The sequence below is a fragment of the Haloferax sp. ATCC BAA-644 genome, assembly GCF_000336975.1.
Taxonomy (GTDB): domain Archaea; phylum Halobacteriota; class Halobacteria; order Halobacteriales; family Haloferacaceae; genus Haloferax; species Haloferax volcanii.
The window spans coordinates 165,627-219,967 of the sequence record NZ_AOLF01000013.1; the positions used below are offsets into that span (position 1 = coordinate 165,627).

Below are 54,341 nucleotides of genomic sequence, written 5' to 3' on the forward strand. Positions count from 1 at the left end.
GGCTACACCATCTCCCGCGGCATCCGCTGGCAGTTCTCCCGCGTCTTCCTCCCCGAGAGCGCGGTCGTCAACATCGAGATGAACGGCCGCCGCCTCTCGCGGACCGAGATGGACCGCGAGTTCTCCGAGGCGGCCATCGTCTCGATGCTCTGGCTGTTGCTCCTCGTCGGGTCGAGCGTCCTCCTCGCGAACCTCGCCGGACCGGAGTTCACCTACGCCGACGCGCTGTTCGAAGTCGCGTCCGCACAGGGCAACGTCGGCATCTCGACGGGCATCACCGGCCCGTGGATGAATCCGTGGGCCGAGGCGATGTTCCTCTTTAACATGTGGGTCGGCCGCCTCGAAATCATCCCGGTGTTGGTGTTCGCCCGGTCGGCCATCTACGGGCTGAATCCCTGAGTAAACGCGGACGCGAATTCCGAGTTTCCGGCGCTATCGCCGCCAGTACTCCGGCGTGAAGATGACCAACACGGGCAGAATCTCCAGCCTGCCGACCCACATGAGAAGCACCATGTACAGCTTCGAGCCGTTGGAGAAGTCGAGATAGCTCCCCATCGGGCCGACGACGCCGAAGCCCGGCCCGACGTTCCCGAGGGTCGCGGCGACGGCGCTCATGGTTTCGAGGATGCTCACGTCGAAGCCGATGCGCGCTGCATCGAGGTGGAGCAGGCCGGTCGAGACGAAAAACAGCACGAGATACAGGAGCGTGAAGGCGTAGATGCCGCGGATGGCCCGCTCGTCGACCGCGCGGCCGGCGAGCCTGACGGGGCGAACCGCCTCGGGGTGGGCCGTCGTGAACAGCTCCCGGCGGAGCGATTTCACGATGACGTACCAGCGGACGATTTTCACCGCGCCGCCGGTCGACCCCCCGGAGCCGCCGATGAACATCGCGAACAGCAGGACGTACTGCGCCGGCGCGCTCCACGCGTTGAAGTCGATGCTGGCGTAGCCGGTCGTCGTGACGATGGAGACGACCTGAAACACCGACTGGCGAACCGCGGGCTCGACGTTGCCGATGATGGCCGTGCGGATGCCTTCGAGGTAGAGTTGGTCGTAGGTCTCGCCCGCGGGCGCGACGGACATCAGCCCGTCACCGAGGAACAGGATTCCCGCGAGGATGGCCGAGACGACGCCGATGACGCCGAGGTAGGACTTGAACTCGGTGTCGCGGAACAGCCGCTTCGGGTCGCCCGTGAGGACGTGCCAAAACAGCGCGAAGTTGGTCCCGGCGGCGACCATGAAGGGAATCACGACCCACTGCGCGGCCGCCGAAAACGCCTCGATGCTGCGGGCCTCCGGCGAGAACCCGCCGGTCGGCATCGTCGTCAACCCGTGGGCGATGGCGTTGTACACGTCCATGTTCGGGGCGTGGCCGGTGACGTTGAGTCCGTAGAGGAGGACGATTTCGAGGACGGTGAGGCCGAGGTACGCGCCCCAGAGCGCGCGGGCCGTCTCGGCGATGCGGGGGGTGAGCTTCTCGATGCCGGGGCCGGGCGCTTCCGCGTCCATCAGCTGTGCGCCGCCGACGGAGAGTTCGGGGAGGATGGCGACCGCGAGGACGACGATACCCATCCCGCCGAGCCACTGGGTGAGCTGCCGCCACATCATGATGCCGCGGGTGTGGGAGTCGAACGAGATGTCGCCGAGCACCGTCGCCCCGGTCGTGGTGAAGCCGCTCATCGTCTCGAACAGCGCGTTCACCGGGTTGCCGAGGGTCGATTCGGGGTGGATGGGCGACGCGACGAAGGGAATGCCGTGGGCCTCGATGAGAAACGGTATCGCGCCGACGATGGTGACCGCTAACCACGTCAACGCGACCATCAGAAAGCCCTCGCGGGTACCAATATCGGGCTCGTCGGCGAGTCGTTCGAGCGCCGCGCCGACGAGGACCGTGACGGCCATCGTGACGACGAACGGGAGCACCGACTCGCCGTAGTACAGCGCGACCACGAACGGGAAACAAAGAGGGACCGCGAGATACTTCAGGACGGTCCCCACGAGACGCAGGCTGGCTCTGTAATCGACCCGCAATTTCATCCGTGGACTAACGTACCGAGCGCCGGGTTCTTCCGTGTTCGGGTTCGTAGTCGGGGACGCGACACCGTGACGCGGTGGGGATTCGGCGCACCCGTGGGTCGGCGGCGACGGGGGTGGCGGCGACGGGCCGGCTTACAGATTGGGCGTCACGTCGTCGATGACGCAGCTATCGACGAAGACGACGACGTGGTCGCCGGGTTCGATGACGGTGTCGCCGCGGGGGGTGATGAACTCGCGGCGGCGGGTTATCGCGCCGATGACGACGCCCTCGGGGAGCGTCGCGACCGACTCCCGAATCGGCTTGCCCGCGAGGACGCTCTCGGCGTCCACCTCGATTTCGAGCACCTCAGCCTTGTCGGACTCGATGAGCGCGACGTTCTCCGCGCCGCCCTCGCGGGTGAACCGCGTTATCTCTTCTGCGACGACCTCGCGGGGGCTGACGCCCACGTCGACGCCGACGGCCTCGAACAAGTCCACGTACGGCGTCGTGTCGATGACGGCGACGGTGCGCTCGACGCCGAGTCGGGCAGCGAGAAGCGACACGAGCAGGTTTTTCTCGTCGGAGTCGAGCGCCGACACGAGCAGGTCGGCGTCACCGATGTACTCGCGTTCGAGGAAGTCCACGTCGGTCGCGTCGCTCTCCATGACGATGGTTCCGGGGAGCATCTCCGCGAGGTCGCGGGCGCGCTCCGCGTCGTGCTCGATGAGTCTGGGCTTGAAGCCGCGTTCTTCGAGCAGGCGGGCGACGTGGTAGCCGATTTCGCTCCCGCCGACGATGACGACCTCCTCCGCGGTGCCCGGCGGTTCGTCCGGCGAGACGGAGCTTGCGAACCCCTGGACGCTCTTGGGACTGCCGATGACGACGACGCGGTCGCCGGGGCCGATGACGGAGTCGCCGCGCGGAATCGTCACTTCGCCGTCGCGGAGGATGGCCGCGAAGGTCAAGGAGTCGAAGCGGTCGGCCTCGCTCACCGTCTGGTTTGCGACGGGGCTCTCCTCGTCGACTTCGAACTCGGCCATCTGGACCTGTCCGCCCGCGAAGGGGTCCACGTCGCGGGCGGCGGGGAGGCCGACGACGCGGACGATGGACTCCGCGGCGAGCAGGTTCGTACAGACCATGAAGTCGATGCCGAACGCCTTCTCGGAGCGCTGCCACGTCCGGAGGTACTCCGTGTTCTTGACGCGGGCGATTGTGAACGCGTTCGAGATGGCCTTGGCGGTCGCGCAGGCGACGATGTTCGTCTCGTCGTCGTCGGTCGAGGCGATGACCATGTCGGCGCGCTCCACGTCGGCCTCTTCGAGCGTGTCCACTGAGGTTCCGTCGCCGTGGAGCGCCAGCACGTCGAGCGAGTAGTTCAGTTCGTCGACGCGCTCGGGGTCGCAGTCGATGACGACGACCTCGTGGGTCTCGTCGAGGTCGGCCGCGATGGACGACCCGACCTGTCCGGCACCGATGATTATCACGCGCACCAGAGACCAGCCCCTGTCATACCCCTGTGTTGGACCGCGGGCGCGTATGTGCATTTCCCTTCTGGAATCCCCGGGCCACCGTCGCTCACGACCCCGGTTTCGAGTGTACCGTCAGTTCCACGCGCCGCGGTCGCCCCTCGATGTCAGCGACGATGCGTTCGACGATTCGCTCCGCCTCCTTCTGGAGCACCGGCCGGAGCTTGTCGATGACCCACCCCAGCGAGACGAACCGCGGGAGGTCGATATCGCCGGCGGAGACGCTGTCGGGGTCGTACTCGACCTCGAAGAAGACGCGGCAGGCGGCGTCGGCGTCCGACGGGGCCTCGGCCGGCAGGTCGTCGAGTTCCTCGACTCGCCAGCGGCCGACGGCGTGTACGTCCTTGGTGATGGTCCAGTCGATTCGCGTCGGCGGGGTGACCTCGGTTACCTTCGACTCGGCGGTGTAGGTGAGCTTCCACCACGAAAAGTACAGGGCGTACCGCGTGCCCGGTGACCCGTCGCCCGACTGCCGAACGTCCCGCAGGTGCTTCGAGTAGTCGGCGTACCGCGGGAAATCAACGAGGAACTCGTATATCTCCTCGGGCGGCAGGTAGACGACGGTGCTGACGGCTATCTCGTCCACGAGCGTCGAATGGGGTCGGCGGGACCAAAGCCTTGTGGGCCGTGTCGCTCGCTCGCGCGGCGCGGACGCCCTCGCAATCGCAACCTATAATCGGTCGGTGTCTCGACATACAGCCGAGATGGTGGGGGGGACGCTTCGGGACATCAGAGCCGAGATTCGGTCTCTGGCGTGTTCCGACGGCGACTACGCAGTTGTGTGCGGCCGCACGGGTTCGCCGCCCGGAGCCGCCGCAGGACAGCGGTTTCCGGACCGGCGCGCCGCCGGCGAGGCCGCGGAACTGACGCGGGACTACCGGGCGGCGCTCCGGCGCTACGACCCGAACAGCCCGTACGACGACCCGCTCGTGTACGAGGTGGCCGAGGGACCGCCGCGGGCCGCCGAGGCGTCTGCGGACGAGTACGCCCGATACAGCGCGTTCTGCCACGACACCGCGGGCGCGCTGTTCGAGGCGCTGTCGGAACTCGGTTATCGGGAGGCCGAGACCGCCGCGATGGAGACGTACCTCACGCTGGCCGAGGTCGTCGACGACCGCGACGACTTCTGTCTCACGCTGGTGTGGAGCCTGATGAGCGAACTGGACGTTCGCCTCTCGGCCGCCGAACAGCGGGCGGTCGTCGAGGCGGCGGCCGGGCTGTTCTGTCCGACCCCGACGCCGAACCCCGTGGAGGCGACGCTCCGACACCTCGAAACGGTCGGCTTCGTCGAAGGATACTCGGTGCGGCCGATACCCGACGCCGAGGCGACTGGAACTGCCGGTGCCGACGCCCGAACCGACGCACGGACCGACGGCGACGACAGCTCCCGGACGTGGGAGCTCACCTTCGGTGACTACGCGCTCGCGGAGCGGACCGGCCGGATTCCGACGCTGCCGCTCGCCGTGGCTCTCGTCCGGCGGACGCCGGAGCGAACCGTGCGCTTTCTCGACGGCGAGGCGCTGTCTGACGGGCGCTGGCGGCTCCGGCTCCGAATGTCACCGAAGAACGGAGCGGGGCACGCACCCGGCTCGGCGGGCCTCGTCAGCGTCGAGGCAATCGAGAACCGCTGGCTCAACGACCCGAGCGCGTCGCTGGGTCGGTAGCCCGAACCGCCTCCGGGCGGAACTCGGCAGCGTTCAGCGACATCCGTACGGTTTTACTCGCCGCTGAGCTATCGCACGACATGAGCCAGACGACTCCACGAGACGCACTCGTCGTCGGCGGCGGCGTCGCCGGCCTCACCGCCGCGACGTTCCTCGCGCGCGCCGACCTCGACACCCTCGTCGTCAACGACGGCGAGCCAATCGTTCGCCGGAACGCCCACCTCGAAAACGTCCCCGGCTTCCCGGCGGGCGTCAACAGCCGGCTGTTTACCGACCTCCTCTCCGAGCAGGCCGACCGTAACGGCGCGGGCCGACTGACCGGCCGCGTGACCGACATCGACGTACTCGGTGACGACGAGGACCCGCTGTTCCGGGCGACCGTCGAGACCGACGACGGCGAAGAGACCATCGAGGCGTCCCGAGTCGTCGCGGCCTCGTGGTCCGACGCCTCGTATCTCGAAGACACGGGCGTCGACCTCCGGGCCGCCGGGTCGAAAACCTACGTCGGCGTGGACGACCTCGGCCGGACCGACGTGCCCGGCATCTACGCCGCGGGTCGGCTGACCGAGAGTTACCATCAGGCGGTCGTCGCCGCCGGCGACGCCGCGGAGACGGCCATCACGCTCGTCCACGACTCGGGGACGGCGTTCTACAACGACTGGGTCGCGCCGACCGGCTACTTCACCGACCGCGGCCGCGAGGTACCGCCGGCCTGCGAGGAGATAGACGCCGACGAGCGCGCCCGCCGCGAGCGCGAGTCCCGCGAGGTCATGCGCGAGTTCTTTGCCGAACCGCACGACGAGCCCCAGCGCACCCACCCGAGCCTCGTCGACGACGAACTCGGGCGGCTCGACGAGTAACCGACCCGACCGCGCCGCGGGCGGACCGCCCGTCGGCCCCGCGGCCGCCCGCGGACGCGAATCCTTTTAGCGGGTCGCGGGCGCAGAGACGAGTGAATGCTCGAAGGTGTGAACGTCGCGCTCGGGGTGACGGGGAGTATCGCGGCCGTGAAAGTCGTCGAGTTGGCGCACGAACTCCGCCGCCGGGGCGCGTCGGTCCGCGCGGTGATGACCGACGCCGCGACGGGAATCATCCACCCGTGGGCGGTCGAGTTCGCCACCGACAACGACGTGGTAACCGAAATCACCGGCCGCGTCGAACACGTCGACCTCTGCGGCCGCGACGGCTGGGCCGATGTGTTCCTCGTCGCGCCCGCGACGGCCAACACGGTCGGCAAGATAGCCGCCGCCATCGACGACTCTCCGGTGACGACCACCGCGACCACCGCCCTCGGCGCGGGCGTTCCGGTCGTCGTCGCGCCCGCGATGCACGAACCCATGTACGACCACCCCGGCGTCCTCGACGCCATCGAGCGGGTGCGGTCGTGGGGCGTCGAGTTCGTCGACCCGCGCATCGAGGAGGGGAAGGCGAAACTCGCCACCGAGGAGGCCATCGTCACCGGCGTGGCCAAAGCGACGACCGACCAGACGCTCGCCGGGAAGTCGGTCGTCGTCACCGCCGGCGCGACGACCGAGTCTATCGACCCCATCCGCACTCTCTCGAACCGCGCCTCCGGTCGCACGGGCCGCGCCGTCGCCCGCGCGCTCGCGGTTCGCGGCGCGGACGTGACGCTCGTCCACGACGGCGACGACGCGCACTACGCCGACGTGCTCGCCGTCGAGTCGGCCGCCGAGATGCTGGAGGCCGTCGAGGCCGCGGTCGACGCCGACGCCGACGCGCTCGTCTCCGCGGCCGCCATCTCGGATTTCACCGTCGAGGCGGCCGACCGGAAGATTCGCTCCGGCGAGGCGCGCACGCTCGACCTCGAACCCGCGCCGAAGCTCATCGACGCCGTCCGCGAGTCGCACCCGGACCTCCCCATCGTCGGCTTCAAGGCCGAGACGACCGGCGACGACGAGGCGATGACCGGCGAGGCCCGCCGCATCATGGACCGCGTCGGCCTCGCCTTCGTCGTCGCCAACGACGCCTCCGTGATGGGCGAATCCGAGACCCGCGCGCTCGTCGTCCGCGCCGACGAGACGAGCGAGTACGTCGGGTCGAAAGACGGACTGGGCGCTCGCGTCGCTGCCGAACTGGCGACCGAGTTGGAAAAATAGGCCCTCGGTGGGTCGTCAGTCGTCGCCGCCTGCGGCGTCGGCGTCGGCGCCGTCCGCGCCGTCGGCGTCGGCCGACGCGACCTGCTTGGGCCACGTGACCCCGTCGAGGAACGGGACGCCCATGCGCTGGGCGGCCTGCGAAATCATGTGCGCACCCGTCGGCGCGGTGAGGAACAGGAACAACACCGTGACGAGCGCCATCAGTCCGTCGCCGTGGGGCAGGTAGTACACCGTCGCGGCGAGCGCGATGGACGCCGCCCCCAGCGTGGTCGCCTTCGAGGTGGCGTGCATCCGGTTGTAGACGTTGGGGAACCGGAGCAGGCCGATGGTCCCGACGACGAGGAAGAAACTCCCCACGAGCGTCAGGAGGATGACGAGCGCCGCGCGGACGGGTCCGACCGTCGTCGCGGCAGCTGCGGTCTCTGCGGCGGTCATTCGATGATGTCCCCCTCCGTGACGTACCGAGCCACGGTAATCGTGCTGATGAAGCCGATGATGGCGAGCACGAGACTGACGCCGACGAAGTAGCCCTGTTGGCTCCAGATGGCGTACAGCGCCGCGATGGCGACGACGTTCGTTCCGATGGTGTCGAGCGCGACGACGCGGTCGGGGACCGTCGGCCCGCGGATGACGCGGTAACTCACGAGGAGCGTCAGCCCCGCGGCGAGCGCGAGGCCGGCGAACAGCACTGTGTCCATCCACGCGAGGTACGCGGGCTCAGCCATGTTGCTCACCTCCCGTCGCGGCGGCGGGCGCGTCGCCGCCGTCCGCGGGGCTCCCCTCGACTTGCGGCGCGGGGTCGCCCGGTTTCAGTTCTTCGTCGAAGATGACGAGCGCGTAGTCCTCCCAGCGGCGGATGGGTTCGAGGATGCCGTCGGGGTCGCTCCCGTCGATGCTGTGCACGTACAGCGAGTTGGTTTCGTCGTCGTAGTCCATGGTCAGCGTCCCCGGAGTGAGGGTGATACTGTTCGCGATAGTCGTGATGGCGAGCGGCGTCCGCACGCGGAGCGGCACCTCGACCACGGCGGGGTCGATGGGCATCGACGGCGACAGCGTCCGCACCGCCACGTCGACGTTGGCCGTGAGGAGTTCCCAGAGGAACGTCGCGAGGTACAGCGCCGCGTAGGGCGCGACGCGGAGGCTCCGCGCGACCGGCGCTTCGTCGCCGTAGAACCGCCGGAAGAAGAAGGCGATACCCATCCCGACGCCGAGGCCGATGATGAACTCCTCCAGCAGGCGCTGCGGCGTCAGTTCGACGCCGCGGACGAACAGCCAGAGGACGGCCATGACGAGCCCCGAAACCGGCCAGCGGCGGCTCATCAGTGGCCACCCCCGCCGGATTCGAAGCCGACGCCCGGACCGTGCAGCACGGCATCGACGTAGCCGTTCGTGTCGACGGCGGCGCGGGCCGCGGCGTCGGCCGCGCCGAACAGCGCCTCGAATCCGATACCGAAGCCGATGGCGGCGACGGCGAGCGCGACGACGACGGCCACCTGCGTGGTGAGTTCGAGCCGTTCGAGGCCGTCGTCGCCGCCGTCGGTCATCGCCACGTCGCCGGAGCCGACCGACCAGCGCTCGGGGAGCGCGGCGTCGACGAGGTCGCTCGGGCGACCCCAGAACACCGCGTTCCACGCGCGGGTGTAGTAGGCGATAGTCAAGATAGCGCCGGCGAGCGCGACGGCGAGCGCGAGTCCCGCGCCGGCCCCGCCCGCGGCGAACGACTCCGCGGCCGCCTGGAAGACGAGATACTTCCCGAAGAAGCCCGACAGCGGCGGGACGCCGATGAGCGTCAGCGCGCCGAGCAGGAAGCCCGCTGCGAGCACCGGCGCTCTGTCGGCGAGGCCGCCGAGGTCGGACAGGCGGTCGCTGCCGACGACGTCTTTGAGCGTGCCGCTCGCGAGGAACAGCAGGCTCTTGGCGAGACCGTGGTTGAACGCGTAGACCAGCGCGGCGGTCACGCCGAGCACGCGAACCGCCTCGGACGGCGCGGTGGCGGCCACCGCCAGCGGGAGGACGATAAAGCCCACCTGACTGATGGAGGAGTACGCGAGGATGCCGTCCACGTCGTCGCGGCCGACCGCGCCGATGCCGCCGAGGACGATGCTGACCGCGGCCATGACGAACATGACCGGGCCGAAGAAGCCGAGGAACGACTCCCCGGTGATGCCGAGGAAGCCGATGTCGAGAGACGCCGCGGCGAAGATGGTGAAGTAGAGCCGAACGATGGCGTAGACGCCGACCTTCTTGACGACGCCGGCGAGCATCGCGGTCACCGGCGACGGCGCGGCGCGGTAGGCCGCGGGCACCCAGAACTGGAAGGGCGCGAGGCCGGCCTTCAGCGCGAACACCGAAAACAGCACCGCCGACAGGCCGAGCGTCGGCAGGAGTTCGATGTCGTAGGCGGCGGGTTCGGCCAGTCGCCGGGCGATGTCGGCCATGTTGAGCGTCCCGGTCGTGCTGTATAGACCGCCGATGGCGACGAGCATCACCGCGCTCCCGATGAGGTTGAGCACGACGTAGTTGAGCGCCGCGCGGGTGTGCTCGCGACCGGAGTAAAACAGCACGAGGATGTAGCTCGACATGAGCATCACCTCGAACCAGACGAACAGGTTGAAGATGTCGCCGGTGAGGAACGAGCCGGTGACGCCGACCACCATGAAGTGGAACAGCGGGTGGTAGCTGAGGCGCTGGCCGAACGAGCCGACCGACGCGACCGAGTAGCCGAGCGTCAGGAGCGACACGAAGCCGGTGAGCGCCAACAGGAACGCCGACAGGGCGTCGGCGACGAGCGTGATGCCGAACGGCGCGGCCCAGTTCGACACCTGATAGACCAGCGTGGTCGACTCGCCGCCGAGCGGCAGGACCACGGCGTCGAACAGGGCGGCGACGGCGACGAGGTAGGCGACGCCGCCGAGCAGGCTGACCGTCCGTTGGAGTATGTCGCTCGGGCGCGTGAGCAGCGTCAGAATCGCCGTCACGAGCGCCACGAGGAGCGGTGCGATGACGAGCGTACTCATCTGCTCCCTCCGAGTTCGTACATGTCGATTGTGCCGTGTTCCTCGTACACTCGGTAGGTCAACACGAGCGCGAGCGCGGTCGTCCCGAAGCCGATGACGATGGCGGTGAGGACGAGCGCCTGCACGATGGGGTCCGAGGGCGCGGGCCCGCTCGCGCCGTGGCCCGAGAGGATGGGCGCGAGGCCGTCGAATCCGCCCATGGTGACGAGGTAGACGTTGGCCGATTGGCTGATGATGCTGATACCCCAGACGACGCGAACCACGTCGCGTCGGAGCACGAGGTACGTGCCGATGCTGAACAGGACGCCGAGCGTGGCGGCGAGGAAGAACTGGGTCATTCGTTACCGACCTCCGCGACGATGGTGAGCAGGCCGCCGACGACGGCGAAGAAGACGCCGATGTCGAAGGCGAACGCGCTCGCGACTTCGAGTTCGCCGTAGAGGGGCAGGTGCTCCAAGAAGAGCACGCCCTGCGTCAGGAACGGCGCGCCGAACGCGAGCGGGGCGAGGCTGGACGCCACGGCGATTGCGAGGCCGAGGGAGGCCATCCAGCGGTAGGTCTCGACGAGTCGGTGTCGCTCCGAGCCGTCGGGTTTGATGGCGAGCACCTCGCGCTGGATGAACTCCAGCCCGAAGATGATGTAGACGAGCGCGAAGGCGGCGGCCGCGAGGACGGCCCCGATGAAGCCGCCGCCGGGGAGGTTGTGCCCGCGGAACAGCAGCGCGATGGCCGTCACCAGGATGATGGGGACGACGATGCGCGCGACGGTCCGCGAGATGACGGTCGTCCGACCGGACGAGCCGTTCATTGGGTCTCACCCCGCGTTCGCATGCGAATCAGCGTCAGGATGGCGATCGACGCCATCACGACGACCGAAATCTCGCCCATGGTGTCGATTCCACGGAAGTCGACGAGGATGACGTTGACGATGTTCGACCCGCCGCCGTAGTCCGCGAAAAAGGGCCCGTGTTCCGCCGGAACGCCCGCCCGTGCCACGATGAACTCCCGGAGGAGCGGGTCGGGCGAGGCGTCCGTCGACAGCAGCACGGTGAGGAACACCGTGCCGCCGACGGCCAGCGACAGCAGACCGTCGCGGACGGAGACGAGTCGGTCCGGCGCGTCGCCGTAGAACGCCGGCAGGCGGTCCAAGACGAGCAGGAAGATGACCAACACGAGTGTCTCGACGACCAGTTGGGTCAACGCGAGGTCGGGCGCGTCCGCGAGGATGTAGAAGATGGCGACCATGAAGCCGACGATAGACAACGTCAGGACGCCGGCGACGTGCGACGGCGCGACGTCGACCGCGAAGGCGGCGACGAGCGCGACGAGCAACACGAGCACGATGGGAATCGAGACGCTGAGCTCGCTGAAGCCGGGCATCGAGACGCCGGCGGCCGCGTAGCCGCCGAGCGCGAGCGCGACGAAGCCGAAGAGGCCCCACGTCGCGTAGGTGCGCAGGAGGCCGGTCTGAATCTTCGGCGTGACGGCGACGCTCGTCGTCGTCAGCCCCTCGACGAAGTTATCGTACCACCAGTTCGCTCGAACGGGGCCGCGCAGGGCCGCGTTGATGGCGTCGTGGATGCGGTCGTAGAACGGGAAGGCGGCCGCACCGACGACGATGGTGATGAGACTCATAATCACGTACGGGGTGAGTTCGGTCGGGAAGTGGACCGAAAAGGAGTGGGCCTCGCCGGGCACGACGCTGCCGTACACGTCGCCGATGAGCCCCTCGATAAAGAGGTTCGGCTGGGCCGAGATGGCGAGGACGAGCGCGCCGAGAATCGCCGGCGGGGCGAGCATCGCCGCGGGCGGGCGGTGGACGTGACCCAGCCCGTCGGGTTCGTCGCCGAAGAACAGTGAGGCGAACTTGATGGAGTAGAGGAACGTGAAGACGCTCCCGAACACCGCGACGACGGGGAAAACCCACGCGACACCGCCCATGTGTTCGGCGGCGTAGTACGTCGATTCGAACAGCAGTTCCTTCGAGTAAAAGCCGTTGAACGGCGGGAAACCGGCCATCGACAGCGACGCGACGACTGCGATGACGGCCGTCACCGGCAGGTGTTTTCGGAGCCCGCCGAGGCGGTCGATGTTCCGGGTTCCGGCCTCGTGGGCGATGATGCCCGCGACCATGAACAGCGCGGCCTTGAAGCTCGCGTGGTTCAGGATGTGGAACGCGCCGGCCTCCGCGCCGTAGCTGTTAGCGAAGCCGAAGGCGGCGATGATGAGGCCGAGGTGCGAGGCCGTCGAGTACGCGAGCAGTTCCTTGATGTCGGTCGCGCTCACCGCGAGCATGGCCGCGACGGTCATCGTCAACAGGCCGAGCACGGCGAAGATGAGCGTCCATTCACCGAGCACCGCCGCGTCCTCGGGGAGGAAAAGCGGGCGGAATCGGCCGACGAGGTAGACGCCGGCTTTGACCATCGTCGCGGAGTGGAGGAACGCCGAGACCGGCGTCGGTGCCTCCATCGCGTTGGGAAGCCAGACGTGGAACGGGACCTGTGCGGACTTCGTCGCCGCACCGAGGCCGACGAGGACGAGCACGGGGACGAGCAGGCCGGAGGCCGTCAGGACCTCGCGAATCGCGCCCGCGTGTTCGACCAAAACCGGGATGCTGTACGTCGTTCCCTCGATGGCTCCCGTCTGGCCGGACGCCCAGACGAGAAGCAGGAAGCCGACCAGCATGAACAGGCCGCCGGAGACGGTGATGAGCATCGACTTCCGGGCGGCGTACTGGGAGGCCTTCTCCCCGGTGTAGTGGCCGATGAGGATGAACGACGAGAGGCTCGTCAGCTCCCAGAAGACGAACAGGGCGACGAGGTCGCCCGCGAGGGCGACGCCGAGCATCGAGCCCATGAACGCCAACAGAGTCGCGTAGTATTTCGCCTGGCCCGGTTCGCCGTGCATGTATCCTCCGGAGTACGTGAGGATGAGCACGCCGACGCCGCTGGCGAGGAAGGCGATGAGAAGCGCCAACCCGTCGACGTGAAACGCCAGCGAGATTCCGAGCGAGGGAATCCAGTCGAGCGACACGGTTCCGTGCGCCCCCGCGAGATACAGGTCCGTCACGAGGCCGAGCGTGACCAACGCGACGGCGGCCGCGAAGTACGCCGTGCGCTCGCCCAGGAGCCGGTAGACTACCGGGGTGAACGCCGCGGCGAGAAACGGCAAGAAGACGACCGCGAGGACGACTTCCGGTGTGGGTTGCACGGGGGAAATTGCGGGGACCGCCGACTTAGGTGTTGTCAAACCCGTTGGCTGTTCGGCGTCGAAATCTGACGGTCGGTCGATTTCTTCTACGTTTTTCTGATTTTCATGATTTTCTCTGGAGGGCGAAATTTATATCCTCAGCCGACCATACTACGTCTCAGAGTACATTCGTCCGTTCGAGAATATTTGTCGCGCCGGCGGGATTCGTCCGCGCGACTCGGCCGGCGCTGTGCTCACGCGTCGCGGCGGTCCTCTCACCGGCGACCGCGCGCGACCCCACCGCGTCGTTCGCGAGGGAGGCGGTCCCGTTGTCAACCGTCTTCGTCCGCACGCGAGGTGTTACGTAAGCAGCATCGTTTGTCATAGTCGCGGAGTCCCCGGTTCGGCCCTCTCTCACCCCGCCCGTTCGCACCGAAGGCGGTCACGGTCGCAGGGGCGCAACTACTTTGTACGCTCATTCGGAGGCTTTCATCAGGATGGACGGACGCGTGTCGAGCGACGAACTTCTCGATATACTTGGAGACACCGAGTCCCGGGCGCTGCTCGTGACGCTCCGCCGCGACTCTCGCACCGCGAAGGAACTCGGTGAGACGCTCGACCTCTCGCTTCCGACCGTGTACCGACGGCTCGACCGACTGTGCGAGTGCGGCCTCGTCACCTCGACGACCGAGGTTCGCGACGACGGAACCCACTGCCGACGCTACGAGTGCGACTTCGACGAGGCGGTCGTCTCCCTTTCGGACGAGGGATTCCGGACCGAACCCCGCTCGACACCCCCGGTATCGGGCGGTCAAGTCGAGTCAGAGAACAACTGACGACGTGGGGTCGAATCAATCATGGTTCCTCACGATATCCGGTGTCGCGTCGGAACACGCTCGCCGTAGGTGGCCGAAAACAGCCTTCATACCCCGCGTAGCGCGCTGTTTTTCAACGCGCGAAATTCCACCTCCACATTTATAGCAACAACTGACTATCTGAGATTCATGATACGTCCAGGCGCGCGCTCCGGGCAGGGAGACGCGCGGCGTCAGGGCAAGGGGGGAAACGAATGATAATCGACCCGTCACGGATGGCATCCGTCAACGGACCGGGACCCGATAGCGAGGTCGCGATGGAGGCGCTCCGGGAGACTGCGAAGGGGGCAGTCTCGCTGGTCGCCGTCTACGGTGCGACGGCGTTCGACCTGTTCCACGTCGGCGAGACCGTCCGTGAGGACTTTCGGAGTCGCGACGAGCTCGTGGCGCACCTGAGTTCGCTCGCCGAGGAGACTCGGCGCGAGTTCATGGAACGCGGGCTGTTTTCCGGGCTGAGCCCGGTGCAAAACAGCGTCGAGTACCGCTTCGAGGAACGCGACGGCTACGGCGTGTTACAGGTCTACTGCGGCGGCCGCGGGATGTTGCTTTTCGTCGAACCCGACGAGAGCGTCGAGCCGCTGGTGAAGACCGCGTCACAGCTTCTCGGCGGGATGTAACCGCCCTCGGAGCCCCGCGCCCCGAGTCGCGAACACGGCCGTGAGCGGTTGCGCTCGACTGCGTTCGACCGCGAGACGCGATACCGCACGGCGTGGGTCGGCGTGTCCGAGAGCCTTCGAACCGCCACATTTTATGCCCGACCGGCGGAACGAGCGCCATGGACCAGTTGCGGCAGTCCCTTCTCGACGCGCCGATCATCGAAAAAGGAGATTACGAGTACTTCGTCCACCCGATCAGCGACGGTGTTCCGATGCTGGAACCGGGGCTCCTCCGCGAAATCGTCATCAAAATCATCCGCAAGGCGAACCTCGAAAACGTCGACAAAATCGTCACGCCGGCGGCGATGGGCATCCATATCTCGACGGCCGTCTCGCTGATGACGGACATCCCGCTCGTCGTCATCCGCAAGCGCGAGTACGGTCTCGACGGCGAGGTGTCGCTCCACCAGCAGACGGGCTACTCCGAGGGCGACATGTTCATCAACGACGTCAACGAGGGCGACCGCGTGCTCGTCCTCGACGACGTGCTGTCGACCGGCGGCACGATGAAGGCCGTCCTCGACGCGCTCGACCACATCGGCGCGGACGTCGTCGACACCGTCGCCATCATCAAGAAGGCCGGCCCGAACGAACTCGACGACTCGGACCACCACGTCAAGACGCTCATCAACGTGACCGTCGAAGACGGCGAGGTCGTCATCGTCGACGAGCACGGCGACGACTGACCCGACACCGACACGGCCGCGGTGTCAGAGTCAGAGCCGCGCCACCTTCGCCCGCGGATTTCCGCCTCCGCGGGGCCTTTTTGTGCCCGGGCCGTACTCGGGAGCGATGACATCGGCGCTTTTCATCGTCAGCGAAGACGGCTACTGGGGAGAGGAATGCATCGAGCCGCTCACGACTCTGACCGACGCCGGCGTGGACGTAACCGTTGCGACGCCGACGGGCGGCGTCCCGGTCGTCGACGAGCGCTCTGTCGACCCCGAGGAGGTCGGCGAGGAACTCGCAGAGCGCGTCGTCGAGGTCCACGAAAACGACGAGCGACTCCAGAACCCGAAGCCGATTGCACAGGTCGACGCCGACGCGTACGACGCCGTGGTGTTCCCCGGCGGTCACGGGACCGCGTGGGACATCAATCAGGACCGACACGCCCGACAGGCGCTCTTGCAGGCGGTCGCCGGCGACGACTCGAAGGCGCTCGTCGTCTGCCACGCGGTCGGCATCCTCGGGTTCACCCGCGAGGCCGACGGCTCGTTCCTCGTCGAGGGGCGCGAGGTCACCGGCTTCCCCAACGAGTGGGAAGAGGGTATCGTCGACGACGACGACCTGATGCCCGACGGCCGGAAGCTCCCGTACTGGGTCGAAGACGAGGTGAAGGCCGCCGGCGGCGTCTGGGACGCCGAACTCGACAGCGACACCAGCGTCACCGTGGACGGCGACCTCATCACCGCGCGCGGCCCCGGTTCCTCGGCGGCGGCGGCCCAGACGCTGTTGGACGAACTGTAAGCCGCGAACGTCTCGCCGCCTCGGTCACGCCGTGGCGCGACTCGACTACTCGATTTTGAACACGGCTTCTTCGATGCCCTCGCTTCGGCACTCCGGACACCGCGAGGGGTAGTTCACGGGGTCGTCGAAGGCGGTGAAGCCGCAGTGTTTGCACTCCGGCGGCGCGACGAGGAACTGCTCGCCGTCCGCTCCGTGGACCGTTCGGGCGACGTGCTGGAGGTGGCCGTACACCGACGACACCGAGACGCCGACGCTCGCCGAGAGTTCGGAGGCCGTCGCGGGGTCGTCGCGGAGGGCGTCGGTGATGCGCTGGCGGGCCGTCGTGTCGGACTCCCGGGCTGTCATATCGCCGGGTTGGGGGCCGAAGGGAAAATCCCTTGCGCCGCCGCCGGGCGAGAGATGTCAGCAATATAGAGAGGATGCAAAAAGGCCTTGTCAACGTGGCGGGATTTGGCGTGTATGAAGGCAGTCGTCCTTGCCGGTGGGTACGCGACGCGTCTGTGGCCGATTACCAAACACCGACCCAAGATGTTCTTACCCGTCGGTGACCAGACGGTCATCGACACCATCTTCGAAGACCTGGAGGCCGACGACCGGGTCTCGGAAGTGTTCGTGAGCACGAACGAGCGCTTCGCCGGCGCGTTCGAGGAGTACATCGACGAGTCGCCGTTCGACAAGCCGACGCTGTCGGTCGAAGACACGAGCGAAGAAGACGAGAAGTTCGGCGTCGTCGGCGCGCTCGCCCAACTCATCGACCGCGAGGAGGTCGACGAGGACCTCGTCGTCATCGCGGGCGACAACCTCATCAGCTTCGACGTGGGCGACTTCGTGGACTTCTTCTACGAGAAGAACGCGCCGTGTCTCGCCGCCTACGACGTGGGCGACAAGGAGCGCGCGAAGGCCTACGGCCTCGTCGAACTCGACGGCGACCGCGTCATCAACTTCCAGGAGAAGCCCGAGGACCCCAAGAGCACGCTCGTCTCCATCGCCTGCTACGCCATCCCGGCGGACGACCTGCCCAAGTTCGACGAGTATCTCTCCGGCGACAACAACCCCGACGAGCCCGGCTGGTTCATGCAGTGGCTCCAACAGACGGGCGACCTGTTCGCCTACACGTTCGACGAGGCGTGGTTCGACATCGGAACGCCCCAGAGCTACCTCGACGCCGTGGCGTGGTACCTCGGCGGCGAGAACTTCATCCACGAGTCGGCGACGCTCACGAACACCGAGGTCGGCACCAACGTCCACGTGATGGCCGACGCGGTGGTCGAAGACTCCGTCCTCGAAGAGTCCGTGGTGTTCCCCGGCGCGGTCATCCGAAACGCGGAGCTCAAGAACTCCATCGTCGACGAGGAGACACACATCGAGAGCCTCGACCTCTCGAACGCCCTCATCGGGGCGCACTCGCGGTTGACGAACGGCCAGTAGCGCGGTCCCGCGGGCCGAACCCGCAACCCGGCCGCGAGTTCTTATCCTGATTCTTCCCCGAGGAACGCGTCGGTGATGCGGAGGCGGCCGTGGGTCCCCTCCCACTCCGTCTCGTACTCCAGTTCGATGGGGCGGTCCATGTGCGGCCCGTCGGTGACGAGCGTCTCGAACTCGCCGCCTTCGCCGAGGATGTGGACGCCGTACCGGTCGTTGAGCGCCTCCAGTTCGTCGAGCGCGTCGGCGTCGAGCGTCCGGCCGAGCCACGACTCGTCGAGGCCGTGAGCCGCGACCTGGATGATGGTGATTTCGAAGCCCGCCTCGAGCATGGCGTCGCCGAGTTCGCGGGGGTTTTCCTGCCACAGCGGGGCGAACAGGTCGATGTCGAGGCGGTCGCACATCGCCTGAATCCGGTCGGTCTGGAACTCGCTTTCGATGGCTCCGGCGGTGACGCCCGCGAGGTCCATCTCGGCTTGGAGGTCCGACAGCGCGGCTTCGAGGGGTTCGAGCTCGGCGTCGCCCTGCGCGCCGGAGTCGGCGGCGGCGGTCGCTTCGAGATCGCCGGGATGGACCTCGACGAGTTCGATGCCGGTGCTCTCGGCGGCGAGCGCGGCGAGGTCGGTCGCCGGGACGTGGTACATGTACGAGTCGTCGCTGGGGTGGACGGTCAGGAGGCGGGTGACGTTCAACCCCTCTTCGAGCGCGCGGTAGAGCGCCCACGAGGAGTCCTTGCCGCCGGAAAAGAGACTGACCCACTCGGATGTCATGGAGGCGATAGCGTATTGGAGGAGTTAGGCGCTACGGTGTGCACGCCGCGGACTCGTTTCGATAGACCCCCCGGACTACATATAGCCCAAATCGCGGAGCCGGCCCATCAGGTCCTCTTTGTCCTGCGCACGCCCCTCGCGTTCCGCGCTCGCGCCGAGGTCCTGCGCCCACGCGGGTCGGTCGTCGGACTTCGCGGAGCCGGATTCGGTGCCGAGCGAGCGGTAGCCCTCGAAGTACTTCGGCGAGACGGGGAGTTCGGCGGGTTCGACGCCGTCGGGCAGGTCGTCGGACGTTTCGGGGACGTGGCCCGCGGGATAACCCTCGACCGAGTCGGGGACGATGTACTCCCAGAACGTCGCCCACACGTCGGCTTCTTCGAACTGGAGGATGGGGTGAACGCGGTCGTGCGGCGGGTACTTCTCGGAGTCGTGGCGGGGGCTGAAGAACGTCTCGTCGGCGCGGGACTCCTGTTCGTCCCAACGGACGCCGGAGAAGACGCCGTCGAAGCCGCGGGCTTCGAGCGTGTCGTTGAGCGCGACGGTCTTCAACAGGTGGTTGCCCTCGAAGGAGTCGGCGTCGAGGACGACGCTTTCGCCCTCGTAGCCGAGGCGGGCGAGTTCGCGGCGGGTGTCGTCGCCGAGGTCCGCGAGGGGAATCTCGTCGCCGGGCGACGCGCCGAGGCGCGCGAAGTCCTCGTTGCGGGCGACGACGAGGTCGAGGTCCCAGCGGTCGGCCCACTCGCGGACGAACGCCTCGGTCTCGTCGAAATGTTCGAAGTGGTCGATGAAGACGACGGGCGGCACGGGGACGCCCATGTCGGCGGCGACCTCGCGGACGGCGTAGAGGACGAGCGTTGAGTCCTTGCCACCGGTCCACATGACGGCCGGGCGTTCGTACTGTTCGAGCGCGGTCGCGGTCACTGTCGCTGCCTTTTCGAGTTTGTCTTCGAGGGTCGGGTAGTCGGCGGCGGTCTCCTCGCGGCCGTCGTCGTAGTCGAGGTCGAGGTCGTCGGGGAACGTGTGAACCATACAACAAGACTCGGCCGCGGAGACTATCGCTGTTTCCGCCGTGCGGCGGTCGCAGTCGCTCTCGAAGCGGGGCCGGGAAAAAGTGGCCGCGACGCGGCGTTCGCGTCAGGTGTCGGCCGTCGTCACATGTAGCCGAGGTCGCGCAGGCGCTCCATCAGGTCCTCCTTGTCCTGGGCGCGGCCCGCGCGCTCGGTCGTGTTCTCCATGTCCTGCAGCCACGCCGGTTCCTCGGCGGACTTGTCGGTCGAGACCTCGCTGCCGAGACTCCGGAAGCCGGCGAAGTATTTCGGCGAGACGGGCACGTCCTCCTGGGTGACGCCCTCGGGGAGGTCGGTGTCGCTCGTCGGGACGTAGCCGTCCTCGGGGTAGTTCTCGACGGTATCCGGGACCGCGAAGTACCAGAAGGCGTCCCAGACGGCGCTCTCTTCGAACTGGAGGATGGGTTGAATGCGGTCGTGCGGGGGGTAGATGTCGGGGTCGTGACGGGGGCTGAAGAACGTCTCGTCGGCGCGGGCCTCCTGTTCGTCCCAGCGGACGCCGGAGATGACGCCGTCGATGTCGTACTCTTCGAGGGTGTCGTTGAGTGCGACGGTCTTCAGCAGGTGGTTGCCGACGTAGGTGTCGAGCAGGAAGGGGAACGTGTCCTCCTCGTACTCGAGGATGTTACGGATGTGGTGCTGGTTGTGCTCCGAGAGTTCGGAAACCGGGATGTCGTCGCCGGGTTCGAGGCCGTTCTCGTCGACGTACGCGCCGACGTCCTCGTTACGCGCCCAGATGACGTCGAGGTCCCACTCGTCGGCCCAGTGCTCGACGAAGTCCATGATTTCGTCGAAGTGCTGGTAGTGGTCGATGAAGACTGCCGGCGGGACTTCGAGGTCGTAGCGCTCTGCGACCTCCTTGATGAAGTAGAGCGTGAGCGTCGAGTCCTTGCCACCGGTCCACATCACGGCGGGGTTCTCGTACTGTTCGAGACCCTGCTTCGTGACCTCGATGGCCTTCTCGATCTTGTCCTCGATACTCGGGTAGTCCTCCGGCGTCTCACCTTCGCCGTCGGTGTAGTCGACGTCGAGGTAGTCCGGGAAGGATTCGGCTTCCGACATGATGTGTAATTACATCTAATTAGGCGGTGTAAATGCTTTTTGCCCGAGGCGTAGTGTGGCGCGTGATACCGCCGAGCACGATTTGGGCCGCTGGCTCACGCGGTTCGGCGGTGACGGGATGAGGAGATACGACGCGTTTAGGAGATGAACTTGTTGTCGCGCCAGTTGATTCCGCTGTCCGAGGAACCGTTCTGCTGGGGATTCTCGACGACTTCGACGGAGGCGGCACGCACCTCGCCTTCGACGATGCGCGTCGCTTGCAGTTCGTCGCTTTCCTCGGTGATGGCGGTCAGCGTCCCCTTCTCCGAGAGCATCGCAATCTCGCGGAGGACGAGGAACATCGGGTACTGGAGCGCCGTGTTCTGGAGCACGGTTTCGAGGTCGCCTTTGAAGCAGGCGAACTCGACGAGTTCGGAGGGAATCTCCTCTTCTTCTTCGTCTCCCCAGTTGGGCGCGCCCGCTCGGGGCGGCTCTTCTTCGTAGACGCGATTTTCCGTCACGCTCGCTTTCAACTGGGCCGTCGGCGTGTACTTGCTGAGGTTGTCGTCGGCGGAGACGGCTTTGATGATGAGAGTGTTGTTTCGGCGGGTGATGTCTACGTTCTCGACCTCAGGCGGCAGTTCTGGGTCGTTTTCGAAGTAGTCCATCACGTCTTCGAGTGGCAGTTCCAACGTCGAATGGAGTCGATATACGCGGCCTGACATTGTTGGCTTCGGTATCGACGAGAGCCACGGTGCGAGCGCACCCGGATGGCGATACCTGTGTGCATGTACGAGTTCGAGGCTTATATGGCCTCCCCTTCTCGCTAGGCGAGAGCAACAGAGTCGGCGTCGGGCCGCTGTCCGGCGGTCTGTCGGGGTCGCTCCCGGGGTCAGTTCGCGCCGGTCAGCGTCGCTTCGAGGTCGCCGCGCTCGTCGAGTTCTTCGAGGATGTCGCTGCCGCCGACGAACTCGCCGTCGACGAACGTCTGGGGGATGGTCTCCCAGTCGCTTTTCTCCTTGAGCGCCTCGCGGTAGTGCGGGAGCGCGGGCAGCACGTCGACGGTTTCGAACTCGTCGACGTACTGGGAGATGAGGTCGACCGCCTTCGCGGAGTAGCCGCACTGCGGCATCAGGCGGTTGCCTTTCATGAACAGGACGACGCGGTTGTCAGCGACGGCCTCGTTGACGCGGGTCTGCACTTCTTCGGGGTCCAAACTCTCCGGTTGGAACGTCATGCACCCAGATAACGGCCGGGCGGACAAAGGAGTTGCGTCGCGGGTGGGTCGACAACGACACGACACCGACGGCCCGCGACGACCGAGCCGACGCTTACTGCTCGCCGACGCGGACGACGTTGATAAGCGAGTGGACGGGGACGCCGTCGATCTCCTCGACGCCCTGCTTGTCGACGATGACCACGCACGCGAGGGGTTCGCCGCCCTCCGAGCGGATGGCGTCGATGGTCTCGCGGAGCGTCGTACCGCTCGTCACCGTGTCGTCGACGATGAAGCAGTCGCGGCCCTCGACGGGCGAGAAGTTCCGGGAGAAGCCGCCGCCGAGGTCTTCGAGGTCGCCTTCGTCCCACTGGTGTTTCGCGGGCGAGTACGCGCCGAGCGTCGTTTCGAGTTCGCGCGAGACGGAGGTCGCGAGCGGGACGCCAGCCTTCTCGATGCCGACGGTCACGTCGGCCTCGCCGTTCGTCTCCATGAGCAGGTCGGCGAGCGCGCGCCCGACGTAGGTGAGGCGCTTGCCGCCGCTCCCGATGGCGTTCCAGTCGACGTGGATGTCGTCGGGGCCTTCGGGCTCCGCACGGGGTTCGGGTTCGGTCGCCGCGCCGCTTCGTTCGACCAGCCAGCTGGCGGTCTCGCGGGAGACGTTCAGCTCGTCGGCAATCTCGCCTTTCGAGAGGCCGCGGTCCGCGAGCTCAGCCGCGCTGGCGATGAGGTCGTCGACGTTCTTCATACAGTACCGAATTCGATGGCGGTTTTTATAGTGGTGTCGTCGTCTTCGAATGCTGCTTCGAACTCCGAAAGCGGATGGACGCCCGTGACCAACTCGCGGAGGAACCACCGGGGAAGCTTGGTGAACGTCACGGTCGCGGCCTCGAAGTGCTTGACGTGGGAGTTGACGCTGCCGACGAGCGCCTTGTTGTGGAGCACCATCTCGCGGTGGAACGCGCCGGCGTCGACCTCGAACTCCCAGTCGCTCGGGACGCCGAGGAGGGCGGCCACGCCGTTCGGCGCGAGCGCCTGCACCGACTGGATGGCGTGTTTGGGGAAGCCGGTCGCCTCGTAGATGAAGTCCATATCCTCGTGTGCGCCCGGAATCTCTTCGACCGGCGTCTCGCGGGAGTCGACGTAGGTCGCGCCGAGCTTCTCGATGATGTCGATAGTCGGGTCCGGTCGGTCGCGCCGACCGAGGCAGTAGAGGTCCTCGTAGCCCTTGTCGTCGGCTCTCAACATGGCGAGCGTCAGGAGTCCGAGGCTCCCGTTGCCGAGGACGAGCGCCGACGAGGGGTTCCAGTCGAACGCCGACCGGCTCGCGTAGGCGTGCTCCCGCGCCTTCTCGGTGATGGAGATGGGCTCGATGAGGAAGCCGAGTTCGGCCTGCGAGCGCGGGATGCGGACGAGGTAGTCCGACGGACTCGTGAAGTACTCGGACATGAAGCCGTGCGCGCCGACGATGCCGCGCTCGGCGTACATCCCGTCGGGGGCCATGTCGGGTTGGTCCTTCTCGAAGTACTCGTTCGTCCCCGACGCCGGCGGGCGGCGGACCGTCGGCACGACGATGTCGCCTTCCTCCAGTTCGGTGTCGTTCGGGTCGACGACGACGCCGACCGCCTCGTGGCCGAGCACGAGGTGGTCTTCGCCCTCGGGGAATCCGCCGTGGCCGCCGGCGATGACCTCGTGGTCCGTCCCGTCCACGCCGACCCGAAGCGTTCGGACCAGCGCCTCCCCGGCGTCGGGTTCCGGTCGCGGCTTCTCGATGACGACCGGCTTATCTTCCCCGCGCTCGACGGCGATTGCTTTCATACCTCCACCAACGCACCACCCCACCAAAAGACTTATTCTATGATGAGTAAATAATTCAGCCACGGTGAGCGCCCTGCGTCGTCGTCCCAGCCCATGACGAACCGCACTGCGCGGACCAGCCTGTCCAGCCCACCCGTGCCGGCGCTCGCCGCCGAACCCGTGCCCGAACCGCGCCGAGGCCGATATCCCGTGCCCGTCGGCCTCTGAGGCGGTTTCGGTTTTCTCCTGACGCTCGCTCGACTCAGCGGCGCGTTCGACCGACCGCGGAAAAAGAGCGCGTCGCTTCGTCGGGCCGCTGCCTGCCGACCCGACGACTCGACCCTCGGTTCAGTTGTCGATATCGTCGACGAGTTCGTCCGCGAGCCCGACGTACGTCGCGGGCGTGAGCGCGAGCAGTTCCTCGCGGGTTTCTTCGTCCACGTCGAGGTCCGCAAACAGGTCGTGGAAGTCGTCGAGGGTCACCTCGCGGCCGCGGGTGAGCTCCTTCACCCGCTCGTAGGCCTGCGTGTCGCCCTCGCGGCGGAGAATCGTCTGGACGGCCTCGCCGATGATGGCCGGCGTGTCGTCGAGTTCGTCGCGCATGACCTGCTCGTTCGGGACGACCTTGCCGAGGCCGGTCTGGGTCTTCTTGTAGCCGATGAGACAGTGGGCGAACGCCGCGCCGACGTTACGTTTGACCGTGGAGTCCGAGAGGTCGCGTTGGAGGCGCGAGGTCGTCACGTAGTCCGCAAGGAACGTCAGGTCGGCGTTGGCCTTCGAGAGGTTGCCCTCGGAGTTCTCGAAGTCGATGGGGTTGACCTTGTGCGGCATCGTCGACGAGCCGGTTTCGCCTGCGACGGCCTCCTGTCCGAGGTAGCGGTCGGAGACGTACAGCCACGCGTCGCGGTCGAGGTCGACGAGGACGTTGTTGACGCCGCGGACGGCGTCGAACAGCGCCGCGAGGTCGTCGCAGGGGTTGACCTGCGTGGCGAGCGCGGTGTGGTCGAGGCCGAGCGACCCGACGAACTCGCGGGAGAACGCCCGCCAGTCCACGTCGGGGTAGGCGGCGACGTGGGCCGCGTAGACGCCCGACGCGCCCGCGAGCTTGCCGGCGAGGTCGTCGGTCGCGGCCTCGACGCGGGCGAGCGTCCGGCCGAGGCGGGCGGCGTAGACGGCCATCTCCTTGCCGAACGTCGTCGGCGTCGCGGGCTGGCCGTGGGTGCGCGCGAGCATGGGCACGTCGCGGAACTCCCGCGCGAGCGAGACGAGTTCGTCGCGGGTGTCGCGGAGTTCGGGGACGAGCACCTCCTCGACCGCGCCTTTCACCATGAGGCGCTGGGCGAGGTTGTTCACGTCCTCGGAGGTGAGTCCGAAGTGAATCCACGGGTGGACCGACTCGTCGGTCTCGGTGCGGATGAAGTACTCGACGGCCTTCACGTCGTGATTCGTCGCCGAGAAGCCTTCCGCGCCCTCGACTTCGAGCCGCTTCACGAGATCGGCGTCGTCGGCGTCGAACGCCTCGTAGAGCGCGCGGAGGTCGGCGCGCTCGGCCTCGGAGAACGAAAGCGGCGTCGCGTCGAGGCCGGCGAGCGCGAGGAGGTACTCCACTTCGACTTCCACGCGGGCGCGCATGAGCGCGGCCTCGCTCACGTGCGGCGCGAGGGGTGCGGTTCGGGAGGCGTATCGCCCGTCGAGCGGGGACACCGCGTACAGCGGGTCGTGCCGGTCGGCGTCGGTCATGTCTGAGTCGTCACGATGGGGGAGGTTAAACGCCGGGGGTTCGCCGCCGCCGCGGAAGCGACGAGTACGCATGAGTGTGCGCACTCAGCCCCTGTCTGCGGCCTCGGTGGGTTAGATATATACATAATCGAGCATACTCCGGCGTCGAGGACCGCAACCACTTTGAGGGCCGCGAGTCGCCATCCTCACATGGTCACCATCGCCGGTCTCGCGAGCAACCGTGGACGAAACCTGCGCAACATCTCCGACCGCGCCCCCGGCGGGGCGGAACTCGGCGTCGTCGTCTCGAACCGCGCCGACGCGCCCGTCGTCGACTGGGCGGACGAACGCGGTATTCCCAGCGAGGTCGTCGAACGCGGCGACGACGAGTCCCGCGAGTCCCACGAAGAGCGCATCCTCGATACCCTCGCGGACTACGACTTCGACCTCGTCTGTCTCGACGGCTACATGCGCGTGCTCACCTCGACGTTCCTCGACGCCGCGCCGACGACGCTCAACGTCCACCCGTCGCTGCTCCCCGCGTTCCCCGGCATGGACGCCCACGAACAGGTCCTCGACGCCGGCGTCAAGACGACCGGCTGTACGGTCCACGTCGTCAACGAGGAGGTCGACGCCGGTCCCATCGTCACCCAAGAGGCCGTTCCGGTCTACACCGACGACGACGCCGACGACCTCAAATCGCGCGTCCTCTACGACGCCGAGTTCAAGGCCTACCCGCGCGCAGTCCGCTGGTTCGCCGAGGACCGCGTGACGGTCGAAGACGATTCCGTCACCGTCGAGGACGACGTTGACGCCGGCCTCCCCGAGCGCCGCGTCACCTCCGAGGACCGCTACGACGAACTCCGGTACGGCGAGAACCCGCATCAGGACGCCGCCGTCTACGTGGACGAGACGTGCGACGAGGCGTCGGTCGTCGGCGCGCCCCAGCTCAACGAGGGCGCGAAGGGACTGTCGTACAACAACTACAACGACGCCGACGGCGCGCTGAACCTCATCAAGGAGTTCGACGAGCCCGCCGCGGCGGTCATCAAGCACACGAACCCCGCCGGCTGCGCCACCGCCGACACGCTCGCGGAGGCCTACGCCGACGCCCTCGCCACGGACCCGATGAGCGCCTTCGGCGGCATCGTCGCGCTCAACCGCGAGTGCGACGCCGAGACGGCGGAACTCGTCATCGACTCGTTCAAGGAAGTCGTCGTCGCGCCCGGCTACACCGACGACGCGCTCTCTGTGCTGACCGAGAAGAAGAACCTCCGCGTCCTCGATGTTGGCGACCTCGGCGACCGGACCGAGACCTACACCGAGAAGGCGCTCGTCGGCGGGCGACTCGTCCAGGAGCGCGACCTCTGGACGCCGACGCTCGACGACCTCGAAGTCGTCACCGAGACCGAACCCACGGACGAGCAGTTGGAGACGATGCTGTTCGCGTGGAAGGTCCTGAAGCACGTGAAGTCCAACGGGATTCTCTTCGCCAAGGGAACCGAGACGGTCGGCGTCGGCATGGGGCAGGTCTCCCGCGTGGACGCGGTCGAACTCGCCGCGATGAAGGCCGAGGAACACGCCGAGGGCAAGGATGCGCAGGGAGCCGTCATGGCCTCCGACGCGTTCTTCCCGTTCCCGGACGGCGTGGAGAAGGCGGCCGGCGCGGGTATCGAGGCGGTCATCCAGCCCGGCGGGTCGGTGAACGACGAGGAGGTCATCGAGGCCTGCGACGAGCGCGGGATTGCGATGGTCTTCACCGGCCAGCGGTGCTTTAGGCACGACTGAGCGAAGCGAAAGAGAGCCTAAAGCTCGAAGCACGACCGGTGGGAGCGCTCCGGTGCTTCCGCCACGACTAGTGCCTGAAACTCGCGGCCGCGCGTCTCTCTGATACGACTCACGACCCGTTCCCACGTCCTAACACCGACGGTGTCCCTTCAAGTGTCGGCGAGGCGAACACAGAGGTATGTACGAACACATCCTGGTGCCGACCGACGGGAGCGAGGGGACGATGCAGGCAATCGAGCACGCGCTCGAACTCGCCGGGGCGGAGTCGACGATTCACGTGCTGTCGGTCGTCGATCAGCGGGTGTACCTCGCCGCGGGCGGCGACCAGCAGGACGCCGTCATCCAGTCGCTCCGCGACGACGCGGTACAGGCGGTCGAGCGGTGCGCCGAGAAGTGCGAGGGGAAGGCGTCGACGACGACGGCGGTTCGAGACGGCGTGCCGCACCGGGTCATCCTCGACTACGCCGACGAACACGACGTCGACGTGGTCGTGATGGGGACCCACGGGCGGACCGGCCGCGACAAACTCACGTCGCTCGGGAGCGTCACCGAGCGCGTCATCGAGAACGCGAAGCGCCCGGTGCTCGTCGTCCACATCGACTGAGCGCGGCGCGTCGGCGCGCCCGCGGCGCGTCGTCGCGACCCTCCGCGGTCGAAGCACGCCGGAGGTCGGCGTCGTGTCGCAGGAGTGACGTGGAGCGTTAGGCCTAAGCCCACCGTCCGGTTTCTCACGCGTATGGAGTACCACGAGGCGGTGAACTTCCTTTTCGACCTCCGGCGGTTTCAGGTCAAGCCGGGGACCGAGTCGATTCGGCGGTTGCTCTCTCACCTCGGCGACCCCCACGAGGGCGTGTCGTTCGTGCAGGTCGCGGGGTCGAACGGAAAGGGAAGCACCGCCCGGATGGTCGACGCGATGCTGCGCGAGTCGGGCGCGCACGTCGGCCTCTACACCTCGCCGCACTTCGACGACGTGCGGGAGCGCGTCCGCGTCGACGGCCGGAAGATTCCGAAGTCCGCGCTGTCGGCGTTCGTGGCCGAAGCCAAGCCGTACCTCGTCGAGCGGGCCGCCGACGGCGAGCCGCTGACCTTCTTCGAGACCGTGACCGCGCTCGCGCTGTGGTACTTCGACCGCGCGGACGTGGACGTGGCGGTGCTCGAAGTCGGGATGGGCGGCGAACTCGACGCGACGAGCGCGGTCGACCCGGTCGCCAGCGCCGTCACCAACGTCTCGCTCGAACACACCGCGGTCCTCGGCGACACGGTCGCGGAAATCGCGAAGACGAAAGCCGCCGTCGCGCCCGCCGACGCGCCGCTCGTGACCGGGACGACCGGCGAGGCGCTGTCGGTCATCCGCGACGAGGTCGGTGACGTGTTGACCGTCGGGGACGCCGACGCCGACTCGGACGCCGACGTTCGCGTCTCCTACGGCGGCCGCGTCAACCACCAGGAGGCGGCCGTCACCGTCGAGACCGACGCCGAGGCGCTCGACGTTCGCATCCCGCTTTTGGGCGCGTATCAGGCGCGAAACGCCGGCATCGCCGTCTCGCTCGCCCGGCAGGTCCGCCCGGATATCGACGCGGAGGCGATTCACCGCGGTCTCCGAAACGCCCACTGGCCGGGTCGGTTCGAGGTCATGGGCACGGAGCCGACGGTCGTCCTCGACGGCGCGCACAACCCCGACGCCTGCGCGCAGGTCGCCACCGTCCTCGACGAGTTCGACTACGAGGACCTCCACCTCGTCTACGGCGCGATGCACGACAAGGACCACGGCGAGATGGTCGGGGCGCTCCCGGAGGTGGCATCGGTCGTCACCTGTAAGGCGGACATCTCGCGGGGCGAGGCCCCCGAGATACTGTCGTCCGTCTTCGAGCGACTCGACGGACCCGCAGTCGAGACCGGCGGCGCGGTCGCCGCGGCGCTCGACCGGGCGCTCGCCCGCGCCGACCCGGACGACTGCGTGCTCGTCGTCGGCTCGCTGTACGTCGTCGCCGAGGCCCGCACGACGTGGACGCGGGCGGTCGTCCCGAAGACTCACCGCACACTCGACGACGCCCGACAGACCCTCGAACGCGCGAACGTCGCTGCCGCCGCCGAACGGAGCGAACGCGCGAAGCGGGGGGTCAACAGAACGGTCCACACGCGCGTCCAGCGCCGGCAGGCGCGGGTGCTCCGCGAGGAACTGCTGTCGGTCGGCGGCGACTGCGCCGTCTCGGGCCACGAGTTCGGCGGCGAACTCGTCGACGTGGTCCTGACCGGAACGCTCGACCAGTTCGAGCGCCTGACGGCGGCCCTCGAAGACCGACCGTACGCGCTCGCCGGTGTCGCTGGGGAAATCCGTGAGGCGCTCGCCATCGAGGCGGCTGACGCCGGCGAAGACGACGAGCGCGGCGCGGGCGACGCGAGCGACGCCGGCCACGATGCCGACGACTACCCGTGGGACGACGGCACGGCCGTCATGGGCATCCTGAACGTGACGCCGAACAGTTTCCACGACGGCGGGGAGTTCTACGACATCGACGACGCCGTCGAGCAGGCGCGGGCGATGGTCGACGCCGGCGTGGACATCATCGACGTGGGCGGCGAGAGCACCCGCCCCGGCGCGGACGAGGTCCCCGTCGACGAGGAAATCCGCCGCGTCGCGCCCGTCATCGAGGCCATTGCCGACCTCGACGTGCTCGTGTCCGTGGACACCCGCAAGGCCGCGGTCGGCGCGGCCGCCCTCGACGCCGGCGCGGACATCCTCAACGACGTGACCGGCCTCGAAGACCCCGAGATGCGCTTCCTCGCGGCCGAGCGGGACGCGCCGGTCATCGTGATGCACAGCATCGACGCCCCGGTCGACCCGACCCGCGAGATCGACTACGACGACGTGGTCGAGGACGTCATCGACGAACTGACCGAACTGGTGTTGCTCGCCGAGAAGGCGGGCATCCCGCGGCGGAACCTCATCGTCGACCCCGGTCTGGGCTTCGGGAAGTCGAAGGCCGAGAACTTCGAACTTCTCGGGCGCACCGACGAGTTCGCCGCGCTCGGCTGTCCGATTCTCGTCGGCCACTCCCACAAGTCGATGTTCTCGCTCGTCGGCGAGAAGCCCGGCGACAACCTCGCGGCGACCGTCGCGGGCACGGCCATCGCCGCCGACCGCGGAGCCGACATCGTCCGCGTCCACGACGTGCCGGAGAACGTCGCGGCCGTGAACGTCGCGCTCGCCTCCCGGGACCCGAGTCGGTTCGGAGCCGACGCCGAGCGCGAAGACTGAGACCGACGCGCCGGGCATCAGAGTGAAACCGACGTTTTTCTGCGCCGAGTGCCTACCCCCACCTCGTGTGCACACTCATCCTCGCGTGGCAGGTGTTCGAGGACGCGCCGGTCGTCGTCGCCGCCAACCGCGACGAACTCCTCGGCAGGCCCGCCGAACCGCCCCGGCGGTGGGAAAACGGCGACGGCCTCGCAATCGTCGCCCCGCGGGACGCCGAGGCCGGCGGGACGTGGGTCGGCTACAACGACGCGGGCGTCTTCGTCGGCATCACCAACCGCTGGGTCGACGTCGACGGCGGCGGCGAGCGCTCCCGGGGCCACCTCGTCCGCGACGCGCTCCGCCGCGAGACCGCCGAGGACGCGGCCCGGTTCGTCGAGCACGCGGTCGAGGACGACACCTACGACGGCTTCAACCTCGTCGTCGCCGACGAGAACGCCGCGCTGTTCTTCGAGTGGGACGGCAGTCTGTCGGTTCGGAACGTCGAACCCGGCGTCCGCGTCGTCGTCAACGTCGGTACGCCCGAGTCGTGGTTCGTCCCCGAGCGACGGCCCGAGGTGGGGAAGCGGCAGGCCGACAACGCCCGGCGACTGGAGGAGGCGCTCCAACCCGAGCCGAGCGAGTCGGTGGAAGCGTGGCGCGAGCGAGCGAAGGCGGCGCTGGGCGACCACGACTTCGGCGTCTGCGTCCACGACCCGGAGGGTCGGTTCGGCACGCGCTCGTCGTCGGTCATCACGCTCGGCGGGGCGGAGTTCGCGTACGAATTCGCCGACGGCCCGCCGTGTCAGACCGCCTTCGAACCGGTCGAACGTCAGGATTAAACCGCTCGCACGACGTGTAGATGGTATGAGCGCGAGCGAAGCCGAGCAAGACCTTTCTTCCGACGAGCGCGCGGGACTGGACCTCATCCGCGAGTCGGGCGGCATCCACCAGAGCGACTTCTGGAAAGAACTCGACATCTCCTCCCGGAAGGGGAGCCGCATCGCCGAGGTGCTGGAGTCGCTCGGTCTCATCAAGCGGACCGAGACCGTCTACAACGGCCACACCACCTACTACCTCGAACCCGCCGCGCGCGACCTCGACTTCTCGATGCTGATGGCCGGCGACATGCTCTCGCCGCTCATCGGCGAAGAGGAGATTAACGCCAACAGCAACGCCTTCTCGCAGTGGCTCATGAACCTCGCCTACGAGGAGTACTGAGCCGCCCGGGGTCGCTCTCCGTGGCCCGCTAGACGACCGCGTTTCCGGTTCTGTTTCGGGTTTCGTTTTCCGTTCCCGCCTCGTGTTCCGGCCGTGAGCGACGCCACCGCTCCCCGTCGCGTCCGAGACGCCGGCGCGGTCGCTCACCGGGCGGGAGTCGAAGAAGACCGCGCGGGAACCGGGAACGAGAAACGAGAACCGCGGGACGCGGCTTACTCGTCGGACTGTTCGTCGTCGTCCTCGGTCGCCAACAGGTCGTTGGCTTCGAGGTAGTCCTCGATTTCGTCGTTGGATAGCTCGACGAAGCGCTCGGACTCGGCGGAGACGGTCGCCACGTCGACGCCGTCGGGCGCGGTGCCCTCGTCGCTGGTCGAGGCGATGGCCTCCAGCGCGAGTTCGATACCCTCGTCGAGGGTCAGGTCGTCGCGGAAGTTCTCTTCGAGGTGCTCCTGGTGGTCGCCGCGGTCGGCCCCGATGGAGACGGCCTTCCACTCGTAGGGAGTCCCCGAGGGGTCCGTCTCGTAGAGACGGGGGGTGCCGTTTTCGACGCCGCCGATGAGGAGCGCGACGCCGAAGGGGCGCGCGCCGCCGACCTGCGTGTACTGCTGGATGTGGTCGGTGACTTCCTTGGTCAGCGTCTCGATGCCGATGGGTTCGCCGTAGCGGAGGCGGTTGACCTGCGACTGGCGGCGGGCGAAGTCGATGAGCTGGCGGGCGTCGGCGACGTGGCCGGCGCTCGCGATGCCGATGTGGTCGTCCGCCTTGTGAATCTTCTCGACGCTCGTCGGTTCCATCAGCGGCGAGCGAGAGCGCTTGTCCGCCGCGAGGACGACGCCCTCGGGCGTTCGCACGCCGATGCTCGCGGTGCCGCGCTTGACGGCCTCACGAGCGTATTCGACCTGATAGAGTCGACCATCCGGCGAGAAGATCGTAATCCCGCGGTCGTACGCCTGTTGTTGCGCTTGTCCCTGCATGGAATATCACTCGAAATCGAGTTGCGTCGCGCCCGTGAACCCGTCCGAACCGCGAACGTCGAAGAGGGAGTCGCGGACGACGGCGGTTCGGGAGTCGTTCTCGAACACGACGGTTCTCTCCTCGGAAATTCCGGCCCGGCCGTGTAAATACCTTTCCGAACAGGCACGCACTGTCCCCGAGACGCCTCGCACTCTCACCCCGACCGGGTCGCCGCCGACGGCGTCGATGCAGGCGAGTGCGGCCCGTGCCTCCTCGACGTGGCCGCGGCGGGCGCGGACGATAGTCTCGGCGACGCCGTCGGCGTACTCGAACCCGAGGACGGTCAGGTCGGCGTCGGCGCTCCCGGCGTCGCCGTAGAGGTTCTGGGCGGCGTACCAGAGTTCGCGCTGGAACGGTCCGCGGGCGAGGTCGGCGTCGGGCCACGTCTCGATTTCGACGGCGAGATACCGCCGCCGCGGCCGGAGGTGTTTGGGCAGGTGTTTCATCGGCTCAGCTCACTCGTCGGCGCTCGGCGCTCGCTCGGCGACGAGGACGCCCACCTGCTCGTGGACCGATTCGACGGCCGTGAGGACGAACCCGGCGTCCGTGAGCGCGTCGGCGAGGAAGCCGACGGTCGCGGGGTCGTCCACCTCCGGCGAGTAGAACGGCTCGTCGGGGTCGGGCGTCCCGAAGAACATCACGTCGCCGAGGACGAACCGCCGGGGTTCGAGGTCGGCGATGACGCCGATGGCCTCGCGTTTCTCCTCGTCGGAGAGGTGGTGCATGGCGAAGTTCGTCACCACGATATCGACCTGCTCGTCGTCGCCCACGTTCGGGTCTCGGAACCGGCCCTCGTCGAACTCGACGTTCTCGATGCCGACGTCGGCGGCCTTGGTTCGGGCCTGTTCGAGCATCCCCTCGCTGATATCGCGGCCGACGACGCGCTTCGCGTCGGGCGCGAGGGCGAGGGCGATAGCCCCCGTGCCGGTGCCGAGGTCAAGTACCACGTCCTCGGGAGAGGGGTCGGCGTAGTGGACGACGAGCGAGACGCACGCGCGGTACTCGTCGCTGTCTTGGGAGTCGTCGTACTCCGCGGCGATGTGGGAAAAGCGGGCGGCGTGTTCCTCAATCGTCTTCTTCATACCGTCCCCGTTTGACGCCGGGGGCTATGAACGACTCGGACGTGCGCTCGCGGTTGCGCGCCGCGAGGCGGCCCCACTCGCGGAGGCCGTCGAGCACCTGCTCGCGGTCGAAGCCGATGACCTCGCCCAGTCCCGCCAACTCGCGGGGACTCCGCAGTTGGAGATGCGACGACGGGGTCGCGGAGACGACGTAGGGGGCGTCGTAGTACTCGACGAGTTCGCGGAGCTTTCGGAGCGCCGAGATGGCCTGTACGCGGGTTCCCCCGTCGCTTCGGAGCACCGGTCCGAGGTCGAACTCGACGCGGACGCCGTTGTCGCGGGCGGCCTTGGCGAGGACGTGGTTGAAGTTGCCCTCGCCCGTCATCGGCCGCGAGAGCACGTCCACGCGCGGCTGTTCGACGGCGAATCTGTTGAGGGCGTTCGTGCCGCCGCGGAGGATGAGCAGTTCGCGCTGCGGGCGGTAGTTGCCGACCGCGCCGCTGGCTTGTTCCGGGTTGGACGCGTCGATTTCGACGGCGTCGACGAGGTCCACGTCGAGCGCCTCGCGGAGGCGGTCGTAGTCGGGGCGGGCGTCGAGCGCGCGGACGACGACCCCGTCGTAGTCGTACCGCCCGGCGGCGACGGCGACGCGACTGACCGTGCTCTCGCCGTCGGGGTGTGCGTAGACCGCCTCGTACATACGCCGACTCAGGTGCGGGTGGGAAAAGGGCGTTGCGTTCCGGAGCGACGGGGCAGTCGGCGCGGCGGGGCGGTCGGCGCGGGCGAGCGAACGGGTGAACTGGCGAACCCGGGACCGTGCGCTTAGAGGCCGCGGGCGGCGACGAACGACGCGACGAGGAGCGCGGCGACGCCAACTCCGGCACCGAAGCCGAGGACGTCGATTCCGGACGACTAATCGGCCGTCGTCGCGGTCGACGCGGACGTCGTTTCGGCCGTCGCGGCGTCGCTGATATCGGGCGTGAGCGTCGAATCTTCGGGCATATCGTACGTCACGAGCGTGGCGTTCTCCTCGTAGATCGGCTGTTGGTCCCGGCGAACCGAGACCTGCACCGGCCCGCCGCGGAGTTGGGCCATCTCCGAGAGATCGAACGTTACGTCGAAGCTGCCGTTTTCTCCGACGCGGACGGCCTTCGAGACGAGAAACGGATGGGTATCACCGACGGATTTCACGCGGACGCCGATGAGCGTCCCGGGCGCGAACGGGGTCGTCCCGTGGACGTGCTCGCCGTCGACCGCGTCGAGCGTAAGCTCGTCGCCCGCGTGGTCGATAGCGGTGCCGCTGTCGGCGGCGACGACGCCCGACAGCGACAGCGCGACCACGACGACGAGGGTGACGATGAGATATGGAGGGCGCATCGTCCGAAACGTATCGTTCGGATAACAAGTACGTTGTGATTAATCGACACTTAGGCGGCGAGCGCGGCGACCGCGGCGCGGAGTGCGGCGGCCGCGGTCCGCACGTCGTCGGTCCGGACGTACTCCCTGTCGGCGTGCGCGACCGCACCCTCGTCGTCGGCGAGGTGGCCGGGTCCGAAGACGACGACGGGCGCGGGAGAGAAGTAGGAGGCCTCGGTCGCGGCCGTAAAGGGCCGAACGTCCGCCCGGCCGCCGGCGTCTCGGGAGGCCGCGGCGAGCGTCGTCACGAGTTCGTGGTCGGGGTCGGTCGCGAACGCTTCGAGGAACGGCGTCGGGCGCTCCGTGAGCGCGAAGTCGATGCTCACGTCGTCGGACACGCCGTCCGACACCGCGGCCCGGAGCGTCGACCGGAGCTCCTCGCGGAAGCTGTCTGCCGTCTCCGGCGGGACGCTCCGGCGGTCGACCACGAGGCGGCAGTCGGCTGGCACCTGATTCGAGTTCGCGCCGCCGTCGACCATCGTCGGCGTCAGCGTCGCCGGGCCGAGTTCGGGGTGGACCTCGCGGTCGTCGTCGAACGACCGGAGGGCGTCGAGCACCGGCGCGAGCGCGTCCACGGCGTTGACGCCCGATTGGGGTTCCGCGGCGTGCGCGGCGACGCCCGACAGCGACACCGTCCCCTCGAACCGGCCTTTCGCGGCCGTACACACGTCGAGGCCGGTCGGCTCACCGACGATGTACATATCGCCGTCGAGGTCGAGGGCGGCCGCGCCCGTCGAGAGGAGTTCTTCGTCGGGCGTGACGGCCAGCGTGACTCGGCTGTCGGGGCCGGGATCGACGGCGAAAAACGCCGACAGCAGGGCCGCGAGCGGCCCCTTCGCGTCACAGGAGCCGCGGCCGCGGATGACGCCCTCGTCGCGTTCGTACGGGACGTGCGGCGAGACGGTGTCGATGTGCGTGTTGAGGACGAGGTGCGTCGCCGGCTCCGCCGCTCCCTTCGAGGCGACGGTGTTGCCGGCGTCGTCCACGGTGGGGGAAACGCCCTCGGCTTCGAGCGTCTCGACCAGCAGGTCGCGCATCTCGCCCACGTCGTCGTTCGACGCGACGGGGACGGCCCGTTCGAGGAACGCCACGGGGTCGAACCCGCCGGCGTCGCCGCTCATCGCTCGCGGAAGACGATATCGGCTTCGCCGTCGCCCTCGTAGACGGCCGGGCCGCCGAGGAGCGCCGCGCCCTCGTCGGGGACGGTCACGGAGAGCGCGCCGCCCGGCGGGGTGACGGTCACGGGGTCGTCGCCGGAGACGCGCCCGAGGCGCTTCGCGGCCGCGACGACCGCGACCGCGCCGGTGCCGCAGGACTGCGTCTCGCCTTCGACGCCGCGCTCGAAGGTGCGCTGGCGGAAGCCGCCCTCGCCGTCGGGCGAGGCGAGCGTGACGTTCGCGCCCTCGGGGAACACCGGCGCGTGGCGGACCGCCGGCGCGACGGATTCGAGGTCCACCTCGTCCACGTCGTCGACGAAGGCGACGGCGTGGGGGACGCCCGTGTTAACGGCCGTGACGGTCAAGCCCTCGACTTCGGCCTCGACGAGTTCGTCGTCGGCCGAAAGCGGTACGTCGCGGGGCGCGAACGAGGGCGCGCCCATCTCGACGGTCACGTCGGTGCCGTCGAGGCTCGCGCGGCGGGTGCCGGCGGGCGTGTCTATCATGACCTCGTCGGTGCCGGTTCGCTCGGCGGCCCACGCGGCCGCGACGCGAGCGCCGTTGCCGCACATGGCGGCGACGGAGCCGTCGGGCTGGACGAGCGTCATGACGACCCGCGGCGGGTCGTAACGCGATTCGAGCGCGAGAAACAGGACGCCGTCTGCGCCGCGTCGCTCGCTTTCGCTCAGGGTGATTCCGGCCTCGCGGTCGCAGTGGGTGCGGGCGAAGGCGGGGCGGTCCGGGACGGGGTCGTCTGCGTCGACGACGAAGAAGTCGTTTCCAGTGCCGTGGAACTTTTCGAAGGGAACGGTGTTGAGTACGCTCATGGTTCTGTGTGGGTGCTTGGTCAGTTGGGGATGTGCTCGGATGCGGTTCGTTCGAGTGCGGTGACGTCGTCGAGGGTCTCGCGCCGGCGGGCCAGTCGGGGGCCGTCGGCGTCGAGGACGACTTCCGGGGGGCGCGGTCGAGAGTTGTAGGTGCTCGCCATCTCGTAGCCGTACGCCCCCGCGTTGCCGAGCGCGAGACAGTCGCCGCGCTCGGGTTCGGGGAGGTCGCGGCCGTCCGCGAACACGTCGCTCGTCTCGCAGACGGGGCCCGCGACGATGGTCGAAACCGGGTCGGCGTCGGGCCGAGAGAGATTCGAAATCGCGTGGTACGCGTCGTACATCGCCGGTCGGAGCAAGGTCGTCATACCGGCGTCGATGCCGACGACGGTCGCCTCGGGGGCCTCTTTCACGGTGTTGACTTCCGAGAGCAGCACGCCCGCGTCGGCGACGACGTAGCGACCGGGTTCGATTGCGAGTCGCGCGCCCACCTCGCCGAGCGCCTCGCGGGTCGCGTCGGCGACGGCGGCGAGGTCGAGCGGCGGTTCGTCCTCGCGGTACGGGACGCCGAAGCCGCCGCCCACGTCCACGAATTCGAGGCCGCCGACCTCGCGGGCGAGGTCGCCCATCCGGCGGACCAACTCGCGGTGCGCCGAGAGGTCGTCGCCGGAGATACCGCTTCCCGCGTGGGCGTGGACGCCGACGAGGTCGAACTCCTCGCGCACGTCGGCGGCGAGGTCGGGGACGCGGTCGATGGGGATGCCGAACTTCGCGTGGCCGCCGGTCGTGACCTTCTCGTGGTGCCCCGCGCCGACGCCGGGGTTCGCCCGGAGGCAGAGGCGGCCGTCGAAGCCGCGCTCGCGCAGGCGGTCGATGGTGTCCGCCGCGCCGACCGTGACGGTCATCTCGGGGTTCGACTCCCAGCGCGAGACGACGTGGTCGAGGTCGGCGTCCGGCGGGTTGACCGCCGTGTAGCGGACGCGCTCGCCGGGAAAGCCCGCGTCGAGGGCGCGCTCGACTTCGCCCGCGGAGGCGCACTCGGCGTCGACGCCGGCCTCGCGGACGGTTTCGAGGACCGCCCGGCCGGCGTGGGCCTTGACGGCGTAGCTGACGTGCGCCTCGGGGAACGCCTCGCGGAGCCGGTGACAGTTCTCGCGGACGCGACGGAGGTCGGTCACGTACAGCGGCGAGCCGAACTCGTCGGCGAGCGACAGCAGGTGCTCGCGGTCCCAGTCGGAAAGCCGCCGGACGGCCGGCCCGCCGCCGCTCATTCGCGCAGCGCCTCCTCCCGACGGGTCGCGTCGAGGGTGTCGTCCTCGATGTCGAGGGCGACGACCGCGGGCTTGTACGCGCCGCCGGCAAAGAGGTCGTGGTCACCGAGCGACGACTCCACGAAGCGCGTGAAGGCGCGGCGGTTCGCGGGCAGGTGGCCGTAGTAAATCTCCTCGTCGACGAGGTCGTAGACGGGGATGCGGGGCGTCAGAAGCGTGTTCTCGCCGACGATGGAGTTCTCGCCGACGACGAAGCCGGAGGTGACGCGACAGCCCGCGCCGAGCGCCGCGCCGTCTTCGACGACGACCGGGGCGTCCTCGACGGGTTCGAGCACGCCGCCGATGAGCGTGTTCGCGCCGAGCTTGACGTTCGCGCCGATCTGCGCGCAGGAGCCGACGGTGTCGCAGGAGTCCACGAGCGTGCCGTCGTCGACGTGCGCGCCGACGTTCACGAACGAGGGGCTCATCATGATGCAGTCGGAGCCGAGGTACGCGCCGCGGCGGATGGCGGTGCCGTCCGGGGTGTTGCGCGTGCCGCGCTCCCCGAGGTCCTCGGTGTCGCGGAGGGGGAGCACGTCGTGGTAGCGAACGTCGCCGTACTCGCGGGCGAGCGTCTCGCGCAGGCCGAAGTTGAGCAGGATGCCCCGCTTGACCCACTCGTTGGCCTCCCACGAGGTCACGTCGGAGCCGGTCTTCTCGGCGGCGCGCACCTCGCCCGCTTCGAGGGCGTCGAGGAACGCGTCGAGCGTGTCGAGTTCGTCGACGGTCGCAGACGCGGCGTCGATGTCGCCGTCGTCGTATCGCTGCCACAGGTCTCGTACGTCGGATTCCAGATTCATTCGAGTACCTCGGTGAAGTCGTACCACCCGGCGTCGCGACCGGAGAGCCACGCCGCGGCGTCGAGTGCGCCAGCGGCGAACACTCCCCGCGACCCCGCGCGGTGCGTGAGTGAAAGAGACTCGTGATTTCCAGCCAGTAATACCTCGTGCTCACCGGCAATATCCCCCGCCCGACGAGCGTGGACGCCCACCTCGCCTTCGGACCGGGGCGCTTCGCCCTCGCGGCCGTGGACGCGCTCGGACTCGCCGCGTACATCGTCGATGTCGTCGAGGAGGGTCAGCGCCGTCCCGCTCGGGGCGTCGCGCTTGGCGTTGTGGTGCGTCTCCGTGAGTTCGATGTCGTAGCCGTCGAGCGCCGGAACCGCCTCGCGGACGGCCCGGCGGAGCGCCGCGATGCCGCGCGAGAAGTTCGAGGCGTACAGCACCGGTGCCTCCGATGCGGCCTCGCGGAGCGCGTCGAAGCCGCCCTCGCTCAGGCCGGTCGTGCCCGTGACGAAGGCGACGCCCGCCGCCGCGCAGGCCGACGCGTACTCGATGCAGGACGCCGGGCCGGTGAAGTCGACCACGGCGTCTGGCTGGTGCGAGGCGAGCAGGTCGGCAAAGTCGGCCGCGTCCTCGACGGCGACTCCTTCGACCTCGTCGCCGGGCGAGCGACTGACCGCGAAGGCGACAGAGAGGTCGTCGCGGTCGGCGGCCGCGGCGAGGACTTCCCCGCCCATGCGCCCGGTCGCGCCGGTGACGCCGACGGAGACCGTCACTCGCCCGCACCCCCGTCCGGAATCGCCTGTTCGGCTTCGAGGTCCGACAGCAGGCGGCGCAGTTCCTCCGCGTTCTCCTCGGTGAGTCGGGTGAGCGGCGGGCGCAGGCGCGCCGGGCCGTAGCCCCGAATCTCCATGGCCTCCTTGACCGGGATGGGGTTCGTCTCGGAGAACAGGTGGCGGTTCAGCGGCGCGAGGTCGTGGTGGATGTCGCGGGCGCGCTCGTAGTCGCCTTGGAGCGCCGAGTGGACCATCGCGCCGACGCGCGCCGGTTCGACGTTCGCCGTGACCGAGATGGCGCCGACGCCGCCGACAGAGAGCGTCGGGAGCGTGAGCGCGTCGTCGCCCGACAGCACCGCGAACTGCTCGTCGCGGGTCCGCTCGACGACCTCCGAAATCTGGCCGAGGTCGCCGCTTGCAGCCTTGTAGCCGGTGATGTTCGGGTGCTCTGCGAGCGTCGCGGCCGTCTCGGGCAGGATGTTGCTCCCGGTGCGGCCCGGGACGTTGTAGACGATTTGCGGCAGGTCGATTTCGTCGGCGATGGTCCGGTAGTGGTCGACGAGCCCGGCCTGCTCGGGCTTGTTGTAGTACGGCGAGATGAGAAGCAGCGCGTCGGCCCCGGCGTCGGCGGAGCGCCGGGAGAGTTCGAGCGCCTCGCGGGTCGAGTTCGACCCGGAGCCGGCGATGACGGGCACCTCCTCGACGGCCTCGACGGCGGCTTCGACGACCTCGACGTGTTCGTCGTGAGTGAGCGTCGCGGACTCGCCGGTCGAGCCGACGGGCACGACGCCGTCGACGCCGGCTTCTTCGAGGCGTCGCACGTCGGCCTGGAACTGTTCGAAGTCGATACTGCCGTCCTCGTGGAACGGCGTGGTCATCGCGGGATAGACGCCGCGGAAGTCGAATGATGTCATGTGTCGTTGGTGGATGTGGTGACGGTCGCGGGAGCGTTGATACGGTCGTGTGACCGGAACGTGCGTCAGCCGAAGGCCGCCCGAGACGGGGTCGCTACTCCCGCAACGAGCGATTCAGTACGCACGTTTTTTCGAAAAGAAAGCGGCACGCGACGCTGTCGAGGGTGTGGTGACCTGCGAGGGCCGCGTCGCGTCGTTCACACCGGATGCAGGTGCTGGAAACGTAATATAACTTGCGCCGTCTGCAGGACCTGCCGGACCCGACGGGCGGGCTGAGGCACGATTCGCGGCGCTCTCCGTCCGGTTTCCGGCCGCGACGGTGGACGCCCGTCCGCCGCACCCCCGTCTCCCCGGACGGTTATTAGCCCGCGCCGCCCAAGCGTCGTACGAATGACTGAGATTCACCCCGACCAACGCGTCGCCATCCTCGCAGACGCGCAGAACCTCTACCACACGGCACAGAGCCTCTACTCGCGGAACATCGACTACTCGTCGCTCCTCCAGAAGGGGACGGCGGGCCGCGCGCTCACCCGCGCCATCGCCTACGTCATCCGGGCGGATTCGCCCGACGAGGTGAGCTTTTTCGATGCACTCGTCGACATCGGTTTCGAGACGAAAATCAAGGATATCAAGACGTTCGGTGACGGCTCGAAGAAGGCCGACTGGGACCTCGGCATCGCGCTCGACGCGGTCAGCCTCGCCGACCACGTGGACACGGTCGTCCTCTGTTCGGGCGACGGCGACTTCGAACGACTCTGTACGCACCTCCGCCACGAGGGCGTCCGCGTCGAGGTGATGGCGTTCAAGGAGTCCACCGCCGAGGAACTCGTCGCGGCGGCGGACGCGTTCATCGACCTCTCGGAGCGAAAAGAGACGTTCCTGCTGTAATCTCCGCCGACTACTCGAACTGCGGAATCGCCGCGTCCCCGTCGATGTCGGGACCGGCCGTCCCGGTCGGTCCGTCGGTCCCCGCGTCGTGAGCCTCGAAGAAGGCGACCGCGTAGGTGTACTGGAACGCCGCGAGAATCGTCTGCGTCGCTATCGAGAGGACGGCGATAGCGGCGATTTCCATCGGCGCGAAGCCGACCCCGGCCTGCGCTGCCGCCGGGTTCGCCGCGTCCTGGACCTGCTGGACGCTCTGGAACGACACAAAGAGGATGACGCCCGTGGCGGGGATGCTGACGACGAGGCCGACGACGAACCGGATGACGGAGTAGCCGAGCGTGGGGACGACGTTGTGCCGGACGAGCCGATAGCTCTCGCCGAACGACTCGATGGGGCCCTTGTCGCCGACGACGACCGCGACCGGGTAGAACTGAATGAGGAAGCTGACGACGAGGTACACCAGTCCGAGGAGGCCCAGGACGGCGATGCCGACCAGGAAGCCGCCGCCGAGGGCGAGATTGGAGACATCGCCACCGCTGGCTGCGAGACCGCCGAGACCGAGCGAGACGGCCACGGCGACCACGATGATGACGAACACGATGCCGAAGGCGAGGACGATGCCGAGTTGGACGAAGTTCGCCAGGAGCACCGAGACGTACTTCTCGCGGCCGACGGCCGTGAGCGTCGACAGCGAGGTCGAGCCACCGCCCCCGCGGCCGACCGCCTCGTCGGCCATGCCGTAGAGACCGGCGGCGACGAACGGCGTGACGAAGAACGTCGCCGCCATGAGGATGGTCGGAACGAACGGTATCTGCGCCAACTGCGTGGCGAGTTGCGGGAGCGTGACGAGGCCCAAGGCGAGACTGCCGAGGAACAACACCGGGTTCGACCGGATGCCTCGGAGGGCGGTCTGGAGGGAGCTAATCGCGGCCATAGTTCGACCTGTCGATGCGACAATACGTAAAACGGGGGGTCGAGACGCCGGCGTGGTCGGGGTCGTATCCGGGCCCGCGGGTGGGAACTCAGGCCGTCGGCGTCGCCAATCGGGCCACGGTGGCGACCGCGCCGAGCGCCGCGATGGCGGCGAGCACCGTCGGGAGCCGCCAGTCGAGCGCCGTCTGCGTGAGAAGCACACTGCTCGCGAGCAGCAGCGCGGTCCCCACGGCGGCGAGTCGAACGTCCACAGACATACTCCGAGGGGGGTCTGTCCCGTACTTAGGACTTTCCGTCTCGAACGTGCGTGCTAACCCGGTGCACGCGGCCGGCCGGGACCGCGACCCACTTTAGCCGGCGGGGCGAACGGCGGGGTATGACCGAAGGCCACGCGACCGATTTGGACGACCTCCGGGTCGTCGCCGACTACCAGTTCGGGGCCGGCGCGGGCGACGCGCTGTTCCCCGCCGACGCGGACATCGAACTCTCGCGCTCGCGGAGCGGCCGCCCGCGACAGGTGTACGTCGAGGGCGACCGCGTCACCTCCTACGGCACGGACGGCCGGTTCACCCTCGGCGTCGCCGGCGGCCGCCGCCTCTACGACGCCCTCGACGGCGACGCCTACGTCGTCCGCGTCGGCGACGAGTCGGTGCCGTTCGTCCGCGACGGCAAGAACGCCTTCGCCAAGTTCGTCACCGCCGCCGACCCGGCGGTTCGCTCGGGCGACGAGGTGTGCGTCGTCGGCCCCGACGGCGACCTGCTGGGCGTCGGTCGCGCGGAACTCTCCGCGGATGCGATGCTCGACTTCCAGGCGGGGATGGCGGTTCGCGTCCGCGAGGGCGCGGACGAGGAGTAGCGGAGAAGTCGGGGGAGACTCGGGCGGTACGCCGCTGTTGGGATTGAGGGGTGGGAGAGATGGCGTGCGAGACGTAGAGAGAGTTCAGCACGACAAAGAGGCATCTACCCACAGACAACGTTCTAAACCTCTCCAGTTGGGGTCCGTATCAACCACCGTCTTAGCGTACTGATTTCGCCCAAATCGGTTCAATAATGTTACTTGATTGGGGCGTCGTTGTTTTCTATGGCTTCTGGGCGCTACCCCCGTATCACGGTTACTGAAGGACCTCAACCCAGCAAGAAACCCTTCCAGCTCAGTATGGAGAAGCTGCGCGATTTCTCATCCGATGCACCTGCTCAGATTCGGGGTTCATTTGAGAATCGTTCCTCCGAAGAGCAAACGGTTGGCTTCGGCGCAATCCAGCCGTACTCCAGTATTTGGAGTGAAGGCCAAGGATGGCTTGTTCTCATTCCGAGTGACCGTCAGGTACAGAAACACGCCTTCGGAACAGACGAACAGATTATCCCGGACCGCCCGGTCGAGAGGTGCTGGCAGACGAATCTTGTTCACTTCGTTCTTCCTGACGTGCTTAGATGGCAGTCACTCGATGCGGGGGAGTGCATTCAGACCGAATACACTGTACTGCATTACCCGGAGCGGGAAATATTGGAGGCCACGATGGACAAGTGGGTGAGTAACCGACCCGAAGATATAGGTTGTCTTCCCGCAGGGGAACACCGCTTTACCGAGTCATGTGTGCCGAAAGTTAGAGCGGACACGACATGGGAAGCGTTTGAGTGGAGCTATACACTCACGATTGAAGAATAGCTCTCCATCTGCCGACTCGGACGACCGAAGCCCGGCAAGTTACCATGACCGATTCGCGCTCTATCCAGCACAGCCGCAACAAATAATCACCGGACGAGAACTTCGACGAAGCCGCGCTTCAGAGGTACGGCGCGAGTCCGAGCGCGGAGACGAGCGGGACGCCCGCGACGACCGAGCCGACGAGGTACCCGCCGATTGCGCCGCCGTTGAGAAGCGGCAGGCCGGCGTGCGCCCGCCCCTTCATCACGGCCCACATCAGCCCGGAGAACCCGGCGAACGTCCCGACCATGGCGAGGAGCGCCGGGAGGTTCAGCGCCGGGAGCGCGCCGACGCCGAGCGACGGCGCTTCGGAGAAGAACGCGCCCGAGGCGACCATCACAGTCGGCATGACCGCGTCGCCGAGGCCGATGAAGAAGGCGTCTCGCTCGCCGGACTCGGAGTCCTCGGCGTCGTCATTGGCGTCATTGGCCGTCTCAGTTTCCGTATTGGCATCGGCCGTCTCCGCCGGTTCGCCCCCGTCGGTCGCGTTCTCGCCGTCGCCGACTTCGTTGGCGTCGCGGGCGAACTCGTCGTCGAGAATCGAGTACGACAGCGTCGTCGGGATGACGAGCACGACCGGGATGCGGAGGTCCATCACGCCCTCCGCGAGGTCGAGCATGTGCTTGGTCTTGTAGACGCTGATGGCGTCGTAGACGGCGAGGACCGAGAGGAGCACGATGGCGGGCAACAGGCCGAAGCTGATACCGAACAGGGCGGCCGCGCCCGCGCCCATGAGCACCCCCGCGGCGTCGATAACGTACCACTCGGGGTAGACGAGCAGCGCGAGCGCGACGGCCGCCGAGAGGGCGATGGCGACCAGTCCGTTGGGGACGAGCGCGGCGAAGACGTACCACGCGAGCAGGCCGCTCGTGAAGACGATGACGAGGCGGATGAGCTGGTCGAGGTCGTACTTGAACGCCGCGAGCATGAACGCGGTCATGGCGATAATCGCGCCGATGTAGAGCAGGCTGTTCGTCGGGTCCGAGGGGTCTTCGACCGTCTGGTACCCCTGTTCGAAGAACGTCGGCACGAGGGCGAGCGCACCCACCTGCACGACGAGGAAGATGAGGGCGGCGAGGGCGACCCCCCGATAGGCGCGGCGTGACATAGCGGGGCGTTCCCACCCGAGGAGTATGGGGGTTGCGCTCTGGCGTCGTCAGCGAGCGTAGAGCTTGCTGCCGACGAGGCGGGCGGGTGAGCCGCTGTCGGCCGTGACCGCGACGTAAGGGCGGTCGACCGGGCCGAACACGTCCACGATGCGACCCACCGTCGACAGCGATTCGTCGAGGACCATCGTGCCGATGTCCGGCGTGTCGTCGTCGTCGAGGCGGACGATGGCGAGGCCCTGCGCCGTCCGGGAGACCGTGCCGATTCGCCGCATCAGTCGCGGAGGATTCCGACGTAGGCGGCGACCGCCTGCACGATGTCGTTTTTCGTGGCGTCGTCGGCGTTGTTCACGAGGACGCGCCCGCGGGTTTCGAACTCGCGGGAGTACCGTTTGTCCCGTTCGATGACGGCGTCGTAGCCGACCTGCTGGACGGCCTTCGCAATCTCGTCGACGGTCGGCGCTTCGACCGCCGCGGACCGGGCGACCCGCCGACCCTCGCTGCGCGAGAGAGAGGCGTCGAGGTAGGCGGGGTAGATGACGTTCTCGACCATACTCGTGTGTCTGCCACCCGACGGTAATACGGTTGTGGTCTCAGGGAGCCGAGCGCGTGCGGCGGAGAAACGGAGCCGGCGTGGGTGGCTGTATGGTTATCGGCGGCGCGCGAGCAGGGCGACCGCGCCGATGGCGGCGAGGCCGGCGACGACGCCGAACCCGGGCGCATCGCTTTCTGTCGTGGACTCCGACGACTCGGTTGTCGTGGTTGCCTCGGTGGCGTCGGTTGCAGTCGCGTCCGCGGTCGCGGTCGTCTCGGTCGCGGACTCGGTTTCGAGCTGCCGGTAGCGCTCGTAGGCGTCGGGGTGGACCGCTTCGAGAATCGCCTCGCTCGCCTCGATGGCTCGCGGGGCGGGCTGTTGGAGCTTGTGCGCCTCGATGACGATGACGTTGCCTTCCTGCATCGCCGTCGTGCTGTTGTACGCCGGGCTGCTCGGAACCGGCGCGTGGTCGGGGACGACGATGTACTCGGGGTTCATCTCGACGACGAGCTCCTCGTTAATCTGGGCGAAGCCGGTGATGTTCGCCTCCGCCGCGCCGTTGCGCAGCCCCGCGGTCGTCATGATGTCGGAGATGAACGTGCCCGACCCGGAGGAGTAGCCGAAGAAGGAGTTGAGGCCGACCGGGCGCTCCGCGCCGTCGAGGGCTTGCTCCATGTTCGCCATCGAGTCGCGCATCTCCGCGGCGCGCTCGACGCCGGCCTCGCAGTTGCCCGTCATGCGGCCGACACGTTCGGTCTTGTTGGCGACGGCGGCGAGCGACTCGCCGGACTCGAAGACGACGACCGAGATGTCCGCCGAGCGAAGCTGTTCGATGCGGTCGGGTTCGGCGTTGTACGAGGAGTTCGGGACCAACACGAGGTCGGGTTCGAGACCGATGACGGCCTCGACGTTGAGGCCGCCGGAGCCGGAGACGTTCCCCTTGTCGGCCGCGCCGTCGAGGTACGTGGCGTACTGCGAGACGCCGACGACCTCGTCGCGCGCGCCGAGTTCCCACATGGTCTGGGCGGCGCTCGGGTTGGTCGTGACGATCCGCTCCGGGTCGTCGGTAATCGTGACTTCGGTCCCCGTCGCGTCGGTGACGGTCACCGGGAACGTACAGGCCGCGGTCTGCTGCGGTGCCGCCTGACCTACCGCGGCCGCAGCCGGTGCCGGAATCCCGGCGAGAACGGTCGCGAACGCGAGCAGGGCGACGACGAGTTGTCGGTTCACGGTAGTGGCCTCAGCGGCTGTTCAATAAATATTTACCTACTGAAAGCGCGGTTGTGCCCAATGAGCGTTCGAACGCGGGCGACCACGTGGTCGCTCGGCCTCGCCGGGCTCCTGTTTTTCGTCGTCGTCGTGAGCGCCGGCATCGGGGCCGTGACCATCCCGCCTCGGACCGTCGCCGCCATCCTCGCGGACGCGGTTTCCGTCCCCGTCGGCGTCTCGCTCGGCGGCGCGACGGCACTCCCCGTCGTCGGGTCGGTTCCGACGCCGACGCTGGAGTTCGTCTCGCCGTTCGAGTTTGCCGTCCCCAGACCCGCCCGTATCATCGTGCTCTCAGTCCGCCTGCCTCGTATCCTCCTCGCGGCGCTCGTCGGCTTCGCGCTCGCGGCGGCGGGAACCGTGATGCAGGGCTTTTTCCGCAACCCGATGGCCGACCCCTCAATCGTCGGCGTCTCCTCCGGGGCCGCCGTCGGCGCGGTGGCGACTATCGTGCTGTCGCTTTCGATTCCGTTCGGGCTGGAGGGCGCGGCCTTCGTCAGCGCCGTCGTCACCGCTTTCGTCGTCTACCTGCTCGCCAGCGAGGACGGCCGAACCCCGGTTGCGACCCTGCTTCTCGCGGGCGTCGCCATCCAGACGTTTCTCGGCGCGGTCATCTCGTTTCTCCTCCTCCAGAGCGGCGAGAGCCTCCGACAGGTCGTCTTCTGGCTCATGGGCCACCTCGCGGGCGCGACGTGGAGCGAGGTCGGGATGCTCTCCCTCGTCCTGCCGCTCCCGTTTTTCCTCCTCGTCGTCCACGCCCGCGACCTGAACGTCCTGCTGCTCGGGGAGGAGGACGCCCACGCCCTCGGCATCGAAGTCGAGCGGACGAAACAGCTGCTTCTCGCCACCGCGAGCGTCGTCACCGCCGCGGCCGTCTCGGTCTCCGGCGTCATCGGCTTCGTCGGCCTCGTCGTCCCCCATATGCTCCGGCTCCTCGTCGGTCCCGACCACCGGGTGTTGCTCCCGGCGTCGGCGCTGGCCGGCGCGTCGTTCCTCGTCGCCACCGACACCGTCGCCCGCTCGGGCGGCGCGGAGATTCCGGTCGGCGTCGTCACCGCCGCCGTGGGCGCGCCCTTCTTCCTCTACCTGCTCCGCACGCGGGAGGTGCACTCGCCGTGAGCGACCCCAACCGCGCCGGCGACGCGGACGCCCCCGGTTCGGACTCCCCCGGGGTCGACGCTCCCGACGACCCCTTCAGCGACGCCGAGCCGGCGATTCGGCTCGACGGCGTCTCGCTCTCGCTCGGAAACACCCGGATTCTCGACTCCGTCTCGGTCGACGTGGGCGAAGGAACCTTCGTCGGACTCATCGGCCCCAACGGCGCGGGGAAGACGACGTTGCTTCGGACGCTCAACGGCGCGCTCGCGCCCGACGAGGGGTCGGTTCGCGTCGTCGGGGAAGATGTCCACGCCCTGTCGTCGAAGGCGGCGAGCAGGCTCGTGGCGACGGTCCCGCAGACCACGAGCGTCACCTTCGACTTCCCCGTCCGCGAGGTCGTCAGAATGGGCCGCACGCCCCACCGCGGGCGCTTCGAGGGCTGGCGCGAGCGCGACGCCGCCGCCGTCGAGTCCGCCATGCGCCGGACCGCCGTCGAGTCGCTCGCCGACCGCCCCGTCACGGAAGTCAGCGGCGGCGAGCGCCAGCGCGTCCTCATCGCCCGCGCGCTGGCGCAGGAGACGCCCGTGTTGCTCCTCGACGAACCGACCGCCAGCCTCGACATCAACCACCAGGTCCGCACGCTCGAACTCGTCTCCGACCTCGTCGCGGACGGCACGACCGCGGTCGCGGCCATCCACGACCTCAACCTCGCGGCCCACTACTGCGACGCGCTGGTGCTCCTGTCGGGCGGGCGCATCCTTGCGGCGGGCGACCCCGAGACGGTGCTCACCGAGGGGAACCTCCGGGAGGCGTTCGACGCCGAGGCGGTCGTCTCGCGGCACCCCGTCACCGGTTCCGTCTACGTGACCGCCCTCCCGCCGTCGTCGGACGACGCCAACGGCCGGGTCCACGTCGTCGGCGGGGGCGGCACCGGCGCGCGGGCGCTCCACCTGCTGTCGGCGGCCGGCTACGCGCTGTCCGCCGGCGCGCTCAACGAGGGCGATACCGACGCCGAGGCGGCCCGCCGGGTCGGCGCGGACCTCGTGACCGTGCCGCCGTACTCGCCGGTCGACGACGCGGCGCGGGCCGCGGTCGAATCCCGAGTCGACGCCGCCGACGTGACCGTCGTCGCCGACGTGGAGGTCGGAGACGGCAATCTCGCCAACCTCGAAGCGGCGGCCGAGGCCGACCGGCTCGTCCTCGTCGAACAGCGACCGTTCTCGGAGCGGAACTACGCCGGCGACGACGGCTTCGCGGTCTACGAGCGCCTGCGGGAGCGCGGCCGCGTCGTCGAACCGGGCGACCTCCTGTCGGCCGTCGGCGAACTCGCCTGCGACGCGTTCGCAGCGCGCGACGACGGCGCGACCGGCGACGCCGACCGCGAGACGGGAGCGACCGCCGACGAGTCCGGCGCGACCGACGCCGAATCGACCGACTCCGACGCTGTCAGCGACGAGAGAGTGTCGGACTTATTTTCCAGTTAAACTGTCGTTGCGCGGCCCTACGCACAGCATATTCAATATCTGAGCGCGCGTCTAGTCGGTCGGATTTCTGAGAGGAAGACGGACATGAAACTCGCACTCATCGGTATCGGACAGGCAGGCGGCAAAGTCGTCGACGCCCTCGTCGACTACGAGCGACGGGCGAAGACGGGGTTCGTCGTCGACGCAATCGCGGTCAACTCGGCCCGCGCGGACCTTCGGGGACTTCGAACCGTCCCCGAGTCGCGGCAGGTGCTCGTCGGCCTGACGCGCGTGAAGGGCCACGGCGTCGGCGCGGACAACGAACTCGGCGCGGAGGTCATCGCGGAAGACGTCGGCGAGGTGCTCTCGATGATCGACGACCTCCCGGTCCACGAGATAGACGCCTTCCTCGTCGTCGCCGGACTCGGCGGCGGCACCGGCTCGGGCGGCGCGCCCGTCATCGCGCGGGAACTGAAGCACATCTACACCGAACCCGTCTACGGGCTCGGCATCCTCCCCGCGCGGGACGAAGGCGGCATCTACACGCTCAACGCCGCGCGCTCCTTCCAGACGTTCGTCCGCGAGGTCGACAACCTCATCGTGTTCGACAACGACGCCTGGCGGAAGACCGGCGAGTCGCTCGAAGCCGGCTACGGCAGTCTCAACGCCGAACTCGCCCGCCGGCTCGGCGTGCTGTTCAGCGCCGGCGAGGGCGACGGCTCCGGCGCGGTGGCGGAGTCCGTCGTGGACGCCTCCGAGATAATCAACACGCTCGGCGGCGGCGGCGTCTCGACTATCGGTTACGCCGCCGTCGAACTCGACCGCCCGAAGCGGGGCCTCCTGTCTCGACTCTCCGGCGGGAAGGCCGAGGCCGACGACGGCGGCGATTCGACGAACCGAATCACCAGCCTCGTGCGCCGCGCCGCGCTCGGGCGGCTCACGCTGCCCTGCGAGATTTCCGGCGCGGAGCGCGGCCTCGTCGTCGTCGCCGGCCCGTCGGACGTGCTGTCGCGCCGCGGCATCGAGCGCGCGCGGACGTGGCTCGAAGACGCGACCGGGACGATGGAGATTCGCGGCGGCGACTACCCCATCGACTCGAACTTCGTCGCCGCGGTCGTGCTCCTGTCGGGCGTCTACGACGTGCCGCGGGTCAAGGAGTTACAGGCGGTCGCCATCGAGACCCAACGCGATATGCTCGCCAAACGCGAGTCCAGCGCGGCGTCGCTCGACGACCTCGTCTCGACCGGCGACGACCGCATCGAACCGCTGTTCTGAGCCGTCTTCGTCCGGTTTCTCTCACCGGTACCGCTCACCCTCGGCCGCGGGGAAGGGTCATAGTGCCGCGGTACCAACTACCGAACGATGGCCGAGTACCCGCTGAAACAACGCTTCGTGCTCGACACCTCGCTGTTTCTCTCCGAGGAGATTCGAGACGACGACGAGACGTTCGAGGAGGGCATCGAACGGCTCCTCGACACCATCGCCGCCGCGCGACTGGACCTGAACATCTCGTGTTACATGCCGCCGTCTATCGCCGCGGAGTTGGAACACATCCTCCGCGAGCGCGGCGTCTCGGAGGACGTGCTCGGCAAACTCGATACGTGGGTCATCAAGAAACACCCCGACCGCTACGAGGTGTACATCCCCGCCGAAGTCGTCTACCGCTTTATCGACGAGATGTCCGACCGGGTCAACCGCGGCCTCCGCGTCTCCGAGAAGGCCGTCCGTAAGGCCGAGGAGTCGAAACAGCGCTCCAACGGGGGGTCGAAGCTCTCCGACGTCGACAAGGTCATCTCCGACCTCCGCGAGGACTACCGCGGCGCGCTCAGACAGGGCGTACTCGACTCTCGGGAGGACTTCGACCTCCTCATCCTCGCGCGCGAACTGAACGCCGGCGTCGTCACCGAAGACACCGGCATCATCAGTTGGGCCGCCGACTTCGGCCTGCGGAACCTCCGCGGGCGGGCGTTTCCGACCCTCTTAGAAGAGTACCTCATGGCGCTCGACAGCCCGCGCCCGTGGGTCGGGGGCGACGACGGCGTCGACCCCGACCGACTGTAACCCTCCGGTCGCTCTCACCCCGACGCCTACTCCATCGCATCGAGGTCGACGAAGCTCCCCTCGAACGCCGAAATCCACCGCGTCAGTTGGGCCTCGGGCGTCGCATCGGCCGGGTAAATCGTGCACTCCTCGCGCCCGTCGGGATGGGTGGTCAGCCGAGACGCGAGTCGCGGGCGAGCGTGGTCTTCGTTCCCCGAATCCGGCGGGTGTACCGGCTCCGAGCCCATCAGCGGTCCCCGCCGAGGGCGACTTCGAGCCCCCGGTCGTCGTTTAGCGAGACCGTGACCGACTCGACGCTCGACCGATACTGGTGGGTGTGCGTCCCGTTCGCCCGCAGTTGGAGCGTCTCGTTGAGCAACGCCGCCTCCGAGAGCTGTTCGACCTTCCGGTAGGTCGTCGACAGCGGCACGTCGCACGCCTCCGAGAGGTCCTGTGCGGTCATCGGCTCGGTCGCGCCTTGCAGGGTCGTGAGAATCTGCCGGCACGCGCGGTCCGAGAGCGCTTCCAGCACCTGTTCCGCCTCCAACTCGGCGGGCTTCGGTCCGGTCGGCGTGCGTCTGAGGCCGGTCTGCATGCTCACTCGTACGTTCGGCCGCGTCGTCCGTCGAAGAGCACCCCGAATATGCGGGGCGCTTTATAGCCCCCACCGACCGGCCGCAGCCCGCCTGTCGACGGTGGCGGCGGTGACACGAACCACGATATAAAGGCCCGGTGTATCGGGGGTGTTTATATCAGGGGCTGGGGCGACTTCGTACTCTTATGACGAGCGCAGCGGGCATCAGAGCGGAGTTGAAGGTGACGGGGCCGGACGGCTGTCCCGTCGCGACGGTCTCCGAGGGCGACACCTCGGGCTACGCGCTCTCGCGGAGCATGGCTCCCAACGAGCGCGGGTCGGTCGTCGAGGAGTTCGTCTTCGACGACGACGACGGGGTTCCCGAGGAGATGGAACGGTTGTTCGAGTACGGCGACGGCAGCGTCTACCGGTTCGACCGCGAGGGCGGCGTCGGCTGTCCCTGCGAGCGCGTCGAGGCGTTCGACTGCCCGGTCGTGGACGTACAGACGCGCGACGGCGCGCTGTTTCTGACGTTCCACGCGCCAGACGTGGAGACGCTCCGCGACGTGGTCGCCGCCCTCCGAGAGTCGTCGGGGGCGGTGGACGTGCGCCGGCTGCTCCAGTCGTCGACCGACGAGTCGCGGGACCTCGTGTTGGTCGAGCGCGGCCAGCTCACCGACCGCCAGCGCGAGGTGCTGGAGACATCCCACGAGATGGGCTACTTCGACCACCCGCGGCGCGCGAACAAAGGCGAGGTCGCGGCCGAACTCGGCATCACGACCTCGACGTTCTCCGAGCACCTCGCCATGGCGCAGAAGAAGCTCATGGGTGCCATTCTCCAGGAGTGACGAGATGGGACGTGTCGCCGGGGTATCAGTCCCCCGCGAATGCAGGGTGCGCCACCTCGGGGCCCCGCGGCGTACCGCTAGCCGGTGAGCAACGATGCGCGAGTTCGACGTGACCTGTCCCGAGTGCGGCGAGCGCTACCGGGTCAACGAGCCGATGATGCGGACGCTCCGGGAGACCGGCTGCGTCCTCTGTACCGCGCCGCTGAACGACGCCGCGAAGTCCGCGTGACGCCGACGCCGCCGACGCCGCGGCCGCTTACGCTTACTCGACGACGACGACGCCGACCATGCCGAGCGTCTCGTGGGGGACGCAGACGTAGTTGTACTCGCCGGACTCCTCGAACGTGTACTCGAAGGTGTGGCCCTCGGAGACGGTGAGCTCCGACTCGAACAGGCCGTCTTCGCGGTTGACGACGTTGTGCGTCCCGCCGTTTCCGGTCCACTCCCAGACGACCGTCGTTCCCGGCGAGACCTGCACCGCGGCGGGGGCGAACGCGTAGCCGCCGCCGTTGCCTGCCGCGCCGACCGCGACCGTCACGCTGTCCTGTCCCGTCAGGTCGTGGACGCCGTCGTAGTTTTGCGTCCGGTCGAACCAGCCGCCGAAGTCACGCATCTCGTGGTCGGCCGCGTCGTCCCCGCCGGACGTGTCGCCGCCGGCTCCGTCCCCGTCGCCCGCGCCGCCGGAGCCGTCGCCGGACGAACTCGAACAGCCCGCAAGCAGCGCGATACCAGTCGAAGCCGCCGTTGCGTGGAGAACCGACCGCCGGGAGAACCGTTGCGTCATTAGCTGGCTCTAGTGAGCGGCCGAACAAGTCGAAAGCTTCGATTCC

The 54,341-nt window shown here is 68.2% G+C and carries 61 protein-coding genes and 1 pseudogene (1 of these 62 only partly in view); 23 read left to right on the forward strand and 39 right to left on the reverse strand.

The window, feature by feature from the left end:
• Positions 1-399, forward strand: the final stretch of a protein-coding gene (locus C458_RS04550; RefSeq protein WP_008573606.1) for a TrkH family potassium uptake protein. It extends 1,263 nt beyond the left edge of the window; the window shows 399 of its 1,662 coding nt (coding positions 1,264-1,662); the start codon falls outside the window, past its left edge; its stop codon occupies positions 397-399.
• Positions 400-432: 33 nt separating this feature from the next.
• Here the strand turns inward: C458_RS04550 and C458_RS04555 are convergent, their stop codons facing one another.
• The 3 genes from C458_RS04555 to C458_RS04565 form a co-directional block, all read right to left on the reverse strand.
• A complete protein-coding gene (locus C458_RS04555) occupies positions 433-2,037 on the reverse strand; it encodes a TrkH family potassium uptake protein (protein WP_049897030.1) in 1,605 nt (534 codons plus the stop codon).
• A gap of 132 nt (positions 2,038-2,169) precedes the next feature.
• Complete coding sequence (gene trkA / locus C458_RS04560) at positions 2,170-3,507, reverse strand: Trk system potassium transporter TrkA (protein ID WP_008573608.1); 1,338 nt, start codon at positions 3,505-3,507, stop codon at positions 2,170-2,172.
• An 85-nt stretch (positions 3,508-3,592) separates the two neighbouring features.
• Positions 3,593-4,129, reverse strand: coding sequence for a type II toxin-antitoxin system RatA family toxin (locus C458_RS04565; RefSeq protein ID WP_008573609.1), 537 nt, complete (start codon positions 4,127-4,129; stop codon positions 3,593-3,595).
• Positions 4,130-4,247: 118 nt separating this feature from the next.
• Between C458_RS04565 and C458_RS04570 the strand changes: the two genes are divergently transcribed.
• The 3 genes from C458_RS04570 to coaBC all read left to right on the forward strand — a co-directional run bounded on the left by C458_RS04570 (position 4,248) and on the right by coaBC (position 7,324).
• Entirely contained in the window at positions 4,248-5,207 is a 960-nt protein-coding gene (locus tag C458_RS04570; RefSeq protein WP_008573611.1) for a hypothetical protein, read from the forward strand.
• Between the two features lie 80 nt (positions 5,208-5,287).
• The gene (locus tag C458_RS04575) at positions 5,288-6,067 is read left to right on the forward strand and encodes an FAD-dependent oxidoreductase (RefSeq protein WP_008573612.1); all 780 of its coding nucleotides are present in this window, start codon (positions 5,288-5,290) and stop codon (positions 6,065-6,067) included.
• A gap of 96 nt (positions 6,068-6,163) precedes the next feature.
• Positions 6,164-7,324: a bifunctional phosphopantothenoylcysteine decarboxylase/phosphopantothenate--cysteine ligase CoaBC gene (coaBC, locus tag C458_RS04580; RefSeq protein WP_008573614.1), complete on the forward strand. Its 1,161-nt coding sequence runs from the start codon at positions 6,164-6,166 to the stop codon at positions 7,322-7,324.
• Between the two features lie 15 nt (positions 7,325-7,339).
• On the opposite strand, the gene mnhG is transcribed toward coaBC, so the two are convergent.
• The 7 genes from mnhG to mbhE are packed head-to-tail and all read right to left on the reverse strand — an operon-like array spanning position 7,340 to position 13,551.
• Positions 7,340-7,759, reverse strand: coding sequence for a monovalent cation/H(+) antiporter subunit G (gene mnhG, locus C458_RS04585; RefSeq protein WP_008573615.1), 420 nt, complete (start codon positions 7,757-7,759; stop codon positions 7,340-7,342).
• Positions 7,756-8,049, reverse strand: a complete 294-nt coding sequence (locus tag C458_RS04590; protein ID WP_004970953.1) for a monovalent cation/H+ antiporter complex subunit F — start codon at positions 8,047-8,049, stop codon at positions 7,756-7,758. The genes mnhG and C458_RS04590 overlap by 4 nt, the downstream gene beginning before the upstream one ends.
• Positions 8,042-8,644: a Na+/H+ antiporter subunit E gene (locus tag C458_RS04595; protein ID WP_008573616.1), complete on the reverse strand. Its 603-nt coding sequence runs from the start codon at positions 8,642-8,644 to the stop codon at positions 8,042-8,044. Before C458_RS04595 ends, C458_RS04590 begins: the two co-directional genes overlap by 8 nt.
• Complete coding sequence (locus C458_RS04600) at positions 8,644-10,341, reverse strand: Na+/H+ antiporter subunit D (RefSeq protein WP_008573617.1); 1,698 nt, start codon at positions 10,339-10,341, stop codon at positions 8,644-8,646. The genes C458_RS04595 and C458_RS04600 overlap by 1 nt, the downstream gene beginning before the upstream one ends.
• Positions 10,338-10,679 (reverse strand): sodium:proton antiporter, encoded by a 342-nt coding sequence (locus tag C458_RS04605; protein WP_004043872.1) that lies wholly within the window; start codon positions 10,677-10,679, stop codon positions 10,338-10,340. Before C458_RS04605 ends, C458_RS04600 begins: the two co-directional genes overlap by 4 nt.
• On the reverse strand, positions 10,676-11,149 hold the full coding sequence (locus C458_RS04610; RefSeq protein ID WP_008573618.1) for an MnhB domain-containing protein: 474 nt from the start codon (positions 11,147-11,149) through the stop codon (positions 10,676-10,678). The genes C458_RS04605 and C458_RS04610 overlap by 4 nt, the downstream gene beginning before the upstream one ends.
• Positions 11,146-13,551: a hydrogen gas-evolving membrane-bound hydrogenase subunit E gene (mbhE, locus tag C458_RS04615; RefSeq protein WP_008573619.1), complete on the reverse strand. Its 2,406-nt coding sequence runs from the start codon at positions 13,549-13,551 to the stop codon at positions 11,146-11,148. The genes C458_RS04610 and mbhE overlap by 4 nt, the downstream gene beginning before the upstream one ends.
• Positions 13,552-14,027: 476 nt before the next feature.
• Between mbhE and C458_RS04625 the strand changes: the two genes are divergently transcribed.
• The 4 genes from C458_RS04625 (at position 14,028) to C458_RS04640 (ending at position 16,528) form a co-directional block, all read left to right on the forward strand.
• Positions 14,028-14,366, forward strand: a complete 339-nt coding sequence (locus C458_RS04625) for a winged helix-turn-helix domain-containing protein (protein WP_008573620.1) — start codon at positions 14,028-14,030, stop codon at positions 14,364-14,366.
• Between the two features lie 254 nt (positions 14,367-14,620).
• Positions 14,621-15,022, forward strand: coding sequence for a hypothetical protein (locus C458_RS04630; protein WP_008573621.1), 402 nt, complete (start codon positions 14,621-14,623; stop codon positions 15,020-15,022).
• 158 nt (positions 15,023-15,180) lie between these two features.
• A complete protein-coding gene (gene hpt, locus C458_RS04635; RefSeq protein ID WP_004043866.1) occupies positions 15,181-15,747 on the forward strand; it encodes a hypoxanthine/guanine phosphoribosyltransferase in 567 nt (188 codons plus the stop codon).
• A gap of 106 nt (positions 15,748-15,853) precedes the next feature.
• Positions 15,854-16,528: a type 1 glutamine amidotransferase domain-containing protein gene (locus tag C458_RS04640; RefSeq protein ID WP_008573622.1), complete on the forward strand. Its 675-nt coding sequence runs from the start codon at positions 15,854-15,856 to the stop codon at positions 16,526-16,528.
• A 45-nt stretch (positions 16,529-16,573) separates the two neighbouring features.
• Here the strand turns inward: C458_RS04640 and C458_RS04645 are convergent, their stop codons facing one another.
• The gene (locus C458_RS04645; protein ID WP_008573623.1) at positions 16,574-16,873 is read right to left on the reverse strand and encodes a transcriptional regulator; all 300 of its coding nucleotides are present in this window, start codon (positions 16,871-16,873) and stop codon (positions 16,574-16,576) included.
• Between the two features lie 114 nt (positions 16,874-16,987).
• Here C458_RS04645 and C458_RS04650 point away from each other — a divergent pair, with 114 nt between their 5' ends.
• Entirely contained in the window at positions 16,988-17,956 is a 969-nt protein-coding gene (locus tag C458_RS04650; protein ID WP_008573625.1) for a sugar phosphate nucleotidyltransferase, read from the forward strand.
• Between the two features lie 41 nt (positions 17,957-17,997).
• On the opposite strand, the gene C458_RS04655 is transcribed toward C458_RS04650, so the two are convergent.
• The 8 genes from C458_RS04655 to purB form a co-directional block, all read right to left on the reverse strand.
• Entirely contained in the window at positions 17,998-18,720 is a 723-nt protein-coding gene (locus tag C458_RS04655) for a diphthine--ammonia ligase (protein WP_008573628.1), read from the reverse strand.
• A gap of 75 nt (positions 18,721-18,795) precedes the next feature.
• Positions 18,796-19,749, reverse strand: a complete 954-nt coding sequence (locus C458_RS04660; protein ID WP_008573630.1) for a phosphoadenosine phosphosulfate reductase family protein — start codon at positions 19,747-19,749, stop codon at positions 18,796-18,798.
• Positions 19,750-19,871: 122 nt separating this feature from the next.
• Entirely contained in the window at positions 19,872-20,849 is a 978-nt protein-coding gene (locus tag C458_RS04665; RefSeq protein WP_008573632.1) for a phosphoadenosine phosphosulfate reductase family protein, read from the reverse strand.
• Positions 20,850-20,986: 137 nt separating this feature from the next.
• Complete coding sequence (locus C458_RS04670) at positions 20,987-21,553, reverse strand: hypothetical protein (RefSeq protein ID WP_004043858.1); 567 nt, start codon at positions 21,551-21,553, stop codon at positions 20,987-20,989.
• A 167-nt stretch (positions 21,554-21,720) separates the two neighbouring features.
• Complete coding sequence (locus C458_RS04675) at positions 21,721-22,065, reverse strand: glutaredoxin (RefSeq protein ID WP_008573635.1); 345 nt, start codon at positions 22,063-22,065, stop codon at positions 21,721-21,723.
• Between the two features lie 94 nt (positions 22,066-22,159).
• Entirely contained in the window at positions 22,160-22,792 is a 633-nt protein-coding gene (gene gfcR, locus C458_RS04680; RefSeq protein ID WP_004043856.1) for a transcriptional regulator GfcR, read from the reverse strand.
• Positions 22,789-23,862, reverse strand: a complete 1,074-nt coding sequence (locus C458_RS04685) for a glucose 1-dehydrogenase (protein ID WP_008573640.1) — start codon at positions 23,860-23,862, stop codon at positions 22,789-22,791. Before C458_RS04685 ends, gfcR begins: the two co-directional genes overlap by 4 nt.
• Positions 23,863-24,189: 327 nt before the next feature.
• The gene (gene purB, locus C458_RS04690; protein WP_008573642.1) at positions 24,190-25,581 is read right to left on the reverse strand and encodes an adenylosuccinate lyase; all 1,392 of its coding nucleotides are present in this window, start codon (positions 25,579-25,581) and stop codon (positions 24,190-24,192) included.
• Between the two features lie 189 nt (positions 25,582-25,770).
• On the opposite strand from purB, the gene purH reads away from it, so the two are divergent.
• The 5 genes from purH to C458_RS04715 all read left to right on the forward strand — a co-directional run bounded on the left by purH (position 25,771) and on the right by C458_RS04715 (position 31,804).
• Positions 25,771-27,348: a bifunctional phosphoribosylaminoimidazolecarboxamide formyltransferase/IMP cyclohydrolase gene (purH, locus tag C458_RS04695; RefSeq protein WP_008573643.1), complete on the forward strand. Its 1,578-nt coding sequence runs from the start codon at positions 25,771-25,773 to the stop codon at positions 27,346-27,348.
• A 178-nt stretch (positions 27,349-27,526) separates the two neighbouring features.
• A complete protein-coding gene (locus C458_RS04700) occupies positions 27,527-27,952 on the forward strand; it encodes a universal stress protein (protein WP_008573645.1) in 426 nt (141 codons plus the stop codon).
• A 132-nt stretch (positions 27,953-28,084) separates the two neighbouring features.
• Positions 28,085-30,607 carry a dihydropteroate synthase gene (folP, locus tag C458_RS04705; protein WP_008573648.1) on the forward strand — a complete coding sequence of 841 codons (2,523 nt, stop codon included), beginning with the start codon at positions 28,085-28,087 and terminating at the stop codon, positions 30,605-30,607.
• Positions 30,608-30,672: 65 nt separating this feature from the next.
• Positions 30,673-31,425 (forward strand): NRDE family protein, encoded by a 753-nt coding sequence (locus C458_RS04710; RefSeq protein ID WP_008573649.1) that lies wholly within the window; start codon positions 30,673-30,675, stop codon positions 31,423-31,425.
• A gap of 25 nt (positions 31,426-31,450) precedes the next feature.
• Positions 31,451-31,804 carry a transcription repressor CinR gene (locus C458_RS04715; RefSeq protein WP_008573652.1) on the forward strand — a complete coding sequence of 118 codons (354 nt, stop codon included), beginning with the start codon at positions 31,451-31,453 and terminating at the stop codon, positions 31,802-31,804.
• A gap of 212 nt (positions 31,805-32,016) precedes the next feature.
• Here C458_RS04715 and psmA read toward each other — a convergent pair whose 3' ends face one another.
• From psmA to dapA, 11 genes and pseudogenes are all read right to left on the reverse strand, one after another.
• Entirely contained in the window at positions 32,017-32,778 is a 762-nt protein-coding gene (psmA, locus tag C458_RS04720; protein WP_008573654.1) for an archaeal proteasome endopeptidase complex subunit alpha, read from the reverse strand.
• 6 nt (positions 32,779-32,784) lie between these two features.
• Positions 32,785-33,264, reverse strand: a complete 480-nt coding sequence (locus C458_RS04725) for an Rpp14/Pop5 family protein (protein ID WP_008573656.1) — start codon at positions 33,262-33,264, stop codon at positions 32,785-32,787.
• 9 nt (positions 33,265-33,273) lie between these two features.
• Positions 33,274-33,900, reverse strand: coding sequence for a class I SAM-dependent methyltransferase (locus tag C458_RS04730; protein ID WP_008573658.1), 627 nt, complete (start codon positions 33,898-33,900; stop codon positions 33,274-33,276).
• Positions 33,884-34,579 (reverse strand): RNase P subunit p30 family protein, encoded by a 696-nt coding sequence (locus C458_RS04735; protein WP_008573660.1) that lies wholly within the window; start codon positions 34,577-34,579, stop codon positions 33,884-33,886. Before C458_RS04735 ends, C458_RS04730 begins: the two co-directional genes overlap by 17 nt.
• 122 nt (positions 34,580-34,701) lie before the next feature.
• Positions 34,702-35,256 (reverse strand): annotated as a pseudogene (locus C458_RS04740) (BGTF surface domain-containing protein).
• Between the two features lie 50 nt (positions 35,257-35,306).
• On the reverse strand, positions 35,307-36,416 hold the full coding sequence (locus C458_RS04745) for a M20 family metallopeptidase (protein WP_008573665.1): 1,110 nt from the start codon (positions 36,414-36,416) through the stop codon (positions 35,307-35,309).
• Positions 36,413-37,279, reverse strand: a complete 867-nt coding sequence (dapF, locus tag C458_RS04750) for a diaminopimelate epimerase (protein WP_008573666.1) — start codon at positions 37,277-37,279, stop codon at positions 36,413-36,415. The genes C458_RS04745 and dapF overlap by 4 nt, the downstream gene beginning before the upstream one ends.
• A 20-nt stretch (positions 37,280-37,299) precedes the next feature.
• Entirely contained in the window at positions 37,300-38,547 is a 1,248-nt protein-coding gene (gene lysA / locus C458_RS04755) for a diaminopimelate decarboxylase (RefSeq protein ID WP_008573668.1), read from the reverse strand.
• Positions 38,544-39,386: a 2,3,4,5-tetrahydropyridine-2,6-dicarboxylate N-succinyltransferase gene (locus tag C458_RS04760; protein ID WP_008573670.1), complete on the reverse strand. Its 843-nt coding sequence runs from the start codon at positions 39,384-39,386 to the stop codon at positions 38,544-38,546. Before C458_RS04760 ends, lysA begins: the two co-directional genes overlap by 4 nt.
• The gene (gene dapB / locus C458_RS04765) at positions 39,383-40,144 is read right to left on the reverse strand and encodes a 4-hydroxy-tetrahydrodipicolinate reductase (protein ID WP_008573672.1); all 762 of its coding nucleotides are present in this window, start codon (positions 40,142-40,144) and stop codon (positions 39,383-39,385) included. Before dapB ends, C458_RS04760 begins: the two co-directional genes overlap by 4 nt.
• Positions 40,141-41,058 carry a 4-hydroxy-tetrahydrodipicolinate synthase gene (dapA, locus tag C458_RS04770; RefSeq protein WP_008573674.1) on the reverse strand — a complete coding sequence of 306 codons (918 nt, stop codon included), beginning with the start codon at positions 41,056-41,058 and terminating at the stop codon, positions 40,141-40,143. The genes dapB and dapA overlap by 4 nt, the downstream gene beginning before the upstream one ends.
• A 390-nt stretch (positions 41,059-41,448) precedes the next feature.
• Between dapA and C458_RS04775 the strand changes: the two genes are divergently transcribed.
• Entirely contained in the window at positions 41,449-41,946 is a 498-nt protein-coding gene (locus tag C458_RS04775; RefSeq protein WP_008573676.1) for an NYN domain-containing protein, read from the forward strand.
• A gap of 10 nt (positions 41,947-41,956) precedes the next feature.
• Here the strand turns inward: C458_RS04775 and C458_RS04780 are convergent, their stop codons facing one another.
• Both C458_RS04780 and C458_RS18225 read right to left on the reverse strand, forming a co-directional pair.
• A complete protein-coding gene (locus C458_RS04780; RefSeq protein ID WP_008573678.1) occupies positions 41,957-42,877 on the reverse strand; it encodes a hypothetical protein in 921 nt (306 codons plus the stop codon).
• 88 nt (positions 42,878-42,965) lie between these two features.
• Complete coding sequence (locus C458_RS18225) at positions 42,966-43,133, reverse strand: hypothetical protein (RefSeq protein WP_008579182.1); 168 nt, start codon at positions 43,131-43,133, stop codon at positions 42,966-42,968.
• Between the two features lie 119 nt (positions 43,134-43,252).
• Here C458_RS18225 and C458_RS04785 point away from each other — a divergent pair, with 119 nt between their 5' ends.
• Both C458_RS04785 and C458_RS17790 read left to right on the forward strand, forming a co-directional pair.
• Positions 43,253-43,732, forward strand: a complete 480-nt coding sequence (locus tag C458_RS04785; RefSeq protein ID WP_008573682.1) for a PUA domain-containing protein — start codon at positions 43,253-43,255, stop codon at positions 43,730-43,732.
• A 300-nt stretch (positions 43,733-44,032) separates the two neighbouring features.
• Entirely contained in the window at positions 44,033-44,542 is a 510-nt protein-coding gene (locus C458_RS17790) for a hypothetical protein (RefSeq protein ID WP_239638772.1), read from the forward strand.
• A 118-nt stretch (positions 44,543-44,660) separates the two neighbouring features.
• Here C458_RS17790 and C458_RS04790 read toward each other — a convergent pair whose 3' ends face one another.
• The 4 genes from C458_RS04790 to C458_RS04805 form a co-directional block, all read right to left on the reverse strand.
• Positions 44,661-45,689 (reverse strand): presenilin family intramembrane aspartyl protease PSH, encoded by a 1,029-nt coding sequence (locus tag C458_RS04790; RefSeq protein WP_008573683.1) that lies wholly within the window; start codon positions 45,687-45,689, stop codon positions 44,661-44,663.
• A gap of 48 nt (positions 45,690-45,737) precedes the next feature.
• A complete protein-coding gene (locus C458_RS04795) occupies positions 45,738-45,962 on the reverse strand; it encodes an H/ACA ribonucleoprotein complex subunit GAR1 (RefSeq protein ID WP_004043829.1) in 225 nt (74 codons plus the stop codon).
• Positions 45,962-46,240, reverse strand: coding sequence for a signal recognition particle subunit SRP19 (gene srp19, locus C458_RS04800; protein ID WP_008573686.1), 279 nt, complete (start codon positions 46,238-46,240; stop codon positions 45,962-45,964). Before srp19 ends, C458_RS04795 begins: the two co-directional genes overlap by 1 nt.
• A 96-nt stretch (positions 46,241-46,336) precedes the next feature.
• On the reverse strand, positions 46,337-47,452 hold the full coding sequence (locus C458_RS04805) for a PGF-CTERM-anchored ABC transporter substrate-binding protein (RefSeq protein ID WP_008573688.1): 1,116 nt from the start codon (positions 47,450-47,452) through the stop codon (positions 46,337-46,339).
• A 60-nt stretch (positions 47,453-47,512) separates the two neighbouring features.
• Here C458_RS04805 and btuC point away from each other — a divergent pair, with 60 nt between their 5' ends.
• The 4 genes from btuC (at position 47,513) to C458_RS04825 (ending at position 52,110) form a co-directional block, all read left to right on the forward strand.
• Complete coding sequence (btuC, locus tag C458_RS04810) at positions 47,513-48,607, forward strand: vitamin B12 ABC transporter permease BtuC (RefSeq protein ID WP_008573689.1); 1,095 nt, start codon at positions 47,513-47,515, stop codon at positions 48,605-48,607.
• Positions 48,604-50,070 (forward strand): heme ABC transporter ATP-binding protein, encoded by a 1,467-nt coding sequence (locus C458_RS04815; RefSeq protein WP_008573691.1) that lies wholly within the window; start codon positions 48,604-48,606, stop codon positions 50,068-50,070. The genes btuC and C458_RS04815 overlap by 4 nt, the downstream gene beginning before the upstream one ends.
• A gap of 84 nt (positions 50,071-50,154) precedes the next feature.
• A complete protein-coding gene (cetZ3, locus tag C458_RS04820) occupies positions 50,155-51,324 on the forward strand; it encodes a tubulin-like protein CetZ3 (RefSeq protein ID WP_008573693.1) in 1,170 nt (389 codons plus the stop codon).
• A gap of 87 nt (positions 51,325-51,411) precedes the next feature.
• Positions 51,412-52,110: an RNA ligase partner protein gene (locus C458_RS04825; RefSeq protein ID WP_008573695.1), complete on the forward strand. Its 699-nt coding sequence runs from the start codon at positions 51,412-51,414 to the stop codon at positions 52,108-52,110.
• 26 nt (positions 52,111-52,136) lie between these two features.
• On the opposite strand, the gene C458_RS04830 is transcribed toward C458_RS04825, so the two are convergent.
• The gene (locus tag C458_RS04830) at positions 52,137-52,337 is read right to left on the reverse strand and encodes a hypothetical protein (protein WP_008573697.1); all 201 of its coding nucleotides are present in this window, start codon (positions 52,335-52,337) and stop codon (positions 52,137-52,139) included.
• Positions 52,337-52,684, reverse strand: coding sequence for a helix-turn-helix domain-containing protein (locus C458_RS04835; RefSeq protein ID WP_008573699.1), 348 nt, complete (start codon positions 52,682-52,684; stop codon positions 52,337-52,339). The genes C458_RS04830 and C458_RS04835 overlap by 1 nt, the downstream gene beginning before the upstream one ends.
• A gap of 185 nt (positions 52,685-52,869) precedes the next feature.
• Here C458_RS04835 and C458_RS04840 point away from each other — a divergent pair, with 185 nt between their 5' ends.
• Positions 52,870-53,511, forward strand: coding sequence for a helix-turn-helix domain-containing protein (locus C458_RS04840; RefSeq protein WP_008573701.1), 642 nt, complete (start codon positions 52,870-52,872; stop codon positions 53,509-53,511).
• A 94-nt stretch (positions 53,512-53,605) separates the two neighbouring features.
• Positions 53,606-53,740 (forward strand): hypothetical protein, encoded by a 135-nt coding sequence (locus C458_RS18780; protein WP_004043819.1) that lies wholly within the window; start codon positions 53,606-53,608, stop codon positions 53,738-53,740.
• A gap of 33 nt (positions 53,741-53,773) precedes the next feature.
• On the opposite strand, the gene C458_RS04845 is transcribed toward C458_RS18780, so the two are convergent.
• Positions 53,774-54,295: a halocyanin domain-containing protein gene (locus C458_RS04845; protein WP_008573704.1), complete on the reverse strand. Its 522-nt coding sequence runs from the start codon at positions 54,293-54,295 to the stop codon at positions 53,774-53,776.
• Positions 54,296-54,341 lie beyond the last annotated feature (46 nt).

Coding starts and splice junctions, on each gene's coding strand:
- C458_RS04555 (WP_049897030.1), bottom strand. CDS start 2,037: ATGAAATTGCGGGTCGATTACAGAGCCAGCCTGCGTCTCGTGGGGACC.
- C458_RS04570 (WP_008573611.1), top strand. CDS start 4,248: ATGGTGGGGGGGACGCTTCGGGACATCAGAGCCGAGATTCGGTCTCTG.
- C458_RS04575 (WP_008573612.1), top strand. CDS start 5,288: ATGAGCCAGACGACTCCACGAGACGCACTCGTCGTCGGCGGCGGCGTC.
- coaBC (WP_008573614.1), top strand. CDS start 6,164: ATGCTCGAAGGTGTGAACGTCGCGCTCGGGGTGACGGGGAGTATCGCG.
- mnhG (WP_008573615.1), bottom strand. CDS start 7,759: ATGACCGCCGCAGAGACCGCAGCTGCCGCGACGACGGTCGGACCCGTC.
- C458_RS04590 (WP_004970953.1), bottom strand. CDS start 8,049: ATGGCTGAGCCCGCGTACCTCGCGTGGATGGACACAGTGCTGTTCGCC.
- C458_RS04595 (WP_008573616.1), bottom strand. CDS start 8,644: ATGAGCCGCCGCTGGCCGGTTTCGGGGCTCGTCATGGCCGTCCTCTGG.
- C458_RS04600 (WP_008573617.1), bottom strand. CDS start 10,341: ATGAGTACGCTCGTCATCGCACCGCTCCTCGTGGCGCTCGTGACGGCG.
- C458_RS04605 (WP_004043872.1), bottom strand. CDS start 10,679: ATGACCCAGTTCTTCCTCGCCGCCACGCTCGGCGTCCTGTTCAGCATC.
- C458_RS04610 (WP_008573618.1), bottom strand. CDS start 11,149: ATGAACGGCTCGTCCGGTCGGACGACCGTCATCTCGCGGACCGTCGCG.
- C458_RS04625 (WP_008573620.1), top strand. CDS start 14,028: ATGGACGGACGCGTGTCGAGCGACGAACTTCTCGATATACTTGGAGAC.
- C458_RS04630 (WP_008573621.1), top strand. CDS start 14,621: ATGGCATCCGTCAACGGACCGGGACCCGATAGCGAGGTCGCGATGGAG.
- hpt (WP_004043866.1), top strand. CDS start 15,181: ATGGACCAGTTGCGGCAGTCCCTTCTCGACGCGCCGATCATCGAAAAA.
- C458_RS04640 (WP_008573622.1), top strand. CDS start 15,854: ATGACATCGGCGCTTTTCATCGTCAGCGAAGACGGCTACTGGGGAGAG.
- C458_RS04645 (WP_008573623.1), bottom strand. CDS start 16,873: ATGACAGCCCGGGAGTCCGACACGACGGCCCGCCAGCGCATCACCGAC.
- C458_RS04650 (WP_008573625.1), top strand. CDS start 16,988: ATGAAGGCAGTCGTCCTTGCCGGTGGGTACGCGACGCGTCTGTGGCCG.
- C458_RS04655 (WP_008573628.1), bottom strand. CDS start 18,720: ATGACATCCGAGTGGGTCAGTCTCTTTTCCGGCGGCAAGGACTCCTCG.
- C458_RS04660 (WP_008573630.1), bottom strand. CDS start 19,749: ATGGTTCACACGTTCCCCGACGACCTCGACCTCGACTACGACGACGGC.
- C458_RS04665 (WP_008573632.1), bottom strand. CDS start 20,849: ATGTCGGAAGCCGAATCCTTCCCGGACTACCTCGACGTCGACTACACC.
- C458_RS04670 (WP_004043858.1), bottom strand. CDS start 21,553: ATGTCAGGCCGCGTATATCGACTCCATTCGACGTTGGAACTGCCACTC.
- C458_RS04675 (WP_008573635.1), bottom strand. CDS start 22,065: ATGACGTTCCAACCGGAGAGTTTGGACCCCGAAGAAGTGCAGACCCGC.
- gfcR (WP_004043856.1), bottom strand. CDS start 22,792: ATGAAGAACGTCGACGACCTCATCGCCAGCGCGGCTGAGCTCGCGGAC.
- C458_RS04685 (WP_008573640.1), bottom strand. CDS start 23,862: ATGAAAGCAATCGCCGTCGAGCGCGGGGAAGATAAGCCGGTCGTCATC.
- purB (WP_008573642.1), bottom strand. CDS start 25,581: ATGACCGACGCCGACCGGCACGACCCGCTGTACGCGGTGTCCCCGCTC.
- purH (WP_008573643.1), top strand. CDS start 25,771: ATGGTCACCATCGCCGGTCTCGCGAGCAACCGTGGACGAAACCTGCGC.
- C458_RS04700 (WP_008573645.1), top strand. CDS start 27,527: ATGTACGAACACATCCTGGTGCCGACCGACGGGAGCGAGGGGACGATG.
- folP (WP_008573648.1), top strand. CDS start 28,085: ATGGAGTACCACGAGGCGGTGAACTTCCTTTTCGACCTCCGGCGGTTT.
- C458_RS04715 (WP_008573652.1), top strand. CDS start 31,451: ATGAGCGCGAGCGAAGCCGAGCAAGACCTTTCTTCCGACGAGCGCGCG.
- psmA (WP_008573654.1), bottom strand. CDS start 32,778: ATGCAGGGACAAGCGCAACAACAGGCGTACGACCGCGGGATTACGATC.
- C458_RS04725 (WP_008573656.1), bottom strand. CDS start 33,264: ATGAAACACCTGCCCAAACACCTCCGGCCGCGGCGGCGGTATCTCGCC.
- C458_RS04730 (WP_008573658.1), bottom strand. CDS start 33,900: ATGAAGAAGACGATTGAGGAACACGCCGCCCGCTTTTCCCACATCGCC.
- C458_RS04735 (WP_008573660.1), bottom strand. CDS start 34,579: ATGTACGAGGCGGTCTACGCACACCCCGACGGCGAGAGCACGGTCAGT.
- C458_RS04745 (WP_008573665.1), bottom strand. CDS start 36,416: ATGAGCGGCGACGCCGGCGGGTTCGACCCCGTGGCGTTCCTCGAACGG.
- dapF (WP_008573666.1), bottom strand. CDS start 37,279: ATGAGCGTACTCAACACCGTTCCCTTCGAAAAGTTCCACGGCACTGGA.
- lysA (WP_008573668.1), bottom strand. CDS start 38,547: ATGAGCGGCGGCGGGCCGGCCGTCCGGCGGCTTTCCGACTGGGACCGC.
- C458_RS04760 (WP_008573670.1), bottom strand. CDS start 39,386: ATGAATCTGGAATCCGACGTACGAGACCTGTGGCAGCGATACGACGAC.
- dapA (WP_008573674.1), bottom strand. CDS start 41,058: ATGACATCATTCGACTTCCGCGGCGTCTATCCCGCGATGACCACGCCG.
- C458_RS04775 (WP_008573676.1), top strand. CDS start 41,449: ATGACTGAGATTCACCCCGACCAACGCGTCGCCATCCTCGCAGACGCG.
- C458_RS04780 (WP_008573678.1), bottom strand. CDS start 42,877: ATGGCCGCGATTAGCTCCCTCCAGACCGCCCTCCGAGGCATCCGGTCG.
- C458_RS18225 (WP_008579182.1), bottom strand. CDS start 43,133: ATGTCTGTGGACGTTCGACTCGCCGCCGTGGGGACCGCGCTGCTGCTC.
- C458_RS04785 (WP_008573682.1), top strand. CDS start 43,253: ATGACCGAAGGCCACGCGACCGATTTGGACGACCTCCGGGTCGTCGCC.
- C458_RS17790 (WP_239638772.1), top strand. CDS start 44,033: ATGGAGAAGCTGCGCGATTTCTCATCCGATGCACCTGCTCAGATTCGG.
- C458_RS04790 (WP_008573683.1), bottom strand. CDS start 45,689: ATGTCACGCCGCGCCTATCGGGGGGTCGCCCTCGCCGCCCTCATCTTC.
- C458_RS04795 (WP_004043829.1), bottom strand. CDS start 45,962: ATGCGGCGAATCGGCACGGTCTCCCGGACGGCGCAGGGCCTCGCCATC.
- srp19 (WP_008573686.1), bottom strand. CDS start 46,240: ATGGTCGAGAACGTCATCTACCCCGCCTACCTCGACGCCTCTCTCTCG.
- btuC (WP_008573689.1), top strand. CDS start 47,513: ATGAGCGTTCGAACGCGGGCGACCACGTGGTCGCTCGGCCTCGCCGGG.
- cetZ3 (WP_008573693.1), top strand. CDS start 50,155: ATGAAACTCGCACTCATCGGTATCGGACAGGCAGGCGGCAAAGTCGTC.
- C458_RS04825 (WP_008573695.1), top strand. CDS start 51,412: ATGGCCGAGTACCCGCTGAAACAACGCTTCGTGCTCGACACCTCGCTG.
- C458_RS04830 (WP_008573697.1), bottom strand. CDS start 52,337: ATGGGCTCGGAGCCGGTACACCCGCCGGATTCGGGGAACGAAGACCAC.
- C458_RS04835 (WP_008573699.1), bottom strand. CDS start 52,684: ATGCAGACCGGCCTCAGACGCACGCCGACCGGACCGAAGCCCGCCGAG.
- C458_RS04840 (WP_008573701.1), top strand. CDS start 52,870: ATGACGAGCGCAGCGGGCATCAGAGCGGAGTTGAAGGTGACGGGGCCG.
- C458_RS18780 (WP_004043819.1), top strand. CDS start 53,606: ATGCGCGAGTTCGACGTGACCTGTCCCGAGTGCGGCGAGCGCTACCGG.
- C458_RS04845 (WP_008573704.1), bottom strand. CDS start 54,295: ATGACGCAACGGTTCTCCCGGCGGTCGGTTCTCCACGCAACGGCGGCT.